Source organism: Bordetella genomosp. 7 (assembly GCF_002261265.1).
Lineage (GTDB): Bacteria > Pseudomonadota > Gammaproteobacteria > Burkholderiales > Burkholderiaceae_B > Bordetella_A.
Map to the genome: position 1 here is coordinate 563,627 of NZ_NEVK01000006.1, position 56,522 is coordinate 620,148.

Here is a 56,522-nt window from a genome sequence, read left to right on the forward strand (position 1 = left end):
TGCCCAGCTTGTCATGCAGCGGCTTGACCAGCGGGGCCAGGCAGTTGGTGGTGCACGAGGCGTTGGAAATAACGGTGTCGGTGGCCTTCAGTACGCCGTGGTTCACGCCGTACACGATGGTGGCGTCGACATCCTTGCCGCCGGGCGCCGAGATGATGACCTTCTTCGCGCCGCCCTTCAGGTGGGCGCTGGCCTTTTCCTTGGAGGTGAAGAAGCCGGTGCACTCGAGCACCACGTCGACGTTCAGTTCGCCCCAGGGCAGTTCGGCCGGGTTGCGGTTGGCCAGCACGCGGATCTTGTCGCCGTTGACCACCATGAAGTCGCCGTCGACCTCGACCGTGCCCGGGAACTTGCCGTGCGCCGTGTCAAAGCGCGTGAGATGCGCGTTGGTCTTGGGGTCGCCCAGATCGTTGATGGCCACGATTTCGATGTCGTGTTTCTTGCCAGCTTCGTAGTGGGCACGCAGGATGTTGCGGCCGATACGGCCGTACCCGTTGATGGCGACGCGAATAGTCATGACTAGAGCTCCTTTTTACAAAACTTGCTTGACGGTCTCGGCCACCTTGTCGGCGGTCAGCCCGAAGAACTTGAACAAGGCTCCTGCGGGGGCCGATTCGCCGTAGCGGTCGATGCCGACCACGGCGCCTTCGAGGCCCACGTACTTGTGCCACAGCCCGGTGGTGCCGGCCTCGACGGCCACGCGCGGCAAGCCGGGCGGCAGCACGGAACGCTTCCAGGCGGCGTCCTGGCGATCGAAGACGTCGGTGCTGGGCATGGAAACCACGCGCACCGCAATGCCCTCGCCCGCCAGTTGTTCTTGCGCGGCCAGCGCAATGGCAACCTCGGAACCCGTTGCGATGATAACGGCACGCGCGCCTTCGGGGTCTTTCAAAACGTAGCCGCCGCGGGCGATGGCCTGCACCGTGGCGGCATCGCGCGGCACGAAGGGCAGGTTCTGGCGCGACAGCAGCAGCGCGGTGGGGCCGCCATCGTTCACGTCCATGCCGATGCTGGCGGGCCGGGATACGGCCGCGCCCCACGCAACCGCGGTTTCCGTGGTGTCGCAGGGACGCCAGACCGACAGGTTGGGAATGAGCCGCAGGCTGGCCGCGTGCTCGATGGACTGGTGCGTGGGGCCGTCTTCGCCCAGGCCGATGGAGTCGTGCGTGAACACGTGCACGACGCGCTGTTTCATGAGCGCGGCCATGCGGATGGCATTGCGCGAGTAGTCGGAGAATGTCAGGAAGGTGCCGCCGAACGGCAGATATCCGCCATGCAGCGCGATGCCGTTCATGACGGCGGCCATGCCGAATTCGCGCACGCCGTAGTTGATGTGGCGTCCGAACTGGATACCGTTGTCGCCAGCGCGCACCGGCGCGACGCCCTTCCAGTCGGTGTAGTTGGAACCGGTAAGGTCGGCCGAGCCGCCCAGCAGTTCGGGCAGCATGCCGGCCAGGGCCGAGATGGCGAACTGAGAGGCCTTGCGGGTGGCCACGGTTTCGGCCTTTTGGCTGGTGGCTTCGACGAAGGCCTGCAGGCGTTCGGCGAAGTCGGCGGGCAGTTCACCCTTCATGCGGCGCATGAACTCGGCGGCTTCGTCCGGATATTGCGCGGCGTACGCATCGAACGTGGCCTGCCAGGCGGCCTGGGCCTGCGCCCCGGTGTCGCGGGCATCCCAGGCTTCGCGCACGGCCTGCGGGATTTCGAACGGCGCGGCCGTCCAGCCCAGCGCCACGCGGGTAGCGGCGATTTCTTCGGCGCCCAGCGGCGCGCCATGCACATTGTGCGTGCCGGCCATGGCGGGCGAACCCTTGCCGATGATGGTGCGGCACACGATGAGCGTGGGTTTTTCGGATTGCTGGCGCGCCTGGGCGATGGCCGCGTCGACAGCTGCCACGTCGTGGCCATCGACGCCACGGATGACGTTCCAGCCGTAGCCTTCAAAGCGGGTGGCGGTATCGTCGGCGAACCAGTGCTCGACGTGGCCATCGATGGAGATGCCGTTGTCGTCGTACAGCACCACCAGCTTGGACAGCTTGAGCGTGCCCGCCAGCGAGCAGGCCTCGTGCGAGATGCCTTCCATCAGGCAGCCGTCGCCGGTAAAGGCGTAGGTGTAGTGGTCGACGATGGGCAGGCCCGGCCGGTTGAATTCGGCGGCCAGCAGCGCTTCAGCCAGGGCCATGCCCACCGCGTTGGCCAGGCCCTGGCCCAGCGGCCCGGTGGTGGTTTCGACGCCTGGGGTGATGCCGACTTCGGGGTGGCCGGGCGTGCGCGAATGCAACTGGCGGAACTGCTTGATCTCTTCGATGGGCAGGTCGTAGCCGGTAAGGTGCAGCAACGCGTAGATCAGCATCGAACCATGGCCGTTGGACAGCACGAAGCGGTCGCGGTCGGGCCAGGCGGGGTCGGCGGGATTGTGACGCATATGCCCCAGCCAAAGGGCCTGGGCGATTTCCGCCATGCCCATCGGTGCGCCGGGATGCCCCGAATTAGCTTGTTGGACGGCGTCCATTGCCAGGACGCGGATGGCATCCGCCAGGGCGAGGGGTTGGGCGGTGGATAGGCTCATGCGGAAATAGGGTCGTAAGCGCTGGCGCGCCGCAAAGACGGGCCAGCTTGGGCGGGGTTGCGAAGCTCATGATTTTACCATCTGGAACATGGTCGGGCCCGCGCCGCCAGGGCTGCCAGCCCGGCGCGCACAGTGGTAGGCTTACGCGCTTGACCGGTTCCCGGCGCCCCGTCGCGCCCCGCATGCCTGCTATGTCCTTGCCGCGTTTTTTCTGTGAAGCGCCCCTTTCGGCCGGCGCCCGCCTGCTTCTGCCGGCCGCGCTGGCGCACCATGCCGTACGCGTGCTGCGGCTGCGCGACGGCGCGCAGATCGTGCTGTTCGACGGCCGAGGCGGTGAATACCCCGCCACGCTGCACACCGAAGGGAAAGACGCCTGGGCGCTGCTGGGTGCGCACAACCCGCGCGAGGCCGAACTGGCGGGCCGCGTCGTGCTGGTGCAGGGCCTGCCGGCAAGCGACAAGATGGACTGGGTCGTGGAAAAAGCGGTAGAGCTGGGCGCCTGCCGGGTCAGCCCCATTGCCGCGCAGCGCAGCGTGCTGCAACTGTCCGGCGCGCGGCTGGAAAAGCGCCTGGCGCATTGGGCGCGCGTGGCGCAGGCCGCCTCGGAGCAATGTGGCCGCAACCGCGTCATGGCGGTCGACGCCCCCACCGACCTGCGCACCTGGCTGGAGCAGCCATGCGACGGCGTGCGCCTGCTGTGCCACCCCGAGGCCGTGCCCAGCCTGCCCGAGGCGCTGGCCGGACACACGGGGCTTGAGCAGGTCAGCCTGCTGGTGGGTCCCGAAGGGGGGTGGTCGGACGAAGAACTGGAACTGGCCGCGCACCACAATGTGCTGGCCGTGCGCTACGGGCCGCGCGTGCTGCGCACGGAAACCGCAGGGCTGGCGCTCATCGCGGCCACGACTGCCCTGCTCGGATGGTAGGTGTCGAGGCAGGCAAGGGTGTCTGACACCTTCGGAGTCAGACACCGGCGCGCGGCGGCGGGGCGGGTATCTTGCCGGCGGCGCCGCGGGTCCCCGGCCAGTGTCTGACTCCCGCACGATGCTGACCCCTTCGGAAGTCAGACACCTCGGTGCCCGCACGGGGGCGCTTTGGTGACACCTGGCCGAAGGGGGATTCAGCTTTCGCCGTACGGGGCGGCCGCGACGCCGGGTTCGGGGTCGGGGTGCTTGCCTGCGTGTTCGATTACATACGTGAAGACGCGGCCATTGTCACGGGCGAATTCGGCGGCGTCCGCGCACACGGCCTCGATCTGGACAGAGTCTGCTTCCAGGGCAGGATCGCCCGAATGCAGGCGATAGAGCCACAGCACCACGCCCACCTTCTGATCGAGCACGGTGTCGCACAGGCAATCGTAAAGGGCGTCGAGATTGCCGCCGAAATACTCGGGAAAATCCACCGCCTTGGCGATGGCGCGCAGTACGGCCGAGCGGCTGCGCGCCCGGTCGCAATCGGCCACCAGCAATGCCAGGCCGAGTTCGCGCGAGGCCTCGACCACGGCCTCTTTCTGCAAACCGTCATGCTCGAGCGCGCCGCCCCGATTCAGCTGGCGTTGCAGCGTAGACTGGCCATTTCGCGTCATGCCTGGCCCTCCTTGAAAAAGCCCGCGACCTCTTCGATACGCCGCATCGTATCGGCATAACCCAGTTCAATCAATCGCCGGGTGTAGGCACTTTCAAACAACAGGTATGACATCAATGCGCCGCCACCCGGGCGGTCAGGGTCGGACGATACACCGAGAACCCGAAAAAGTGTACGGGCCTCGTAGGGCATTTCTTTCAGATAGTCGAGCGCGAGCAAATCGAGCGACTGACTCGGCGTAATGGTCAGAACGTTCACCCGCCGGACATCTGGCCCCGAACCGGGCTCGTACGATGTCCGTTCGACCAGTTCATTGATGCGCTCCAGGCGTTCCACGTCCATCGACAATCCGTCCAGGAAGATGCTGGACAGCACATGGCCGCCCACCTGCGCCAGCGAGGGATACGGCGGCGCTTCGGCGCGCTTTTCGGGATGGGTGTCGTCCCGGTAGCCGGTGCCGATGATCAGCACGCGTTGCGCCCCCAGGTGTATGGCCGGGCTGATGGGCGCCAGCTGACGCATCGAACCGTCGCCGCACCATTCGGTCTGCCCGTGCACGTCGATGGCTTGCGCGGGGAACACAAAGGGGATAGACGACGACGCCATCAGATGATCGACGCCGATGCGCGTCGGCACGGCGCGCCGCAGCGACCGGCGCCAGGGTTCGATGGGATGGTTGGATTGGTAGAAGGTCAGGTGTTCGCCGCTGGTAAAGCCGGACGCCGTAATGGCCACCGCCGACAGCGCGCCGCCCGCCAGGTTGGCCTGCAGGTGCCTGAAATCGAGCGCACGGGTCAGCAGGTCGGCCAGTGGCCGGTTGTCGAGCAGCGAGCGGGGGCGCTCGCGCGCCAGCCCCGAGAACATCCAGCCCAGCGTCAGCAGCCCCAGCCAACGCACCCCGGTCTTGATCAGGCCGGGCGCGTCGGCGCGGTACACCATGTCGGTACCCAGCGCTTCCCATAGGCGCCGGATGCGCCGCACGGCCAGGTGCGGACGGTCGGCGCGGCACGCCAGCGCGGCCGCATTGATGGCGCCCGCCGAGGTGCCGCAGATGATGGGAAACGGATTTGCGAGCCCGTGCCGCTGCCCAGGATCGAGAATATCGAAAATGGCGTGCAGCACGCCGACCTGGTAGGCGGCGCGCGCGCCGCCCCCGGTAAGCACCAGCCCGGTTACCGGGCCGCGCGCGTGCATGGAGGCCGGTTTGCTACCTGGGGACGTTGGCATCGACGACGACCAACGCCGTCATGTTGACGATGCGGCGCACAGTGGAGCTCGATGTCAGGATATGGACCGGCGCATTGGCGCCAAGCAGGAACGGACCCACGGCCACGTTGCCGCCGGCGGCCGTCTTGAGCAGGTTGTACGCGATGTTGCCGGAATCCACGCTCGGGCACACCAGCAAGTTGGCCTCGCCCTTCAGGGTCGATGACGGCAGGATGCGCAGGCGCAGCGCCTCGTCCAGCGCGCAGTCGCCGTGCATCTCGCCATCGACTTCCAGGTGCGGCGCCGCTTCGCGTATCAGGGCCAGCGCGTCGCGCATCTTCGCGCCCGACGACGAACTACCGGTGCCGAAGTTGGAACGCGACAGCAGCGCCACCTTGGGCACCAGATTCAGGCGCGACATTTCTTCGGCCGCGGCGATCGTGAACTCGGCGATCTGCTCGGCAGTGGGTTCATCGTTGACGTGGGTATCCACCAGCGCCACCATGCGCTCGTTGAGCAGCAGCACATTCATGGCTGCGTACACATTGGCGCCCGGCCGCCTGCCGATGACCTGATCGACAAAGCGCAGGTGCTCGGCATACGTGCTGACGGTGCCGCAGATCATGCCGTCGGCGTCGCCCAGGTGCACCATCATCGCCCCGATCAGGGTCAGGCGGCGGCGCATTTCCACGCGCGCCATTTCTTTGGTGATGCCGCGCCGGCACATCATTTCCCAGTACGTCGTCCAGTAGCGGTGGAAGCGCTCGTCGTATTCGGGGTTGGTGACTTCGACGTCTTCGCCCAGGCGCAGCCGCAGGCCGTATTTTTCGATGCGCGCGGCCAGCACGGCCGGGCGACCCACCAGGATGGGCTTGGCCAGGCCTTCGTCCACCACCACCTGCACGGCGCGCAGTACGCGCTCGTCTTCGCCTTCGGTAAACACCACGCGCGCCTTGCCGCCCTCGCGCACGAAGCTCTTGGCAGCCGAGAACACCGGCTTCATGAAAGCGCCCGAGTGGTACACGAACTGCTGCAGCTGCTCGGTGTATGCCTCGAGGTCGGCCAGCGGCCGGGTGGCCACGCCGCCTTCCATGGCCGCCTTGGCCACCGCGGGCGCGATGCGGGTGATCAGGCGCGGGTCAAACGGCTTGGGAATCAGGTATTCGGGGCCGAAGCTGATGTCGTAAGTGCCATAGGCGGCCGCCACCACTTCGTTCTGCTCTTCCTGGGCCAGCTTGGCGATGGCGTACACCGCGGCCATTTCCATTTCGCGCGTAATGGTGGTGGCGCCGACATCAAGCGCCCCGCGGAAAATGTACGGAAAGCACAGGACGTTGTTGACCTGGTTCGGGTAGTCGGAACGGCCCGTGGCCATGACGATGTCGTCGCGCACGGCATGGGCGTCTTCGGGCAGGATCTCGGGATTGGGGTTGGCCAGCGCCAGGATCACCGGACGCGGCGCCATGGTCTTGACCATTTCGGGCTTGAGCACGCCCCCGGCGGACAGCCCCAGGAACACGTCCGCGCCTTCAATGACCTCGGCCAGCGTGCGCTTGTCGGTTTTCTGGGCGAAGCGCGCCTTGTCCGGGTCCATGAGCACGGTGCGGCCTTCGTATACCACGCCCTCGATGTCGGTGACCCAGATGTTCTCGATGGGCACGCCCAGATCCACGATGAGATTCAGGCAGGCCAGCGCCGCGGCGCCGGCGCCCGAGGTCACCAGCTTGATCTTGTCCAGCGGCTTGCCAACGACTTTCAGGCCATTGATGAAGGCGGCCGAAACACAGATGGCGGTACCGTGCTGGTCGTCGTGGAACACCGGGATCTTCATGCGCTCGCGCAGCTTGCGTTCCACGATGAAGCACTCGGGAGCCTTGATGTCTTCGAGGTTGATGCCGCCGAAGGTCGGCTCCAGGCCGGCGATGATCTCGACCAGTTTGTCGGGGTCGGTTTCGTTGATTTCGATGTCGAAAACATCGAGCCCGGCGAATTTCTTGAACAGCACCGCCTTGCCTTCCATGACGGGCTTGGACGCCAGCGCGCCGATATTGCCCAGCCCCAGCACGGCCGTGCCGTTGGTGATGACGCCTACCAGGTTGCCGCGTGCGGTATAGCGGACTGCGTTGGCCGGATCGGCCACGATTTCTTCGCAAGCGGCAGCCACGCCGGGCGAATACGCCAATGCCAGGTCGCGCTGGTTCGACAATTGCTTGGTCGGAGTGACTGAGATCTTGCCAGGGCGACCGGACTCGTGATATTCAAGCGCGGCTTTGCGAAAGGTGGCGTCCATAAGGCGGGCTACTCGGTAAGTACACGAAAAAGGGATTCTAGACTCAGGCGGCGATTCTAGCGCTTAGCGCCGCAACTATCTTACCCCGGGCCTGTATATCGGCCGGCGGCGCTCTTTTTTAGGGCGCGTACAGATCCAGCGGATCGAAGAGGTCTTTGATGCGCACTTCCAGGCGGCGCGCCGGCCCGGCCAGTTCGGGCGGCGGGGCGACGGGGGTGACTGGGGTGACTGAGCCGGCGGGCGCGCCGGCGCGCGGCGCCAGTACGACACGCTCGATCCAGGCCAGCGCCCCACCCTGGCCCAGCAGCAGATGAGCCAGGTTCACCTCGGACGGCGGGTCGGGCAACAGGGCATCCAGCCGGAAACGGCAGGCCCAGGCGGTTTCTTGCCGGCAGGCCGCGGCATCGGGGGTAGCCGACAGCTGGAACAACGCGGGCACCAGGCGCTGTATGGCAGCCGACCGCAGCGGACGCTGGTCGCCGGGGCCGAAGGGCCCCAGGGTTTCGGCGGTACCGTCGCTCAACAGCATATCCACCCCCAGCACGCCGCTGGCCGCCGTGGCGCCCGACAGCCAGGGCTGCGGGCCGGCCAGCCACGCCGCCAGCGTGGCGTCGGGCGGCGCAGCGCTGAACTGGTCAAGTCCGGCGTTTGCCAGATCGCGCAGGCGGCAACCCGGGCCGGCCTGCCACAGGCCCGGCCCCGGCCCCGGCGCCAATTCCGCAAGACCGGCCGGATCAACCTGCAAGACCGGGCGCCCCTCGAGACCGGCCGGATCGCCGCAGCCTTCCAGCAACAGGGCCACGCCATACTCCGCGCACAACGCACGGGCGTGGCGCACATCTTCCGGGCGCGCCGGCGCCAGCCGCGCGCGACCCACCGGCCCCGGATGCAATTCTTGCAGCGGGCCTTGCGCCGCCCGCGCCAGGCGTTGGCGGAACGTGTCCCAGGGGGTGGCGGGCAGCCGCCGGCCGAACAAGAAAGCGCGCCGCGATGGCTGCATCTACAATTCCTTTTTCGTTGCGAGAACCATCATGCTGCGCCTAGCGTCCCGCGCCCGGGATTTCCTTACCTTTCAAGTCGTAGAACTGTTCAAAGAAGCCCAGGCATTACAAGCCGCGGGAAGAGACATCATCAGCCTGGGTATAGGCGAACCGGACTTTACCGCGCCCGAGCAAGTGGTGGAAGCGCTCGAACGCGCCGCCCGCGCTGGCCTCAGCGGCTACAGCGCGCCAGCCGGCCTGTCAGGGCTGCGCGAGGCCATAGCCGGATTCTACGCAAGTGAATTCGGCGCGACGGTGGACCCGTCGCGCGTGATCGTTACCGCGGGCGCCTCGGGCGCCCTATCGCTGGCGTGCGCGGCGCTGGTCGACGCAGGCGCCGAAGTGCTGATGCCCGACCCGTCCTACCCCGCCAACAGCAATTTCATCCTGGCCGCCGGCGGGCGGCCGCGGCTGATACCCGGCAGTGCCGAGACACGCTTCCAGTTGTCGGCGCAGCAAGTGCGCGACCACTGGACGGACGCCACGCGCGGGGTTCTGGTGGCCTCGCCCAGCAACCCCACCGGCACCTCGATCGCCCGCGACGAGCTGGCCGCATTACTGCACGCGGTGCGCGAGCGCCAGGGCTTTGCCATTGTGGACGAAATCTACCTGGGGCTCAGCTACGAACACGCGCCGCGTTCTGCGCTGACGCTGGACGACGATATCATCGTCATCAACAGTTTTTCGAAGTACTTCCACATGACCGGCTGGCGCCTGGGGTGGATGATCGTACCGCAGCGCCTGGCGGCCGCGGTCGAGAAGATCGCCGCCAGCCTGGCAATCTGCGCGCCCACCCTGGCGCAGCACGCCGCGCTGGCCTGCTTTGCGCCCGACACCTTGAAGATCTACGAACATCGCCGCGACGCGTTCAAGCAGCGGCGCGACTATCTGCTGCCGGAATTCGAGAAACTGGGGCTGCACGTGCCGGTCAAGCCCGACGGCGCGTTTTATATCTATGCCGACATCGCCGGGCTGGGCATGGACAGCCCGACGCTGTCGCACCGGCTGCTGCACGAAGCCGGGGTAGCCGCCGTGCCGGGCGTGGATTTCGGCCCGGCGCACGGGCACCACACCCTGCGCGTGTCGTACGCCACCGGGCTGGACCGCCTGCAAGAAGCGGTGCACCGGATGCAGGGGGTGTTGTTGTAGGCGGCAGGGGGTGTCTGACACCTTCGGAGTCAGACACTGGAATGACGGCCCGGCAGCACCCAGTCGGTGTCTGGCTCCCGCAGGGTGTCTGACACCTTCGGAGTCAGACACCGGAATGACGGCCCGGCAGCACCCAGTTGGTGACTGATTCCCGCAGGGTGTCTGACACCTTCGGAGTCAGACACCGGAATGACGGCGCGGCAGCACCCCGTCGGTGTCTGACTCCCGCAGGGTGTCAGACACCCACGAACGAGTCCCGGTGTCGGTCAGTCGCGCGCCAGCGCGATGCCTGCGGCCAGCGCCAGGCGTCGGCGTTCGGCCTGTACCTTGGCGCCGTAACCGCCATCGCTGGGGCCGGTGGCCCCTACATAACAGGCAAGCCCGCCTTCGATGGAGCCGCGCCGGTCGATGCAGTCGCGCAGGATGGTAGTGCCCACGCGTATATTGGCGATCGGGTCCAGCGGATTGTTCAGGCCGTCTCCCAGTTTGTCGAACTTGTCCTGGTGCACGCGGGTCATGACCTGCATCAGGCCCTGCGCGCCCATCGAGCTTTCGGCAAACGGGTTGTAGCGGGATTCGATGGCGATCACTGCCAACAGCAGCAGCGGGTCCAGCTCTTTTTCACGCGCGACTTTGTATACCGTGCTTACCAGTACGGACGTCGCATCGTACGCCACGCGGTACTTGCGCGAGATATAGTTGCGCAACGCCTCGACCTGAGGGCCGGAGACGGTGCTGCGCACCTTTGCCTTGGGCGGCGCGGGTGGCAGGTCGCTGCGCAGCGGGCCCAGAAAGCCTGTGGCGTTGCTGGTGGGCGCAGCGGGAATCGCCATGGCAACCACTGAAGGGGTGTCATAGGCGGGATCGTAGGCCGATTCGGCGAAGCCGGACGGGGCGGATGTAGGCGCGAGAGCGGTCAACAAGGCTTTGTGCACCTGCAAGGCCTGGTCGCGCAAACCAGGTACGGCGAATCCCATGCTTACCGTGACGATTACCGCTATACCAAGGTAGGTACAGCAGATCCGAAGCCATTCGGCAAACTGGTGGTGCACTCCTTGGGCGGCCTGACGAAACAGGCCCGCCACTGACGCATCGGGCATGGTGACCTCCTGCGTGGAAAGAAGCACTGGATGTTAACCTCTGTTCAGCCAGAAAAATGTAACGAAATAACCAGGATTTGTAGTGAAATATCGTGACATTAGAGACTTTTTGCAGCAATTAGAGCGTCGCGGACAGCTCAAGCGCATTGCCACGCCGGTGTCGACGCATCTGGAAATGACAGAGATCTCCGATCGCGTGTTGCGCGCGCAGGGCCCGGCCCTGCTGTTCGAGCACGCCGTGCACCAGGGCCAGCGCGCCAGCATGCCCGTGCTGGCGAATCTGTTCGGCACGCCGCAGCGTGTGGCGTGGGGCATGGGCGCCGATGACGTCAGCGCGCTGCGCGATACGGGCGAACTGCTGGCTTCGTTGCGCGAACCCGAGGCCCCGCGCGGCCTGCGCGATGCGCTGGGCAAAGTGGCCATGCTGAAGTCGGCCCTGTGGGACATGGCGCCCCGGCGCGTGCGCAGCCCGGCATGCCAGGAAATCGTCTGGGAAGGCGCAAACGTGGACCTGGGCCGCCTGCCGATCCAGACCTGCTGGCCCGGCGACGTGGCCCCGCTGCTGACGTGGGGGTTGGTCATCACCCGTGGCCCCAACGCGCGGCGCCAGAACCTGGGCATCTACCGCCAACAGCCAATCGCGCCCAACAAGCTGATCATGCGTTGGCTGTCGCACCGCGGCGGCGCGCTGGATTTCCGCGAGCACGCGCGCGCGTATCCAGGCACCCCCTTCCCGGTGGCCGTGGCGCTTGGCGCCGACCCCGCCACCATACTGGGCGCGGTCACCCCGGTGCCCGACAGCCTGTCCGAATACCAGTTCGCGGGCTTGCTGCGCGGCTCGCGCACCGAAGTCGGGCAGGCGCTGGGCAGTGAATTGTCGGTGCCGGCATGGGCTGAAATCGTGCTCGAAGGCCACCTGCTGCCGGCGTCGGACCCGCGCGCGGCCGCCCCGGTGGTTCCCGAAGGCGCCCCGCCCCCGCCGGATACCGGCTACGAGATGGCCCTGGAAGGCCCGTATGGCGACCACACCGGCTACTACAACGAGCAGGATTGGTTTCCGGTCTTTACCGTGGACCGCATCACCATGCGGCGCGACCCGCTCTACCATTCCACCTACACCGGCAAGCCGCCCGATGAGCCAGCCGTGCTGGGCGTGGCGCTGAACGAAGTATTCGTGCCCCTGCTGCGCCGCCAGCTGCCCGAGATTGTCGATTTTTACTTGCCCCCCGAAGGCTGCAGCTACCGCCTGGCCGTCGTATCGATACGCAAGCAGTACGCCGGCCATGCCAAGCGGGTGATGTTCGGGCTATGGAGCGTGCTGCGCCAGTTCATGTATACGAAGTTCATCGTCGTCGTCGACGAAGACATCGACCCGCGCAACTGGAACGAGGTGGTATGGGCCATTACCACGCGCATGGATCCGGTGCGCGATACGGTGCTGGTCGACCGCACGCCTATCGACTATCTGGACTTCGCGTCGCCGGTATCGGGACTGGGCGGCAAGATGGGCATGGACGCCACGAACAAGTGGCCGGGCGAAACCGACAGAGAATGGGGCCGCCCCATCGCCATGGACGCCGCGGTCAAAAAGCGCGTCGATGACATATGGGGCGAACTGGGCTTGTGATCAGCGCGGGGGCGGCGCCGGGTCGTCCTGGCGCGAGCCGCGCCAGGCCTTGAGCGCCTGCCAGCCCAGCAGCGCACCGCCCGCCAGGCGCAACAGCCGCGACCGCTTGCCTCGCCCCATGATCAGCGCCGACACCGTCGAGCTGATGAACGGGTAGCGACGCGCCAGCGCGACGCCCTGCCACACCAGCCCCGACAAGTTGCCCCCCGACAGGCCGGGCAACCAGCGCTTGACCAGATTGCGCGGCTGCAACGAACGGCTGGCAGATGCGATGTCGTGCGCCAGCGATTCGCGTTCGATGGCCGCGCGCGCGCGCAGCAGTTCGATGCGCACGGCGCGGTCGATGGAAGAAGACCGGTTGGCCATGGTGGTCAGCCCTCGTCGTGCCGGCGGGCGGCCTCGGCGTCCTGTTCGGCCTGAGCCGTGCGCACGCTGTTGAGCAGGTCGGCATCGCGGCCGAGCTCTTCGAACGTGGCCGCGAACGGCACGGGCCCGGACACGAGTTCGCGGCGTACCGCCAGGAACAGCCCGAGCCCGATCAGGGCGTACAGGCCTGCCAGCAGGCCCAGGGCCAGATAGCGGTTTTCGGTAGGCCAGAACGCCACCGCCACCGTCACGCTGAACACCAGCACCGCCAGCGTCAGGAACAGCAAGGCGGCGAAGGCCATGCCCAACACCTTGATCAGCCGGGATTTTTCTTCGGCGGCTTCAAGGGCGAATAATTCCAGGCGGGTGCGCAGCAGCCCGACCAGGCTGCCGGCCACGCCGAATACAGATGTGCGCAAGCTCATGGGCTAGAGCGGGCCAGCAGCCAGGCGGCCGGCCCGGCGTCTTAGCGGCGCGCGATGAGCAGACCCAGCAGCAGGCCGGTCACGCCTGCGATGCCGATGGCCTGCCAGGGATTGTCATGAACGTAGTCGTCGGTGGCGCGCGCAGCCTTGCGCCCACGCTCGAGCACGGCGTCCTGCGCGTCGTACAGGGCTTCGCGGGTGCGCTTGAGCGAGATGATCGCGCGGTCGCGCAGCTCGTTGGCCTTGTCGCCCGAGCTGGATGCGGCTTCGCGCAACAGGTTCTCTGCATCGGTCAGGCTGCTCTTGACGCTGTCGATGAGTTTTTCTTTGGCGACTTCCTCGGAACGTCGGGTGGTCATACAGGCTCCTGTTGATGTGTCGGTGACGAAATCATCATACCAGCGCCAGGTCACATTTCGCAGCCTGTGGTGATACCGACTGCTACTTGATCTGGGTAATCTCAACCGCCGACTTCATGCCCGATTGGTCGATGTCCTGGCGCATGACGAGGTTGACTGCCGGGCAATACCAATCAGTGACCACGGTTTTCATGCCCGGGATCGGCAGCGTAATGCCCTGGAAAGTGGCCAGGGTGGGATCGGTATCGCGGGTATAGCGGATGGGCCAGCAAGACTGGCGCCCCAGCGCGGTGTCCAGCGTCTGCTGCGCTCCGACGGCCTTCTGGCCGATGCGCACCACCGTGGTGGGCTGGCCGCCCACGGGCGCGTCCTTGCCGATATTCAGGCGATAGGTGCCGCCGGGCATGGTCTGGCCTTCGGCCATCTTGCCGTCGTAGGCGAACAGGCCCAGCATGCGCAAGTCGAATTGCCCGCCGCGCCCGGGCTCTTCGCCGGCCTTGTCGTAGCGGACGAATTCGGCCTGGCCATTCTTGATGGTCATCAGATAGTCGAGCCGCGATTTGCCGGCAGGCAGCCCGGCATAGCTGAAACTGGCCGTGCCCTGCACGCGGGCGCGGCAATTGGACGAGTCGGCCTTGGACACTTCTGCAAAGGTCAGGTCTGCGCCCAGGCTCAGGTTGCCGGACCCGGTCAACTGCACCGCGCCGCCATCGTGCATGAAGCGTGCATCGCAGACGCCGGCGTGGGCCGGACCCAGCCAGCCGGCCGCGGCCGCGAACAAGGCAAAGGAAAAAATGCGTAGTGTCACGCGCAACTCCAGGAAAGGCTCAGCCATGTGGCGGTTCGATACTACACCGCGCCCCGGCCGGGCGCGGCTAGGAATCCGGTAAATGGGTTTCCAAATATTAGAGAGGCGTGGCCCGGGCCCCGGCAAGCGGCGCCCGGCGGGGTTCAGGCGCCGTGCAGGGCAACCATGCGGCGCACCTCGGGCAGGCACGAGCCGCAGCCGGAGCCGCAGCCCAGGCGGTCTTTCAATTGGGCAACGTCCATGCCGGATTCGATGCCCGACCGGATGGCCGCTTCGCTGACGCCGACGCAGGCGCAAACGGTGCGCGTTCGGGGAGCGGCCGGCGCGCGGGCCATCAGCAAGTTGGCCAGGCTGGCCGGCGCCGCTCCCCCTTCGGCCCATGCCATCAGCCCGTCGTGGGCCCGTACATCGCCGGCCAGCATGAAGGCGCCCGGCGCATCGGCGCCGGGCGCCTCGACGGCCAGCCGCACGCGCCGCACAATGCCGCGCGACACATCGTCGAAGGCGGCATCGGGCTGGTCGAGGCCCAACGCTTGCGCCAGCGCGTCCACCACGTGAGACGGTGCGGGCGCGGCGGCGGCCAGCCGCAGGCGCACGCCCGGCCCTGCCGCGCAAGGCAGCAGCGCCGCATACTCGAAGCCCCGCAGCCATGGCGCCAGTTGCGCGCGCAACACCGCCGTGTCGCCTGCCACCCAGGCCATGGCTTGCCAGGGCAGGCGCGCCGGCGCCACCGCCACGGCCGCGTGCTTCAGCTCGGGCTGGCGCGAAACGGGATCGCGGGCGGAGTTGGTCAGGGCGTTGATGCCGTGGCCGCCCATGTACGCGCTGCCCCAGTGCATGGGCAGGAAGGCGTGGCCCGGCCTGACGGTGTCGTCCGGCCGCACGGGCAACACGATGGCGCCGCGCCGGGAACGCACCCGCACCAGCGCGTGCGGCTCGAGCTTCAGCCGCTGCAGGTCCAGCGGATGCAGCGACAGCCAGGGCTCTTCCACATGCCGCGTCAGCACGGGGGCCATCGCCGTGCGCGTCAGCGAATGCCAATGGTCGCGCAGACGGCCCGTCGTCAGGCGCAGCGGATACTGCGCCGATACTGCCTCGGCCGTGGGCGTATAACCAGTGTCGTAGAACTGCGCGCGCCCGTCAGCAGTGGGGAAACGCCCGTCGGCGTACAGGCGCGCCGTCCCGCTGTCGCCGCGGTACGGCCACTGCACCGGGCCCGTACGCTCGAGCAGGGCGTAGTCGATCCGGCTGTAGTCCAGGTCGCGCCCAGCGGTCATGCGGGCATGCTCTGCAAACACGGCCGCCGCATCCGGGTATTGAAACAGCGGCGCTTTTTCGGGCGCCACCAGCCTGGCCAGCCGGCGGGCCACCGAGGCGGCCAGTTCCCAGTCCGGCCGCGCGTCGCCGGGCGGCGCGATGGCGGCGCGCACACGACTGATGCGGCGCTCGGAATTGGTCAACGTGCCGGACTTCTCGGGCCAGGTTGCGGCCGGTAATACCAGGTCTGCGTACGCCAGCGTTTCGGTTCCGGCATAGGCCTCCTGCACGATGACGAATTCCGCCTTCTGCAATGCCGCCCGCACGCGCGCCTGGTCGGGCAGGGACTGGGCCGGGTTGGTCGCGGCGATCCACAGCACCTTGATGCGCCCTTCCAGCACTGCGTCGAACATCTCGAGCGCGGGCGTGCCCGGGCGGGACGGCAGGCTCGGCACCGACCACAGGCCGGCGACTTCGCCGCGATGGTCCGCGTCGGCCGGATCGCGATGGCCCGGCAGCAACGTCGCCATGCCGCCCGCCTCGCGCCCGCCCATCGCATTGGGCTGGCCGGTCAGCGAAAACGGCCCCGCGCCGGGTTTGCCGATCTGCCCCGTGGCCAGGTGCAGATTGATCAGCGCGCCATTCTTGGCGGTGCCGCTGCTGGATTGATTCAACCCCATCGTGTAGACCGACAGCGCCGCGCCGGCCTGGCCGAACCAGCGGGCCGCCTGCACGATGTCGGCCGCAGGCACGCCGCACACATCCTGCGCGGCGCGCGGCGTGTATTCGTGCACGCGCGCCTTCAGCGCGTCGAAGCCCCGGGTATGGTCGGCGATGTAAGAGGCGTCGACCAGGCCTTCCCAGACCATGACGTTGAGCATGGCATGAAACAACGCAACGTCGGTGCCGGGCAAGATGGGCAGGTGCAAGTCGGCCAACGCCGCCGTATCGGTGCGACGCGGGTCCACCACCACGATCTTCATGCCGGGGCGCGCCGCCTTGGCCGCCTCCAGGCGCCGGAACAACACCGGATGCGCATACGCCATATTGGACCCGGCGATCAGCACCGTGTCGGCCAGTTCCAGATCGTCGTAGCACGCCGGCGGCGCATCCGCGCCCAGCGTGAGCTTGTAGCCCGACACCGCGCTGGACATGCACAGCCGCGAATTCGTGTCGATATTATTGGTGCCCACAAGCGCACGGGCCAACTTGTTGAAAACGGCATAGTCTTCGGTGAGCAACTGGCCCGACAGATAGAAGCCCACCGCGTCGGGGCCATGCATGTCTAGCGTGGCCGCCAGCTTGCCGGCTGCCAGGTCGAGTGCGTTGTCCAGCGAAACCGGCATGCGCTCGCGCCCCCGCTCGGGCCGCCACTCGGCCTGCAGCACGCGCGCGGTGTCGCGCCGCACCGTGTCGGCCAGCGCCAGCCCCTTGCTGCACAGGCGGCCGCGGTTGGCCGGATGCTCCGGGTCGCCCTGCACCGCGATCACGCGGCCGTCCTTGGCGGTGACACGCACGCCGCAGCCGGTGCCGCAATAGCAGCATACCGAGGCCACCGTGCGTTCGCCGGCGGCCCCGGACTCGTGATGGTGCCCAGATGCGCTCATACCATGCCTGCCTTGTAGGGATAAAGAGTCTGCGATGCGGTCCGCGTCATACCTCCAGGTACACCGCGGCTCCATCCACTTTGATCGGCACGGTCTGCACGCACCCCTCGTCGGGCGCCTGCGCGCTGCCGGTGGCCAGATCCAGCACCCAGCCGTGCAAGGGGCACGACACCGACCGGCCATGCACCAGCCCGGCCGACAGCGGGCCGCCCTTGTGCGGACAGCGGTCTATGACTGCGAACACCTCGTTGTCGCTGGTGCGAAAGACGGCGATGTCGTCCTGTCCCTCGCGCCGCAGCACGCGGGCGCCTTGCACCGGGATTTCTTCGATATGGCAGATGCTGCGCCACTGGCAGGTTTCGGCTGGCTGCATGTCGGGTCTCACAGGGTCAGGGATTGAAATTCACGGGCGGCAGGGGCGGCGGCGCGACGCTCTTCCCATGGGTCGGCTTCGAACGACAGCGCAAATTTCAGGCGCGCATAGAGTTCGGCGCGATTGGCCGCGTCGTCGACCACCCGCGCCTTGGCATGGTCCAGCCCCACGCGCGCCAGGTAGTGCACGGTGCGCTCCAGGTAAAAGGCTTCTTCGCGATATAGCTGCAGAAATGCGCCGCAGTACTCCAGCACTTCATCCGCGGTCTTCACCTTGGCGAAGAACTGCGCCACTTCGGTCTTGATACCGCCGTTGCCGCCCACGTACAGTTCCCAGCCTGATTCCACGGCGATGATGCCGATATCCTTGATGCCCGATTCGGCGCAATTGCGCGGGCATCCCGACACGGCAAGCTTTACCTTGTGCGGGCTCCACATGCCCACCAGGTCTTTCTCCAGGGCGATACCCATCGCCGTGGAATCCTGGGTGCCGAAGCGGCAGAACTCGCTGCCCACGCATGTCTTGACCGTACGCAGGCTCTTGCCGTATGCATGCCCCGAAGGCATGTCGAGGTCGGCCCACACGTGCGGCAAGTCTTCTTTCCTGACGCCCAGCAGGTCGATGCGCTGGCCGCCCGTGACCTTCACCATCGGAATCGCATACTTGTCGGCAACGTCGGCAATGCGGCGCAGTTCAGATGGGTTGGTCACGCCGCCCCACATCCGGGGCACCACGGAATACGTGCCGTCCTTCTGGATATTGGCGTGCATGCGTTCGTTGGCCAGCCGCGACTGATTGTCATCGCGCGCCTCGCCAGGCCAGGTAGAGATCAAGTAATAGTTCAGGGCCGGTCGGCAGGTGCTGCAACCGTCGGGCGTGCGCCATTCCATGAAATGCATGGCGGCCGCGATCGTGACCAGATGGTGATCACGTATGGCCTTGCGCACTTCGCCATGCGTCAGGTCCGTGCAGCCGCATAGCGCTTTCTCGGATTTCGGCTTGACATCGGCCGCGCCGCCCACACAGTTGATGAGGATCTGCTCGACCAGTCCGCTGCACGATCCGCAGGAACTGGCCGCCTTGGTGTGCTTCTTGACTTCGTCGACCGTGAACAGGCCCTTGTCGCGAATGGCCTTGACGATCGTGCCCTTGCACACCCCATTGCAGCCGCAGACTTCCGCTGTGTCGGCCATGCCGATGGCGCGATTCTCCCCGGCGTGGCCGGTGTCGCCGCCAATGGCGCTTTCGCCGAACATGAGCTGGTCGCGCAGCGCGTCGATGCGCTTGCCCTCGCGGATCAGCCGGAAATACCACGCGCCGTCGCCGGTATCTCCGTACAGGCACGCGCCCACCAGCTTTTCGTCTTTAAGCACCAGTTTCTTGTACACGCCGCCCACGGGGTCGGCCAGCGTGATTTCTTCCGTACCCGGTCCGCCCATGAAATCGCCGGCCGAGAACACATCGATGCCCGTGACCTTGAGTTTGGTCGAAGTCACGCTGCCCTCGTAGCGGCCGATGCCGTACAGGGCCAGGTGGTTCGCCGCCACTTTAGCCTGTTCGAACAGCGGCGCCACCAGGCCATAGGCGGTGCCGCGATGGCAGACGCATTCGCCCACCGCGTAAATGAGCGGGTCGTAGGTTTGCAGCGTATCGCTGACGACGATGCCGCGGTTGACGTACAGCCCGCAGGCCTGCGCAAGTTCGGTATTGGGCCGGATGCCCACGGCCATGACCACCAGATCGGTCTCGACCTCGTCGCCGTCGGCAAAGCGCACCGCGCGCACCCGCCCCTGTTCGTCACCCAACAGCGCCTCGGTCTGGCGCGGCATCAGGAACTTCAGGCCGCGCGCTTCCAGACTGCGCTGCAGCAGCAAGGCGGCCTTGGGATCCAGCTGGCGATCCAGCAGGCCCGACCCCAGGTGCACGACGTTCACGTCCATGCCTCGCGCCGCCAGGCCGGCGGCCGCTTCCAGCCCCAGCAGGCCGCCGCCTATCACGACCGCGCGCTTGTGCACGCGCGCAGCCTCGATCATCAGGTTTACATCGCGGATGTCGCGAAACGTGACCACACCGTCGAGATCCTTGCCGGGGATGGGCAGGATGAACGGGTTCGAGCCGGTGGCCAGCAGCAGCCGGTCATAGGGCACCTGGCTGCCGTCCTCGCCCAGGACGGTGCGCCGCGCGCGGTTGATGCTGGTGACCTTGCAGTTCAGGCGCAGGTCGATGCCGTTGTCGCGGTACCACGCTTCGTCATTGAGAACGATGTCCTGCACGGTTTGCTCGCCGGTCAACACGGGCGACAGCAAAATGCGGTTGTAGTTGGGATACGGCTCGGAACCGAACACCGTGATGTCGTACAGATCCGGAGCCAGCTTCAGCAGCTCTTCCAGCGTGCGCACACCGGCCATGCCGTTGCCGACCATTACCAGCTTCAACTTCTTTTCCATAATGTCTCTCTCTTGCCTGCGTCATACATCAAGCTTCGGCGGCGGCCGGCGCGGCGGCGGCCGCTGCCGCCGGGTTGCCATGGCGGCGATGCAGGAAATCAACCACCGCCGCGCGGCATGCCAGGTAGCCCGGGTGCGAGGCCAGCGCCAGCCGGTCGCGCGGGCGCGGCAGCGGCACATCCAGCACTTGCCCGATGGTGGCCGCGGGGCCGTTGGTCATCATCACAATGCGGTCAGACAGCAACACGGCCTCGTCCACATCGTGCGTGACCATGATGACGGTGCTGTGCGTGGCCGCCACGATCTTGAGCAGTTCGTCCTGCAGGTGCGCGCGCGTCAGCGCGTCCAGCGCGCCAAACGGCTCGTCCATCAGCAGCACCTGGGGTTCGATGGCCAGCGCGCGCGCAATACCCACGCGCTGCTTCATGCCGCCCGAGATTTCGCCGGGCAGCTTGGCGCTGGCATGCGCCAGGCCCACCAGTTCCAGCGCGGCATGAGTGCGCTCGGCCAGGCGCGCCTTGCTTTCCCGTGCCCCGAACACGCGTTGCACGGCCAGGTGCACGTTCTGGTAGCAGCTCAGCCAGGGCAGCAACGAATGGTTCTGGAACACCACGGCGCGGTCCGGCCCGGGCCCGGTGATTTCCCGCTCCGCGCACAGCAGCACGCCCTCGGTGGGAAGCGTAAGCCCCGCCACCAGGTTCAGCAGGGTAGATTTGCCGCAGCCGGAATGGCCGATCAGCGAAACGAATTCGCCCTGCGCCACGGCCAGGTCGATATCGCGCAAGGCCACGAAGCGGCCGCGGGAGGTTGCGAAGGTCTGCCCCACGCCCTCGATACGCACGAATTTCTGCATGATGTTCATTCCTCGCTGTAGGCAAAGCGCCGCGCCAGCCGCACCAGCATGGTTTCCAGGGCGAGCCCCACGATGCCGATCAGGAAGATGGCCACGACAATGTGCTCGACCTTCAGGTTGTTCCATTCATCCCACAACCAGAAGCCCACGCCGGTGCCGCCGGTCAGCATCTCGGCCGCCACGATGACCAGCCACGCCGTGCCGATCGACAACCGCACGCCAGTAAGAATGTGCGGTAGCACCGACGGCAGCAGCACCTTGGTCACCACCTGCCATTCGGACAGGTTCAGCACGCGGGCGACGTTGAGGTAGTCTTGCGGCACACGCGCCACGCCCGCCGCGGTGTTGATCACCATGGGCCAGATCGAGCAGATGAAAATCGCCCAGATGGCGGCCGGGTCGGCTCCCCGGAACAAGAGCAGGCCCAGCGGCAGCCACGCCAGCGGCGACACCGGACGCAGCAGGCTGACGATGGGCGCGAACATGGCATTGGCCGCGGCATACCGGCCCATCACAAAGCCGGCAGGAATGCCCACCAACGCGGCCAGGCCGAAGCCGATGCCCACGCGCCGCAACGACGCCAGCACGTTCCAGCCTATGCCCCGGTCGTTGGGCCCGTTGTCATAGAACGGGTCCGCAAACAAGTCGCGCGCGGCGGCCCAGGTGGCCCCGGGGGTGGGGATCTCCGGCACCAGCAGCGCAATGGCCTGCCAGACCAATACAAACAGGGCAAAGCCCGCCACAGGGCCGGCAACCGCGCGCAACAGTGCATCGGCTGCGTCGCGGCAGGCCGCGGCGTCAGGCATTGAAGAGAACAGGGTCGTGGTGCGCATGGCAGCTTCCTCAGGCCTTGATGCTGAACGCGTCGGCATACGCGGCGGGGTCCGCGCCGTCCCAGCGCACCCCGTCCATCAGCACCGACTGCCGCATTTCGCTGGCAGGCAGCGGCGCGCCGGCGGCGGCCGCTGCCTGCCGGTAGATATCGATGCGATTGATGGCGCCAGCCACCGCGCGGTAGTCGGGATGCGTTTTCAGCAAGCCCCAGCGCTTATGCTGCGTCAGGAACCACATGCCGTCGCTCAGATAGGGAAAGCACGCCGCGCCGTCGGCATAGAAGCGCATGGGATGCGCGTCGTCCCAGGTCTTGCCCAGCCCGTCCGTATAGCGGCCCAGCATGCGGTCCACGATGGCGTCGGCCGCCGTGTTCACGTACGATTTGGCCGCAATCGTCTCGGCCGTCTTGCGGCGGTTGGCCGGCGAGGCATCTATCCACTTGCCGGCCTCGATAATTGCCGCGGTCACCGCGCGCGCGGTGTTGGGGTGCGATGCCACGAACTCGCCGGTCGCGCCCAGTACTTTCTCGGGATGGTCGGCCCAGATCTGTTGCGTGGTGGCCGCCGTGAAGCCGATGCGATCCATGATCGCGCGGGCGCCCCAGGGTTCGCCCACACAGAAGCCGTCCATGTTGCCCACCCGCATGTTGGCCACCATCTGCGGCGGCGGCACGGTGATCACGCGCGCATCGCGCATGGGGTCGATACCGTACGCGGCCAGCCAGTAATACAGCCACATGGCGTGCGTGCCGGTGGGGAACGTCTGCGCATAGGTATAGGCCCGCTTTTCGGCCTGCATATGCTTGTGCAGCGACTCGCCGTCGGTCACGCCGGCTTCGTGCAATTTGGACGACAGCGTAATCCCCTGCCCGTTCTGGTTGATGCCCATCAGCACAGCCATGTCTTTGCGCGGGCCGCCGATGCCCAGGTGCACGCCGTACACCAGCCCGTACAGCACGTGGGCGAAATCAAGTTCGCCATTAATGAGCTTGTCGCGCACGCCGGCCCACGAGGCTTCCTTGGACGGCACGATTTTCACGCCGTGCTTTTTGTCCAGGCCCAGCACCGACGCCATCACGACCGAGGCGCAATCCGTCAAGGGAATAAAGCCGATGCGCACTTCGGCCTTTTCGGGCGCGTCGCTGCCGGCGGCCCAGGCGCCTGCCCGCACCAGCGGGTCGACCAGGCCCAGCAAGCCGGCGCCCGCCACGGCTTTCGCGGCGCTGCCCAGCCAGTCACGTCGCCCGGTATTGGTGATGTCGGTCTTGCCAGGCTTGTTTCGCATAAAGGCCTCTTCAAAATAAAAAAACGTTCCGCGCCGCCGGGGTTTTCCCGTCGGATCTGCAGAACGCCGTTGTTCAGGATTGCGCGCCGACACCGTCGGCCAGGCGACCGCCGTTGGCCGCCATGCAGAGACTTAAGCAAAGTCCATGCCATCTGTGCCTGCCCGGCGGCAGGCCCGCCGGGCCGCGCAAGGCGAGCCACTTTGGTGCGCGATGCATTGCGCAATGCACCATTTGCGTGCCGGCTCGCTTTCCCGCGTGCCTTGCGCCCGGCCGGCGCGCGTGCCGTCGCCACGGGCGGCGTGCGGCCACGCATGGCATGGATATTGCATTTCCCTGATGATCAGGGAGTAGTCATGCTGAAGATCATGCTGTTGAACGATGGGGACGGCCGCGCCGCATCACTGCGCGACACGCTGGCGGCGGCCGGCGTGCAGGTGGTTGCCGAGCGTGCGGCCGGCATCGATCTGGCCGAAGCCATCACGCGGCTGGCGCCCGACGTGGTGCTGATCGATGCGGACGCGGCGGCGCGCGACACGCTCGAAGACATCTGCGTGGCCAGCGAATCCACCGAGCGGCCGGTGGTGATGTTCACGGACGACGACAACCGCGAAACCATCCGGGCCGCCCTGCGCGCCGGCGTCGCCGCCTATGTGGTGGGCGCCGTCCCGCCCGAGCGCATCGAACCGCTGTTGACTGTAGCGATTGAACGCGGGCGGGTCGAGCGGGCGCGCCGCATGGAGCTCGCCGAGGCGCGCCAGCGGCTGGCAGACCGGCAGGCGCTGGAAAAGGCCAAGGGCTTGCTGATGCAACTGCGCGGGGTCTCTGAAGAGCAGGCGCACCGGCTGTTGCGCGAGCGCGCCATGCAAAGCCGCAAACGGCTGGGCGAGGTGGCGCGCGAAGTCGTCGACATGGCGCAATGGCTGGGCGCTCAAAGCGGAGGCGGCGCTTAATCACTTATCGATATATCAATCCAATAAATCAAAAGTTGTAGGGATGTAAGGCAGTCCCTATGATCGACTGGACCGATTGCGGGCACACCCGCTGGCTGATGTTCATGAAGCTCTTTCCTCTATTTGCCGATCTGCAGGGCCGCCGCGTTCTCGTGGTGGGCGGCGGCGAGATCGCGGCGCGCAAAGTGCAGTTGCTGCTCGAAGCATCGGCCGACGTACACGTGGGAGCGCCGGAACTGGCGCCCCAATTGACCGAATGGGCGCAACAAGGACGCATACATGTGCTGTCCGGCACGTTCCGGCCCGAGTGGCTCGATGGCGCGTGGCTGGCGGTGGCCGCCACCGACGATCGCGCCGTCAATGCCGCCGTGGCCGAGGCTGCCGGGGCCCGCCGCATTTTCAGCAACGTGGTGGACGATGCAGAGCTGTCGTCATTCCAGGTGCCGTCCATCGTCGACCGCTCGCCGCTTATCGTGGCCATCTCGTCCTCGGGGGTGGCCCCCGTGCTGGCGCGGCGGCTGCGCGAGCGCGTGGAATCGATGTTCGACCATTCGCTGGGCGCGCTCGCCTCGCTGGCGGCGCGCTACCGGCCTCGCATACGCGCCGCCCGGCCCGGCCTGAAGCAACGGCGCGCCTTCTACGACTGGCTGCTCGACGGCCCGGTGGCCGCCCTGCTGCGCCAGCAGCAGCCCGACGAAGCGGCGCGCGTGCTGGACGAAGAACTGGCGCGTCCGCAACCCCGGAGCCAGGGCAGCGTCGTGCTGGTCGGCGCGGGCCCGGGCGACCCGGGGCTGCTGACGCTCAAGGCCCTGCGCGCCCTGAACGAGGCCGATGTCATTCTGTACGACCGCCTGGTCAGCCCGGCGGTGCTGTCGCTGGCCAGGCGCGACGCCGACCGCATCGCGGTAGGCAAGCGTCCCGGCGAAGACCACGACGCCACGCAGGCGCGCATCCACGCCCTGCTGGTAGAGCACGCGCGCGCCGGCCGGCGCGTTGTGCGCCTGAAGGGCGGTGACGCGTTCATTTTCGGCCGGGGAGGCGAAGAACTGGAGCACTTGCGCGCCCACCAGGTGCCTTTTGAAGTCGTGCCGGGCATTACCGCCGCGCTGGCCTGCGCAGCCTATGCCGGCATTCCGCTGACCCACCGCGAGCATGCGCAGTCCGTCACGCTGGTTACCGCGCATTGCCGCGAAGACGAAGACACGCTGGACTGGGCAGGCCTGACCCGCGCCCACCAGACGCTGGCGTTCTACATGGGGGTGGGGCAACTGGAAACCCTGTCGTCTCGCCTGATCAGGCACGGCCGCGCGGGCAGCACGCCATTTGCCCTGGTAGAAAACGGCAGCCGGCCCGAACAACGGGTGGTCAGCGGACAGTTGCAGGACCTGGCCCGCGTGGCCCGCCGCCACGACGTGCGATCGCCGGCGCTATTGATCGTGGGCGAGGTCGCCGCGCTGGCCGACTCGCTGCACTGGTACGGCCGGCACCTGCCGGATACGCGCGCGGCTCTGGCCGCCTGACACTCGCCGGCGCGCGCCGGCCCCGGCGCCGTTATTCGGGCTTCTGCTTGGTGCCGAATATGCGGTCGCCCGCATCGCCCAGGCCCGGCATGATATACCCGTGCTCGTTGAGGCCTTCGTCGATCGACGCGGTGTAGATATGCACGTCCGGGTGGCTGTCGAGCACCGCCTTGATGCCGACCGGCGCGGCCACCAGCACCAGCGCACGGATCTCGCGGCAGCCCGCGCGCTTGAGCATGTCGATGGCGGCCACCATCGAGCCGCCCGTGGCCAGCATGGGATCGACTATCAGCGCCAGGCGCTGGTCCAGCTCGCCCACCAGGCGTTCAAGGTAGGTATGCGCCTGCAGCGTCTCTTCGTTGCGCGCAACACCCACGACGCTTACCTTGGCCCCGGGGATCAGGCTGAGCACGCCATCCAGCATGCCGATGCCGGCGCGCAGGATGGGCACCACCGTCACCTTCTTGCCCGCGATTTTCTCGACCTTCACAGTGCCGCACCAGCCTTCGACGGTGGACTCGGCCAGCGGCAGGTCTTTGGACGCCTCGTAAGTCAGCAGTGCGCCGACTTCTTGGGAAAGTTCGCGAAAGCTCTTGGTGCTGAGGTCGGCGCGGCGCATGATCCCGAGCTTGTGGCGGATCAGCGGATGGCGGATTTCGTGCACGGGCATGTGCGGAGGTCTCCAGGAAACAATAAAGGCGGCGTGCGCGGGCGCGCCAGACAGCGCAATCGTAAACCGTCTGGAGCCCCGGCGGCCTACTGGCCGGCCAACCAGGCGATCAGCGCGTCGTCAAAGGGCCGCACGGCGGCCGCGTCGGGATGGTTGACGATGCTGACCACCACATAGCGCTTGCCGCTGGCCCCCATGACGTACCCGGCCACTGCCCGCACATCGCGCAGCGAGCCGGTTTTCAGGTGCGCCATGCCGGCCGTGGATTCGTCTTTTAGGCGGCGGCGCATGGTGCCATCGACGCCGGCGATGGCCAGCGACGACACGAATTCCGGCATCATGGGCGTCTGCCACGCCAGGGTCAGCATCGACGCCAGGCTCTCGGCCGAGACGCGCGCCTCGCGCGACAGCCCGGAGCCGTTGTCCATGATGAGCTCGGGCATGTGCAGGCCCTGCCCGGCCAGCACTGCCTTGGCCACGGCCTCGCTGCTGTCGGTGGTGGCGGGCCGGCGGCCGCGTTCGGCGCCCAGCGTCAGCAACAGGGTGCGCGCCATGACGTTGTTGCTGCGCTTGTTGATCTGGCGGATGGCTTCGCCCAGGGGGCGCGATTCGTGCGTGGCCAGCGCCACGGCATCGCCCGGCACCATGCCCGTGCGGATGCGGCCCGTAAACGTGCCGCCCAGTTCGCGCCACAGTACACGGAACAGCGATTCGGCAAACTCGGGTTGCGACAGCGCCAGGCGATACAGGCTGAATTCCCCGCAGGAGCCGGCCACCGTGCCGCCCAGCCGGATCGACACGCCCTGCTGGGTCAGGATGGGCTCGGTGGTGACTACGGGCGGGCCGGGGCAACGGATTTCGCTCCAGTCGACCTGCCCTTCGATGCGCAGGCCGGGCAGCGGCGGGTCGATGATCGGCACCCATTTCCGTGCCACGTGGTCGGGCGTGAACAGCAGCCGCAGGGCGCCGAAACCCACCATCAATGCGTCCGGGCTGGCGTTGTAGGCCCGGTCGGGCGCGCCGTCGAAGGCCCCGGGGTCGATGGCCACCTGCCCGAAAATGCTGCGGTCGACGACCAGGTCGTTGATCTTTTTTACCCCGCGCAGCCGCAGTTCGCGCAGCAACGCCCAGAGGTCCTGCACCAGCAGGTAGGGATCGCCGCCCGCTCGCAGGTACAGCGGGCCAGGCAATGCGCCTTGCGCGTCGGGCCGCGCGCCGGGCTCGGTCAGGAATTCGGTGCGCCAGACATAGTTCGGCCCCAGTTCGGACAGCGCCGCCCAGGTCGTGACCAGCTTCATGACCGATGCGGGATTGCGCGGCTCTTGCGCGTTGACCGCCACGATGCGGTGTCCGCCGAGTTCCTGCACCACCAGCGACAGCGCCGACGACGGCAGTCCGGATGCCTTCCAGGCGCGGCTCAGTTCATCGGGCAGGCCCTGCGCCTGGGCTGCCAGGGTTGCGCCCAGCAGCGCGCACGCCGCCAGCCATCGCCCGAACCGCCCCGCCCGCCGAACCACCCCTGCCGCCATACCGTGCCCACCATGCTGCCGTTGTGTCGAAAACGCAAGCATACAGAAACCTGGCGCCCCCGCGGAAAGGCGGCGGCCGCGCCAGCCGGCGCAGCTACAATACCCCGCTGTTTGCGCCGCCGCGCCCGCGGCCCCGCGCGCTTTACCTGATCTCCCCGCGTGCCCTCGTCCTTCACCCTTTCCGACTTCGACTACGCCCTGCCCCCCGAGCTCATCGCGCAGACTCCCGCGACGCAGCGGGCGGGCAGCCGCCTGCTGCACCTTGACGGCGCCGGCGCCCTGCACGACCTGCGCTTTCCCGACCTGGCCGGCCTGCTGCGGCCTGGCGACCTGCTGGTCTTTAACGACACCCGGGTCATCAAGGCCCGCCTGGCGGGCCACAAGGCGTCCGGCGGCAAGGTCGAAGTGCTGGTCGAGCGCATCACCGAGCCGGACCGCGCGCTTGCGCACGTGCGCGCCAGCAAGTCGCCCGGGCCGGGTACCACGCTGCACCTGGCCGGGGCGTTCGACGCCACCGTGCTGGGCCGCCAGGGCGAACTCTTCGACCTGCGCTTTCCAGCCCCGGTCCTGGACCTGCTGGACGCCCACGGCGCCACGCCGCTGCCGCCCTACATTGCACACAGCGCCGATGCCACGGACGAGGCGCGCTACCAGACCGTCTATGCCCGCGAGCCGGGCGCGGTGGCCGCGCCCACTGCAGGGCTGCATTTCGACGAGGCCATGCTCGAACAGCTGGCCCTGGCGGGGGTCGAGCGCGCATTCGTCACCCTGCACGTGGGCGCGGGCACGTTCCAGCCCGTGCGGGTCCAGAACATCGCCGACCACGTCATGCACGCCGAGTGGTACACCGTCGGCCAGGCCACTGCCGACGCTATCGCCCGCGCGCGCGCCCGCGGCGGGCGCGTCGTGGCAGTGGGCACCACAAGCGTGCGAGCGCTGGAGTCGGCCGCCGCGCAGAACCCGGGCGGGCCCGGCACGCCGCTTGCGCCGGCCCAGGGGGACACGCGCCTGTTCATCACGCCGGGCTACCGCTACCAGGTCGTCGACGCCCTGGTCACCAACTTCCATCTGCCGCAGTCCACGCTGCTGATGCTGGTGTCGGCCCTGGCCGGCATCGAACCCATCCGCCGCGCGTACGCGCACGCCGTCGCCCAACGCTACCGCTTCTTCAGCTACGGCGACGCCATGTTCATCGAATCGCCTGCCCACTGACCATGACCGGACTGAACTTCGAACTGCTGGCCACCGACGGCGGCGCCCGCCGGGGCCGCGTCACGCTGAACCATGGCGCGGTGGAAACACCCATATTCATGCCCGTGGGCACGTACGGCAGCGTCAAGGCCATGCTGCCGCATGAACTGAAAGACGCCGGCGCCCAGATCGTGCTGGGCAACACCTTCCATCTTTGGCTGCGCCCCGGCACCGATATCCTGGAGCGCCACGGCGGCCTGCATGGGTTCATGCAATGGGACAAGCCCATCCTGACCGATTCGGGCGGCTTCCAGGTGTTCAGCCTGCAGGGCATGCGCAAGATCACCGAAGAAGGCGTGAAGTTCGCCTCTCCGATCGATGGCGCCCGGCTCTTCCTGACGCCCGAAGAATCCATGCGCATCCAGCGCGCCCTGAATTCCGACATCGTCATGGTGTTCGACGAATGTACGCCCTACCAGATCAACGGGCGCCCCGCTACGGCCGAGGAAGCGGCCCGCTCGATGCGCATGTCGCTGCGCTGGGCGCGCCGCTCGCGCGACGAATTCGAGCGCCTGGGCAACCCCAACGCGCTGTTCGGCATCGTGCAGGGCGGCATGTACGAATCGCTGCGCGACGAATCGCTGGCCGGGCTCACCGACATCGGTTTTCATGGCTACGCCATCGGCGGCCTGTCGGTCGGCGAACCCAAAGAAGACATGATGCGGGTGCTGGCCCATGTCGCGCCGCGCCTGCCCACCCATGCGCCGCGCTACCTGATGGGCGTGGGTACCCCGGAAGACCTGGTCGAGGGCGTCGCCCGCGGCGTGGACATGTTCGACTGCGTCATGCCCACCCGCAACGCCCGCAACGGCTGGCTGTTCACCCGCCATGGCGACCTGAAGATCCGCAACGCCAAGTACCGCGACGACACCCGCCCGCTGGACCCGACCTGCGCCTGCCACACCTGCGCCCACTTCTCGCGCGCCTACCTGCACCACCTGCAGCGGGCCAACGAAATCACCGGCGCGCGCCTGAACACCCTGCACAACCTGCATTTCTACCTGACCATCATGGCCGAGATGCGCGAAGCCATCGCCGCAGGCACCTTCGACGCCTGGCGCGCCCGGTTCGCCGCCGACCGCAAGCGCGGCATCGAATAGCCCCGGCCGCGGCGCCGTCGAGTCCGTGCGGCCCGTACGGCCCGGGCAGGCGTGTTGGGCGGCGGGGCAGCCTGCGCAGCAGGCCGAGGGCGCCTGCATGCGCCCGAGCCCGACGCACGTACGCCGGCCCCCGCCTGCCCGGGCCGCACGGGACGCCCCCAGGCGCGCCGCCCGCCTATACCCCGCCCAACATCGCTACAATAGTCGGCTTGCCCTGTCCAAGGCTCGCGCGGGGACGGGCGCAGAACATATATTTCCCATAACCTGACCCGAACAATCCATTCAGGAGATTTCCATGTCCGTAATCGACACCGCCGGCCTCGTGCTGGCCCAGGCAGCCCCCGCCGAGGGCAGCGCGCTGATGGGAATGCTGCCCATCGTGCTGATGTTCGTGATCCTGTATTTCCTGATGATCCGTCCGCAGATGAAGCGCCAGAAAGAACACCGCAACCTGGTCAGCAACCTGGCCAAGGGCGACGAAGTCATGACGGCGGGGGGCATGCTGGGCCGGGTGTCCAAGGTCACCGACACCTATATCAACCTCGAAGTCGCGCAACTGGCCGACAAGCCCGTCGAAGTGGTAATGCAGAAGACCTCGGTATCCGCGGTACTGCCCAAGGGAACCATCAAAGACCTGTAAGCGTCATACCAGGCCCTCGCCCGAGGGCCTTTTTTCGTCCTTTCCACGCATCACACCTAGCCGCCAATGAACCGCTATCCCCTCTGGAAGTACATTACGGTGCTGGTCGCGGTCGTTATCGGCCTGCTTTACACCCTGCCCAATTTCTATGGCGAATCGCCCGCGGTGCAAGTGTCCAGCGCCAAGGCCACCGTCAAGGTCGACAACGCCACGCTGGGCCGTGTCGAACAGATACTGGCCGACGGCGGCGTAACGGCCACCAGCGTCTATTACGAGCAGAACGGCGCCCTGGGCACCATCCGCGCGCGCTTCCCGTCCACCGACGTACAGCTGCAGGCGCGTGACCTTCTCGAAAAATCGCTCAACCCGGTCGCCGACGACCCGCAATACACCGTGGCCCTGAACCTGCTGCCCGCCTCGCCGCCCTGGATGCGCGCGCTGGGCTGGTTCGAGCCCAAGCCCATGTACCTGGGGCTGGATCTGCGCGGCGGCGTGCACTTCCTGCTGCAGGTCGACATGCAGGGCGCGCTCACCGCGCGTTACGACTCGCTTGCAGGCGACGTGCGCACCATCCTGCGCGACGAAAAACTGCCCAGCCGCGGCGTCGAGCGCTCCGGCACGTCGGTGGTCGCCACCTTCGCCAGCGCCGACGAGCGCGACCGCGCCTATGCCACCCTGCGCAGCCGCCTGCCCGACCTGCAATTCACCGAAACCGAAGACGCCGGCCGTCCCGCACTGGTCGGCGCCCTGAGCCCTGCCGCGATCACCCGCGTACAAGATTCCGCGCTCAAGCAGAACATCAACACCCTGCACAATCGCATCAACGAACTGGGCGTGGCCGAACCGGTCATCCAGCAGCAGGGCTCAGACCGCATCGTCGTGCAACTTCCCGGCGTGCAAGACGTGGCCAAGGCCAAGGAACTGCTCGGCCGCACCGCCACGCTCGAAATCCGCATGGTCGATGACTCGCCGGCCGCGCAATCGGCGCTGGCAAGCGGCACCGTGCCGTTCGGCCTGGAACGCTACAACGACCGCGACGGGCGCCCCATCCTGGTGCGCCGCCAGGTCGTCCTTACCGGCGAAAACCTGCAGGACGCCCAGCCGGGGCGCGATTCGCAAACCCAGCAGGCCGCCGTGCACCTGACGCTCGACAGCAAGGGCGCGCGCATCTTCCGCGACGTCACCCGCGACAACGTCGGCAAGCGCATGGCCATCCTGCTGTTCGAAAACGGCAAGGGCGAAGTCGTCACCGCTCCGGTAATCCGCAGCGAAATCGCCGGGGGGCAGGTGCAGATATCCGGCAGCATGACCGCCGAAGAAGCCGCCGACACGGCGCTGCTGCTGCGCGCAGGCGCCCTGGCCGCGCCCATGTCCATCATCGAAGAGCGCACCATCGGCCCCAGCCTGGGCGCCGACAACATCGCCAAGGGCTTCCATTCCACCCTTTACGGGTTCCTGGCCATCGCCGTCTTCATCATCCTGTACTACCACCTGTTCGGGGTGTTCTCCACCATCGGCCTGACGATGAACGTGCTGCTGCTGCTGGCCCTGCTGTCCATGCTGCAGGCCACGCTGACGCTGCCCGGCATCGCGGCCATCGCGCTCACCCTGGGCATGGCCATCGACTCGAACGTGCTCATCAACGAGCGCATCCGCGAAGAACTGCGCAACGGCGCCACGCCGCAGCAGGCCATCCACCACGGCTTCGAGCGCGCCTGGGGCACCATCCTGGACTCGAACCTCACCACGCTCATCGTGGGGCTGGCCCTGCTGGCCTTCGGCTCGGGCCCGGTGCGCGGCTTTGCCGTGGTGCATTGCCTGGGTATCGCCACGTCGATGTTCACATCGGTGGTCGGCGTGCGCGCCCTGGCCAACCTGTGGTACGGCCGCAAAAAGAAACTTGCCAAGATTTCCATCGGCACCGTCTGGAAACCCAAGACAAACTGATCCCGCGCCGGGCGGCATACTCGCCCGGCCGATAAGAAGCAAGGCAGAACATGGAATTTTTCCGCATTCACCGCACCATACCGTTCATGCGCCATGCCCTGGTGCTGAACCTGATCAGCCTGATCACGTTCGTGGCGGCGGTGTTCTTCATCGTCACGCGCGGCTTTCACCTGTCGATCGAGTTCACCGGCGGCACGGTCATGGAAGTGGGCTACGCGCAAACCGTGCAGCTCGACGGCGTGCGCAGCGCCGTGTCCGGGCTGGGATACACCGACTTCCAGGTGCAGAACTTCGGCACCTCGCGCGATGTCATGATACGGCTGCCCGTTACCGAAGGGCAGACGTCTGCCACGCAAAGCGAAGCCGTCATGGGCGCACTCAAGGCAGTCGACCCTTCGGCCGAATTGCGCCGCGTCGAGTTCGTGGGCCCGCAGGTGGGCCAGGAACTGCTGCACAACGGCCTGATGGCGCTGCTGTTCGTCGTGATCGGCATCATGGTGTACCTGGGCTTTCGCTTCGAATGGAAATTCGCGGTGGCCGGGGTCATTGCCAACCTGCACGACGTGGTCATCATCCTGGGCTTCTTCGCCTTCTTCCAGTGGGAATTCTCGCTGGCGGTGCTGGCCGGCGTACTGGCGGTGCTGGGCTATTCCGTGAACGAATCCGTGGTCATCATGGACCGCATCCGCGAGAACTTCCGCAAGCAACGCAAGGCCAGCGTGCAGGAAGTCATCAACAGCGCCATCACGCAAACCATCTCGCGCACCATCATCACCCACGGCTCGACCCAGATGATGGTGCTGGCCATGCTGTTTTTCGGCGGCCCGTCGCTGCACTACTTTTCGCTGGCCCTGACGATCGGCATCTGGTTCGGCATTTATTCGTCGGTATTCGTGGCGGCCGCCCTGGCCATGTGGATGGGCGTCAAGCGCGAAGACCTCGTCAAACCCGTCAAGAAAGAAGGCGAGCCCGAGGCGCCCTGAGCCTGCGCGCCGCCTCCCTGGCCACGACAATCACCATGACCCTCGACGCCCAGACCATCCAGGCCTTTACGCCCACCGGCAAGTTGCGGGCCTCGATCAACCTGGGCAATCCCATCCTGGCCGGCCGCGACCCGTCCGGCCAGCCTGCGGGTGTCTCGATCGACCTGGCCCGCGCCTTCGCGCAGCGCCTGGGGGTGGAACTGGAACTGGTCGTGTGGGACAGCGCCGGCAAGTCCGTGGAAGCGGTTGCCGCCGAACAGGCCGATATCGGGTTCTTCGCCATCGACCCCGTGCGCGGCGCAGACATCGCGTTTACCGATGCGTACGTGCTTATCGAAGGCGCCTATCTGGTGCGCAACAGCTCGCCGCTGCAACAAGGCACCGAAGTCGACCGGGCAGACGTGCGCGTCATGGTGGGCAAGGGCAGCGCGTACGACCTGTACCTGACGCGCGAGCTCAAGCAGGCCCGGATCCTGCGGGCTCCGACCTCGCCTGCGGTGGTCGACGAATTCCTGGCGCAGGACGCCGACGTCGCCGCCGGCGTGAAGCAGCAGCTCGAAGCCGACATGAACCGCCTGCCGGGCCTGCGCCTGCTGCCGGGCAGCTTCATGGTCATCCGCCAGGCCATGGGCACGCCCAAAAGCCGCGGCCCCCAGGCGGCCGCAACACTGCGCGCGTTCGTCGAAGACATGAAAGCCAGCGGCTTCGTCGCCCAGGCGCTGCAGCGCCACCAAATCCAAGGCGCCGCCGTCGCACCGCCCGCGACCGCATAAAAGGTGCCCGACTCCCCTGCGGAAGGTGTCTGACACCCCTCCCGGGGAGTCAGACACCGGCAAACTACCTGCCAACCAAGTCGTCAGGTGTCTGACTCCCGCAGGGTGTCTGACACCCCTCTCGCGGAGTCAGACACCGGCAAATTACCGGCCTACCAAGTCGTCAGGTGTCTGACTCCCGCAGGGTGTCCGACACCTCTCTCGCGGAGTCAGACACCGGCAAACTACCAGCCAACCAAGTCGCCAGGTGTCTGACTCCCGCAGGGTGTCTGACACCCCTCTCGCGGAGTCAGACACCGGCAAACTACCTGCCAACCAAGTCGTCAGGTGTCTGACTCCCGCAGGGTGTCTGACACCGAGCATCCCGGCCTTCAGCCTAGTCCTTGCTACGCCAGCGCCACGGCGTCCTGAGCATCCAGCGGTACTGGCTGCCCAGAATGTACGGCGCCAGGTAGTGCGCCACCATGATCCCGATGAACGCTGCCGCGGTCACGTCGGTAAGAAAGTGGTCCCGGTTGATGACCCGGCTGGCCGCCACGACCGCTGCCAGCGCCAGCACCGGCAGTCGCCAGCGCGGCGCAATGTGCCCGATGACGGCCGCCACGGCAAAGGCGGTAAGCGTATGGCTGGACGGAAACGAATCGTACGGCTTGCCCGCGAAAGGCGCCCCCAGGCCATGCAGCCCCTGTTCCAATAACAGGTCGGGGCGGGCGCGCGACACGATTCTCTTGAGCGCCAGCGTGATCAGGCCGCCGATGGTCATGGTGCCCAGCAACAGCATGCTGTAGCGGGCAAGCTGCTCGAAACCGGCCTTCAACGGGCAGGCCCAGCCGCGCCGGATGCCCACCAGCGACACGGCGTACAACAGCAGGCCCGCCCACACATACACGGCCGTGCCGCCCAGGCTGCCGATCTGTTTGAACACCTCATTGACCGGCTCGGACACGTGGCGCTGGACGGCATATGTCAGGGGCAGGTCGACCCACCGGCTCAGCAGGAGCAACACCACCGCGAAACAGGCGGTAAGCGCCACCCCGCGACATGGCCGCGGCGCAACAGTGCGCGTCTGCGGCGAAGCGGAAGGAATGGATTGCGAAGGCAGGCCGGTTCGTGACATGAAGCAGTAGAAAAACAGGGTAGACCGCTCGCGCCGGTGACTGGCCGGCACATGGAACCCGGGGCGGGCCCCTCGCGCGGGCTGACATCGTAATCGCCAATTGCGTCCGCACCAAGTCATCTTTGCATCGACGCGTTAAAATCGGCGCTTCCCCATTCGAAACTACGCCCCCGGGATCTACACCCGTCACGGCGCACGCCATGCAAGAAACCTCTATCAAGCGCGCCGGCGCCTCTGCCGCCACGCCCGCCTCCCCTTCCCCTTCGCCCGCGCGGTCTGGCGCCCGCAAGCTGTATATCCGCACGTTCGGCTGCCAGATGAACGAGTACGACTCCGACAAAATGGTGGATGTGCTGCGCGGCGACCAGGGTCTGGAGCTCACCAGCACGCCCGAAGACGCCGACATCATCCTCTTCAATACCTGTTCGGTACGTGAAAAGGCGCAGGAAAAAGTCTTCTCCGACCTGGGCCGGGTGCAACACCTCAAGAAAATCAACCCCGACCTGGTCATCGGGGTGGGCGGTTGCGTGGCCAGCCAGGAAGGCGAGGCCATCGTCAAGCGCGCGCCCTACGTTGACGTGGTGTTCGGCCCCCAGACGCTGCACCGCCTGCCCGAGCTCATCCAGCGCCGCCGGTCGTCCGGAACCTCGCAAGTCGACATCAGCTTTCCCGAGATCGAAAAGTTCGATGCCATGCCGCCGCCCCGTGTAGACGGCGCCACCGCCTTCGTGTCCATCATGGAAGGCTGCAGCAAGTATTGCAGCTTCTGCGTGGTGCCCTATACGCGCGGCGAAGAAGTCTCGCGCCCCTTTGACGACGTGCTCGTCGAAGTCGCCGACCTGGCCGACCAGGGCGTCAAGGAAGTCACCCTGCTGGGCCAGAACGTCAACGCGTACCGCGGCCCCATGGGCGACACCGGCGAAATCGCCGACTTCGCCACCCTGCTCGAGTACGTGCACGAAATTCCCGGCATCGAGCGCATCCGCTACACCACTTCGCACCCCAAAGAAATGACACAGCGCATGGTGGATGCCTATGCCAACCTGCCCAAGCTGGTGTCGTTTCTGCACCTGCCCGTGCAGGCGGGCAGCGACCGCGTGCTGGCGGCCATGAAGCGCGGTTACACCGCGCTTGAATTCAAATCGGTGGTGCGCCGCCTGCGTGCGGCACGCCCGGGGTTGACCCTGTCTTCGGATTTCATCGTCGGCTTTCCCGGTGAAACCGAAGAAGACTTTCAAAAAACCCTCAAGCTGATCGAAGACGTGGGCTTCGACACGTCGTTCTCGTTTGTCTATTCGCGCCGGCCCGGCACGCCCGCGGCCGATCTGTCCGATGATACGCCGCAGGACGTCAAGCTGCGCCGCCTGCAGCAGCTGCAGGCGCTGATCAATCAGCAGGCAGCCGCGATCGCGCAATCGATGGTCGGCACGCGCCAGCGGCTGCTGGTCGAAGGGCCCTCGCGCCGCGACCCCAATGAACTGATGGGCCGCACCGAAAACAACCGCATCGTCAACTTTCCTGCCCCGCCGCGGCTTATCGGGCAGATGGTTGACGTCGTCATTACCCAGGCCTACCCGAATTCGCTGCGCGCCCGCGTGGCGGACGTCGAAGGCACGTCATAAGGTTACGCATGGCACCCACTCGCCGCACCCGCCGCACCCTGCCCGCCGTCGTCCACCTCGAGGGCGATAACACCCACCTGGCCAACCTGTGCGGGCCGCTGGACGAAAACCTGCGCCAGCTCGCCGATGGCATGGGCGTCAGCCTGGCGCGGCGCGGCAGCCGGATCACGCTGGAGGGCGAACGCGCCGAGCTGGCCGGCCGCGCCCTGCGCCGCTTCCATGACCAGGCCGTGCATCGCGCCCTGTCGGTCGAAGACATCCAGCTGGGGCTGGTCGAAATGGGCGTGGGCCGCGATGCGCCGCCGGTCGATGCTCGCGGTATCGATCCCGCCGCCCTGCCCGACGCCGCGGGCGTCGATGGCGCCGATGGCGACGCCATCGTGCTGCGCACCCGGCGCAGCGACCTGCGTCCGCGTACGCCGCGCCAACGCGACTACCTCGACAACATTCTCAAGCACGACATCACCTTCGGCATCGGCCCGGCCGGCACCGGCAAGACCTGGCTCGCCGTGGCATGCGCCATCGACGCCATGGAACGCGACTCGGTGCAGCGCCTGGTGCTGACACGTCCGGCGGTCGAAGCCGGCGAGCGCCTGGGCTTCCTGCCCGGCGACCTGGCCCAGAAGGTCGACCCCTACCTGCGCCCGCTGTACGACGCCCTGTACGACCTGATGGGCTTCGACAAGGTGCAGCGCCTGTTCGAAAAGCAAACCATCGAGATCGCGCCGCTGGCCTATATGCGCGGGCGCACGCTCAACAATGCGTTCGTCATCCTGGACGAGGCCCAGAACACCACGCCGGAACAGATGAAAATGTTCCTGACCCGCATCGGCTTCGGCAGCAAGGCGGTCATCACGGGCGACCCGTCGCAGGTTGACCTGCCGCGCGGCCAGCAAAGCGGGCTGGCGCACGCCGTGCGCGTGCTCGAAGACGTGCAGGGCATTGCCACCACGCGCTTTACCAGCCGCGATGTCGTGCGCCACCCGCTGGTGGCGCGCATTGTCGATGCATACGATCGTGCGGCCGAGGATGAGTCCTGAACTTTCCCTGTCGGTGCAGTACGGCATCAATGAGCCGCGGCTGCCGCGCTGGCGGCTGCGCCGCTGGGCACGCCGGGCGCTGGACGGCGCCGCGGGCGACGGCCTGGCGTGCTTCGAGCGGGCCGAGCTCAGCGTGCGGCTGGTAGGCCAGGCCGAAGGCCGCCGCCTGAACCTGGCCTATCGCGGCCGCGACTACGCCACCAACGTGCTCACCTTCGAGTACGGCACCGACCCTGCCGGCACGGCTCGTGGCGATGTCGTCATCTGCGTGCCCGTCCTGGCGCGCGAGGCCCGCGAACAGGGCAAGCCGCTGCTGCACCACGCCGCCCACCTGACGGTTCATGGCGTGCTGCACGCGCTCGGCTACGACCACATCAAGGCGCGCGATGCCCGCCGCATGGAAACCCTGGAAACCGCCATTCTGGCCGGCATGCGCATCGCCGATCCCTATGCCTGACCGGGCCTGGGGCCGCGCCGTAACAATTAGCAGCCGATATTCGGTTATGCTGATCCTTCCGTAACTTGTCCGTCCGGACGATGTCTGACCCTTACCCTAGTACTGACGCGCCCCACGCGCGCGACCAAAAACCCGCCACCAAATCCCTGCTAGACCGCATCCTGGGCCTCGTGCGGCGCGAGCCCGAAGACCGCGAAGGCATCAAGGCCGTCCTCGAAGCCGCCCACGACCGCGACTTGATCGACGTCGAATCGTACGGAATGATCAAAGGCGCGCTCGCCATGTCCGAGCGCACTGTCGCCGACATCATGGTGCCGCGGTCGCGCATGGATCTGCTCGACGTCGCTCAGCCCCTGCCCCAGCAATTGGCCTTCGTCATCGAAACCGCTCACTCGCGGTTTCCGGTGTATGAAGACGACCGCGACAACATCATCGGCATCCTGCTGGCCAAAGACCTGCTGCGCGGCATGCTCGAACCCGGCATCGAGCTGCGTTCGCTGATCCGCCCCGCGGTGTTCATTCCCGAAGCCAAGCGCCTGAACGTGCTGCTGCGCGACTTCCGCGCCAGCCACAATCACCTGGCCATCGTCATTGACGAGCACGGCGGCATTTCGGGCCTAGTCACCATGGAAGACGTGCTGGAGCAGATCGTCGGCGATATCGAAGATGAATTCGACGACGACGACGAGCAAAGCATCTTTCCCGAAGGCGAAAACCAGTGGCGCCTGATGGCCACCACCGAAATCAGCCATTTCAACGAAACGTTCGCCACCGATCTGCCCGATGACGAATACGACAGCGTAGGCGGCTGGCTCGGCGGGCAGCTCGGACGCATTCCGCGCCGCGGCGACAGCGCCGTGCACCGCGACATGCTGATCGAGGTCATCCGCGCCGATGCGCGCCGCGCCCTGTGGCTGCGCGCCAAGCGCACCCAGGCCCCGGCCACGCCCGACGCCGACATGGCCAATACCGGCACATGAGCGCCGGCCGGCACTCGCGCTGGGCCGCACCGGCCCTGGTCGCCGCGGGCGCGGCACACGCACTGACATTCGCGCCGGGGCCTCTGCCCGCGTTTGCGCTGGCATTCGTGCAGATCGTGGCGCTGGCCTGCGTGGCGCATGCCACGCTACAGGCGCCGGGCCTGCGTCAGGCCCTGCTGCGCGGCTGGCTGTTCAGTTTCGCCACCTATTCCCTGGGGCTTTACTGGATCTTCGTCAGCCTGCACCGTTACGGCGGTCTGGCAGCGCCGCTGGCGGTGGCCGGCGTCCTGGCGCTGTCGGCCTTCCTGGCGCTGTTTCCGGCGGTCGCGTGCGTGCTGGCGCGCTGGCTGTGCCCGCCGGCCCAACCGGGCGACCCCGATCCCGCGCCCGCGCGGCGGCTGCTGATCACTGCCATGGGCTGGGCGTCGGCGTGGGGCCTGTTCGAATGGCTGCGCGCCACGGTACTGACCGGATTTCCGTGGCTGAACATCGGCTATGCGCACGTCGACAGCCCCCTGGCCGGATGGGCGCCCCTGCTGGGCGTGCACGGCCTGGCCCTGTTGGCCGCTTTCCTGGCCGCCGCCCTGGCGGGGTTGTGGCAAGTCGTGCGCAGTTCGGGGCACCTGCGCCGCCATGACACCCGGCGCGGCCTGGCCTGCGCGCTGGCCCTGGCGCTGGCCATCGCGGGCTGGCCCCTGGCCGGCATCTCGTGGTCGCAACCCAGCGGCACGCCGCTGCAGGTGCGGCTGGTGCAAGGCAACGTCGAGCAGTCGCAGAAGTTCGACCCCGCGCTGATGGAAACGGGACTGCGGCGCCACCTTGAACTGGCGTCCTTGCCCGCGCCGGCTGCCGACCTGATCATCCTGCCGGAAACCGTGCTGCCCGTCTTCCAGGACCAGCTCGATCCGCGCGTCTGGCAAGCCTGGCGCACCGTCGCCGCGCGCAACCAGGCCGTCATCGCCATGGGCGTGCCGCTGCGCGCCGCCGGCGCCGACGGCAAAGTGCATTACACCAACAGCGTCATCGGCTTTGACCGCGATACGCCGCTCGAGCAACTGCGTACCGGCACGACCGCGCTGCGCTACGACAAACGACACCTGGTGCCCTGGGGCGAATACGTGCCGCCGGGGTTCCGCTGGTTTGTCGACATGCTGGACATCCCCCTGGGCGACTTCGATCGCGGCGAACGCCGCCAGGCGCCCTTTGCGGTGGGCGGCCAGTACGTGGCCTTCAATATCTGCTACGAAGACCTGTTCGGCATTGAATTGCTGCCCGCCCTGCGGCCCGGCCCGCAGGGCGAGCCGGGCGCCACCATCCTGGCCAACGTCAGCAACCTGGGCTGGTTCGGCAATACCTGGGCGCTGCGCCAGCACTTGCAGATCGGCCGCATGCGCGCGCAGGAAACCGCACGGCCCATGCTGGCCGCCACCAACACCGGCATCACTGCGGCGATCGATGCGCGCGGCCGCGTGGCCGCACAGCTGCCGCCGCACCAGGCGGGCATCATGCCGGTATCCGTACAAGGCATGACGGGGCTGACGCCCTACGCACGCTTTGGCGATACGCCGGTGCTGGCATTGATCGCAGCGGGGCTGATCGCCGCAGCCGCATTGGGGCGGCGCAAAATTCGCGCGTGAAGCATCGGGTTGTGGTCTGCACACACGGCCTTTTTTGCAACGCGTTCACATTTTTCTTGGCCCGACTTGCACACGAAAAAAAACTCGTGCATAATCTCGTTTCTTCGCCAACGGCACTAAACAAAACCGGCAAGAAACGGTGCGAAAACACCGGGGTTTGCAGGTAGTGTTCAGGGATACGGGGGTATAGCTCAGCTGGGAGAGCGCTTGCATGGCATGCAAGAGGTCAGCGGTTCGATCCCGCTTACCTCCACCAGTCGAGGCGAAGTAGCAGTAACGCAGTAAGTCCAAGTCCCCTTCGTCTAGAGGCCTAGGACATCACCCTTTCACGGTGAGTACAGGGGTTCGAATCCCCTAGGGGACGCCAGAATTTCTGGCTAGTAGTAAACCGCTGCGGAGCGGTAGTTCAGTTGGTTAGAATACCGGCCTGTCACGCCGGGGGTCGCGGGTTCGAGTCCCGTCCGCTCCGCCAAAGAATTCAGCAAAAAGGGTTAGCGATCTCGCTAGCCCTTTTTGTTTTTCGTCTTCCGTTCCGGTTCTCGGAATCAGGCCATCTGCCCAGAGCACGTCCTGCGCGCCCCATACAGGCGCGCCCAGCACGCAAGCCCCTTGCCGGCTGTTCACGGCTGTTCACCATGCGGCACTTTCGGCATCAATGCATTGACTCGTGCACCAGCAACCGATAGAGTCCTGCCAAATTTTTAATAAGATTGGTTCTCATATCGATTATGTTTTTGAATTTGCTGGGCCCGGTCAGCCTGCCGGCGCTTGCGCTGGCCTGCGTACTCGCCAATCTTTCAACTGAAAGGGCTGCGCCGCGCATCCCCGCCGCCATAGGATGGCCGTTGACGGCGCTGCTGGTCGTGTGCGCCATCGCCGCACTGTGCCGCGATCTGTCGCTTGCCGTGGCAATATCGGTGGCAGCGCTGTACCTGATGGCCGGAATTGCGGTGGTGTCGGCATTGCTGGGCTATCGCAATCGTTCGCGTCGTCCATCTGCGCGGAATCGCCATGAGTCTTGAGGCGTCTCGCGCCCGCGCGCCGCGCAAGCCGGCGGCGGCATCCGGCATGATGCTGCTGCATCACGGACTGGTGGGCGCCGTGCTGGGGTTTCCCTTGGCGGTTCTGGTCAGCGGATGCCTGAACGCCCTGCTGGGCGATGGGCAAGACCCTGCGCAGTATCAGGTCGCCATGTGGAGCGTCGTGCCGGTGTGGGTTGCCGTCATCTCGCTTGCGTTTCTGGCGCGCACCCGCGTGCGTTGCTGGCTGGGCTTGCTGATCGCCAGCGCGGTCGCGGCAGTGATTTTCTACGGCATCATCGGATAAGGCGGACATGGCAGTCAGTGCAGAAATCGTCCGCAAGTTCAAGATCGTGCATACCTGGACAGGCATTCTGTCCAGCATTGTGTTGTTTATCGCGTTCTACGCAGGCGCGCTGGCGATATTCAAGCCCGAGATCGCCATGTGGACGCAGGCCGGGCAGTCGTTGCCGGCGGGCCGCGCCGATATCGACGCGCTGGCAGCGGCATTCGACCGGCAGGCGCCCGGCGCAGGGCAAGTGGTCTTGGCCCTGCCCCATGCCGTCGATCCGGCCGCGCGAATCTATTACACGGCGCAGGGCGAACACCGCCTGGCTTATCTGGATGGCGAGGGCAAGCTTCGGCACATCGACGCGGTGGCGGCAGGCGCCGACCTGCGCAGCGGCCCCACCGTCGGGGATTTCGTCGACGACCTGCACCGCACGGGCGGTCTGCCCACTGACCCTCACACCGCTGAACCCGTGATAGGCATCATTAGCCTGCTCTATGCCGTGGCATTGATATCGGGCGTGGTGGCGCTGCTGCCATCGCTGGTCAAAGACCTTTTTCTGCTGCGCATTTCTCACAACGTGAAGCGCATGTGGCTGGATGCGCACAACATGCTGGGAATCACCAGCCTGCCGTTTCACCTGGTGATGGCGCTGACTGCCGCGGTGTTCGGCTTGCATGGATGGATCTACTCGGCCCAGTCGCACCTGATCTATCCGCCAGGCCAGGACCCCTATGCCGCCGATCTCGCCGCGCCGCCGGATGGCCCCTCGGAGGCCCGGCAAGCCCTGCCTCCCTCCGAGCTGCTTGCCCGCCTGCGGCAAGAGGCGCCGGGCTTCCGCCCCCAGGCCCTGATGTATCGCATCGGCGACGCGGGCGTGAAAGAGGCCGGGGTGCGCGTTGCCGGCACCGACGACCGGTACTTTCTGCGCGATGGCCGCGCGGGCTACGCGCTCATCGACCAATACACCGGCGAACTGGGGGCCACGACCTATCTGCCGGGCCGGCAGACCGCTACGGCCGCAACCTTGAGCAGCTTCTTTGCGCTGCACTTCGGCAACTTTGGCGGCCTGCCCGTGCGCATCCTGTATGTGGTGCTCGGCATGCTGGGAGCGCTGGTGTTCTATTCCGGCAATCTGCTGTGGATCGAGGCCCGGCTGAAAAAGCGCCGCCCGGGCCAGCCCCCCGCCGTACAGCCCCGCCATGTCCGCTGGCTGGCTTCGCTTACGGTGGGCGCCTGCCTGGGATGCGTGGCCGGGCTTTCGGCCAGCCTGTCGGCCGGGCGCTGGCTGGCGCTTGCGGCCGATGGCCAGGCCATGGCGGCACGCTATGCCTATTACGCCGTCTTCTGCCTGTATCTTGTGCTGGCCTTCCGCCAGGGCGCGGCGCGGGCTTCTGCCGGCCTGCTATGGGGCGCAGCGGCCCTGAGCGCGCTGGTGCCGGCCTCCAACGCCCTGTGGTTCATCTTCGCCCAGCCGCCAACGGCATACGTGCCGGCGCTGGCATTCGTGGACGCCTTCTTCACCATCGCAGCCGGCCTGCTGGGCTGGCTGGCGGTGCGCGCCCGCGCGCGATACCGGCAAGGGGCGCGCATTTTTCCCGCCCCTGCCGCCGAACCGTCACTACCTTCGACCTGCGAAATATGAAAACAAAAGCTGTGCTCGTGCGCCGCGCGCCGTCTTCACTATGGCTGTGCGCGGCAATGTCCTTGCCCATCATCGCAAGCGCCCAGTCCTCGCCGGCCGTGCTGTCGCCTATCACCGTGCAGGGCCAGGCCGACCCGGAAGCCCTGCCCGCCCCCGCCCCCGGCGGCCAGGTGGCCGCGGGATCCAGGCTGGGCATCCTGGGCAACCGGAGCACGATGGATACGCCTTTCAGCACCACGTCGTATACGTCCCAGCTGATCCAGGAACAGCAGGCGCGGACCGTGGGCGATGTGCTCCTGAGCGACCCATCGGTGCGCACCACGACCAACAACGGACACATGTACGAGCATTTCACCATTCGCGGCATGAACGTGGACGGCGCCGACATGGGCTTTAACGGCCTGTTCGGCGTAATGCCGTTCGCACACGTGCCGGTGGAGTTCATCGAGCGCGTGGAAGTGCTGCGCGGCCCGAGCACAACGCTGAACGGCCTGCCGCCGACGTCCAGCCTGGGCGGGACGATCAACCTGGTGCCCAAGCGGGCGGGCCGCGAGCCCATCACCGAGCTCACGACGTCGTATATCACCAAGGGATACGGCCAGGCGCATGTCGACATCGGGCGCCGCTTCGGCGACGAGCAGCGCCTGGGCATACGGTTCAACGCCGTATACGGCAATGGCGAGACCGGCGTGTCGGGACAGCGCAAAGGCCGCGAGCTGGGCGCGTTGGGTCTGGACTACGCCGGCGAGAGCTGGCGCCTGTCCGTCGACGCCTACAGCAGCCGCGACGATATCCACAACGGCAGCCCCGCCATGTACCAGATGAGCCGGCTGGGCAAGCTGGTGACGCCCCCGAATAACTCGTCCAACCTGTTCCTTGGCACCAGCGGCGTGCAACGCGATCATGGCTTCGCCCTGCGCGGCGAAGTCGACATCACCGATGCGATCTCGGCATATGCCGCATTCGGCGGGTCGAACTCGCGCGGCCGCGGCCTGATGTTCGGCACCCGCACGGTGGTAACCGGGGAAGACGGATCGGCGCTCGGATACGTGTACAACGTCGACAGCATCGAACAGGCGCGCGTGGGCGAAATCGGCCTGCGCGGCAACTTCAACACCGGCGGCATTTCACATGCTGTGACGTTGGCGGGCAACCTCGGGAGCTACGAGCAGGATATCTATAACCGCCCCAATGCGGGATACCCGCAGAACATCTACGACCCCATCCAGCCGGACTTTCCCGACAGCCCGGATCACAAGGACGGTGCTGGCTACGACAACCTGGTGAGTTCGCTGGCGCTGGCCGACACACTGGGCTTTGGCAATGACAAAGTGCTGTTGACCCTGGGCGCGCGCTACCAGCGGGTACGACAATCGCGCGACACGGATTACGACGAGTCGCGCGTGGCGCCCATGGCGGCCATCGTGGTCAAGCCATGGGGCGAAGACACGATGTTCTACGCCAATTACGCCGAGGGCCTGCAGCCCGGCGAGACGGTGGGCTTCGGATATTTGAACGAAGGAGAAACGTTCAAGCCCACCCGATCGACACAGGCGGAATTCGGCATCAAGCTGCGCCGTGGCGATATCACGCATACCTTCAGCGCCTTCCAGGTCGAAAAGAACTTTGTCGGCGCGATCTATGAAGACGCCGGCGACCGGCTCGCCATGGGCAAACAACGCAACCAGGGCCTGGAGTGGATGTTCAACGGCCGGCTGACTCGCACGCTGACCGTGCTGGGCGGCGTGTCTTACCTGCGTTCCGAACAACGGTCCGATCTGGACGGCGGCAAGAAGGGCAACGAGGTGTACGGGTCGCCCAACTGGCTGGCCAACCTGGGGCTGGAATGGGCGACTCCCGTGCAGGGCCTCAGCCTGAACGGCCGGGTCATCTACACCGGCCCGCAATGGCTGGACTCGACCAACAATGTGCGCATGCCGTCATGGACGCGTGTGGACGTGGGGGCCAAGTACGCCACCCGGATCGCCAGCACGCCCGTGACGTTCTACGCCAACGTGGACAACCTGTTCGACCGCGACTACTGGCAAGGCACCTTCGCCGACGGCTTCGCCCTGCTGTCGCCGCCGCGCACGCTGCGCCTGGGCGCAAAGATCTCGTTCTGACGCGGGGCCCGGGCCGGATATCGCCGCGCATGGGCAATACACCTGATGGGCCCGCCGGGCGCGACTTGCTACGATGCAGGCTCCCGCCTTGCGCCCGCCGGCCCGTCCTCCATGGAACTACGCCAACTTCGCTACTTTGTCGAAACGGCCCACCGCCGCAGCATCACCCGGGCGGCGGCGGCCCTGCACATCGTGCAACCCGCCCTTACCGCCCAGATCAAGGCCCTGGAAGACGAGCTGGGCACGCAACTGCTGGAACGGTCGCCGCGCGGCGTACGCCTTACGCCCAGCGGCGAGGCTGTTCTGCGCGATGCGACTGCCATTCTCAAAGCGGTGGAAGACCTCAAGCGCCGCCACGCGCGGGCTGCGCAGCCGGGGCGTACCGTAAGAATCGGCATACCCAATGGCATGACGCGCACCTTCGCCGGGCAGCTCATTGAACGCGCGCGGCAAGAATGTACGTTCGGCGTCGAGCTGGTAGAGGGCATGTCGGGACATTTGCTCGAATGGCTGAAATCCGGCCGGCTCGACATCAGCGTGCTGTTTGCCATCCAGCCCTTGCGCCAGCTGGACACCATGACATTGGCCGTGGATACGATCGATCTGGTCGGCCCGCCCGGCGCGCTGGATCCGCAACGCCCCATAGCGTTTCGCGACCTGGCGCGGTATTCCCTGATACTGCCCAGCGCCAGGCATGGCCTGACCCGCCTGATTCACGCGCATGCCCGCGACGCGGGCGTCGAATTGCAGCAGCATGCCACGCTGGATTCGATCGCCGAAATCAAGCACCTGGTATCGCAGGGCGTAGGCTACACGCTGCTGGCGCCGATGGTGTATCAGCCGGAGATGGAACAGGGCTTGGTGTCGGCGGCCCCGCTCTGCAATCCGGCTTTCCACCGCGAACTGGTCACGGCCATCCGCCGCTCGCACGAGCCGCACGCGGATGTCGCGCAAGTACGGGTATTGATGCACGAGATCTGCGCGGGCCGCCCGGATGCGGCGGCGGAACCGGCACGCCCCTGACGCGCCGGCACGGCAAGTCAAACCCGTGCGGGGCGCTAAGCGAGCGTCACCCCCGCGCGACGGACCGTGCCCTGCCAGAGTTCGGCCTCGGCCACCAGGCGCCGCTGGAACGGCTCGCGGCCCTGCGCGACCACCATCAGGCCCATGGCTTCCAGGCGACTGGCGACCTCGGCATCGCGCGCGGCGTCCAGGATGGCCGCCTCCAGCGTGGCAATGCGCGAAGGTTCGACGCCGCTGTGGGCCACCACCCCTATCCATCCCATGCCGGCAAGCTTGCTCAAGCCCAGCTCGGTCATGCTGGGCACATCGGGCAGCAACGGCGACCGATGCTCGCCCAGCGTCGCCAACGCGCGCACCCTGCCGGCGCGCACCGACGCCACTTGCGCATAGAGATTGTCCATGGCCGCATCGACGCGGCCGCTGACCAGGTCGGGCATGAGCGCGGCGCTGCCCTTGTATGGCACCGGCACCACGCGCAAGTTCATTTCCTGGCCGATCAACAGGCTGACCAGGTGAGGCACCGTGCCGATGCCGGGCGAGGCAATGGTGATGGTGTCGGGACGCGTCTGCGCCGCTTCGAACAATTGCTGCGGCGTGCGATAGGGCGATTCTGCAGGTACGACCAGCACGTTGGGGTTCAGCGCAATCAGGGCCACGGCCTGCATATCGCGCAAAGGCTGGTAGCTGAGTTCCGGATACAACGCAGGGTTGACCACCAGCGGCGGCACGGCAAGCAGTAACGTATGGCCATCCGGCGCTGCCTTGATCGCGGCCTCGGTGCCGATGTTGGTAGCGCCCCCGGGCCGGTTGACGATCACCACGGGTTGGCCCAGGCGTCCGCTCATCGGCCCGGCTATCGCGCGCGCCACGGAATCGGTGGCGCCTCCGGGCGGATACGGCACAATCCATTGCAGCGGCCGGTCGGGAAACTGCGCGGCGCGCGCCGGCATGCCCAGGCCCATACAGGCGGCGCCGGCCAACGCGCCCTGCAGCAAAGTGCGTCGCTTCATGGTGTTCTCCTTATTCCGTGCGCGCGTTGCGCGGATGCTGTGCGGGTACGGGCTCCACGGGCGGGTACCGCAACTTGCCCTTGACCACGGAAGGGCTGGACTGCGCGCCCGCCCGCACATACTGGCGCGTTGCATCGGTGAACGGCTGGAAGTCCCACGCCGGAAAATCACCCTGCAGCCGGCTCTGCTGTATCAGCCGGCGGCGCGCCTGGCTCTGGAGGATCTGCTGATGAAGGCGCGCCGCGTCCCATTTGCGCTGCGCCAGCTCGTGCAGGCGCTGTTCGATCTCGCGCACGTCGGGCGTGCCGGCCAGGTTGTGCAGCTCGTGCGGATCCTGCTGCAAGTGATACAGCTGCGGGGGGTCCGCCTCGGCCACGATCAGCTTCCACCACCCCTCGCGCACCATCAGGCAGGGCGCGTGTGCGCCTTCGCCGTTCATCTCGCCATACACCAGGCCGGCCGGATCCGACTGCGACGATCCCAGGCCGTCTGCGAGAGACCGGCCGTCCAGGGAATGGACCGCGTCATCGGGGACTTGCACGCCTGCCAGGGCCAGGATGGTGGGGAATATATCGACCAGCGAGACCAGGTCGTGGCGCACGGCCGGCTGGTCTCGCCCGGGCGCCGAAATCAGCAACGGGATGCGCACGGCGGGGTCGAAATGCACCCACTTGTACCAGAGGCCGCGTTCGCCCAGCATGTCGCCATGGTCGGATGTGAACGCCACGACAGTGGAGTCGTCCAGGTCCATGGCGTGCAAGGCATCCAGCAGCCTGCCAACCTGCGCATCGACGTAGCTGACCATCGCGTAATAGGCATGGCGCGCCGCGTGCACATGTGCGTCGCTCACCGGGTATTCGTCCTGGCGGAACATGTACCACAGGCGCTGGCTGTGGGGGTCCTGCCGGTCAAAAGGGATGGGCGCGACGGCGGGCATGTCGATGTCCGCGGGCAGGTACAGGTCCAGGAATTCGCGCGTGGAAACGTACGGGTTGTGGGGATGCGTCATGGACACGGCCAGGAAGAACGGCCGGTCGCGATGCAGGCGACCCAGGTCATAGATCTTCTGCACGCCGCGATTGACGACGTCGTCGTCGTAGTCGATCTGCATGCTGCGCCGGCATTCACCTGCCTCGATCACACTGCGCATGTTCATGCCCGTGGGGGCGATGGGAATTTCTTCGCGCCAGTCGGGCGTCCAGCCGAAATCCGACGGGTATATGTCTGTGGTCAGCCGTTCCTGGAAACCGTGATGCTGGTCGGGCCCCACGAAATGCATCTTGCCCGACAGAATGGTCGAGTATCCGGCCAATGCCAGATGATGCAGGAATGTCGGCACCTCGGCAGAAAACTCCGACGCGTTGTCGTACACCCCTACCGAGCTTGGCAGGCGGCCCGTCAGCATCGCCACACGCGACGGCGCGCACAACGGAAAATTGCAGTAGGTATTGGCAAAGCGCGTCGACCGCGCAGCCAGGCGGTCCAGGTTCGGCGTGCGGCATACCCCGTTGCCATACATGCGCAACGCAAATGCCGTCAGCTGGTCGGCCATGAGAAACAGGAAATTCGGACGGGTAATCGAGGACATCGGGCTCTCAAGTCGGTGAAGAAGGTTGCATGGCGCCCAGCAAGGTCGACCATTGCGCGGCTTCGCGAGCGATGCGCGCGCGCACCTGGTCGGCGTCCGCGTAGTACGGGTCGATACCCACGGATTGAAGCCGTTCGACGACGCCGGGCTCGCGCAATGCCGTCGATAGGTTGGCCGACAGCTGGTCCGCTACCGCCGGGGCGATTTTTTCGGGCGCCATCACGGCCAGCCACGATGCGCCGGAGAATCCGGCCAGCCCCTGTTCCGACAGGGGCTGCAGATCAGGCAACAATGCCTGCGGACGCGTGGACGTCAGGCCCAGCGCTCGCAATGAGCCCGCACGGACGTGCGGCAACACGCCAGGGATCAGGGCGACGATGCAGTCGATATTGCCTGCGAGCAGATCCTGCACAGCCGGGCTCAAGCCCTTGTACGGGACGTGTGTGAGCTTTACTCCGAAATCGCGCTTGAGCTGCTCGGCGTACAGGTGGCCCGCCGTGGCGTTGCCGCCCGAGCCGGCGGTCAGTTCGTGCCGGCGGCCATAGTCCAGGAAGTCGGCCGCCGTCTTGATCGGCGACCGGGCATTGACCACCAGCACGCTGGACAGCTCGCCCACCATGCCTATGGGCGATAGCGCGGGCGCGCGCTGGCCGGGTCGCTGGCGATAAAAAAACGGGTTGACCGTCAGAATGGAGTCCAACGCCAGCAGCAGCGTGTACCCGTCCGGCTGGCTGCGCGCCACCTCTTCCGCGCCGATATTCCCCCCAGCCCCGGCCTTGTTCATCACGATGACGGTCTGCCCCAAATGACGCGCAAGCGGCTCGCTGAGGGCGCGGCCCGCAATGTCGACCGGGCCGCCGGGCACGAAGGGAACCACCATGCTCAATTGCCGTTGCGGATACGCGCTTGCCCGCGCCGCGCCGGCCAGCGGCAGCATAGCCAGCAGCGAGGCGCCCCGCAGCCACGTCCGCCGCCCGCCATCGCGCAGGCCATGGCGCGCCCTGGATGCTGCATCGTCAATGCCGTTTGTCATCCTCGTCTCCCTCATTGTTCTCGTTGTGCAAGGTGCCGCAATGCATCGTAAGCGCGTACGCCTGGGCGTCGGTAATAGGAAAGGATGAGCCCAGCGATCAGAAAAAATGATGGCTCCGGTGGCGAGGCGCCATGCCCTAGCCCGTTGGTTTCAATTGGATACAAAAAAGACGACGTTCTCCGCCCCGCAAGATAACAACCGGTTGGCAACGCGGCATGCGCAAAATCCCCTAAAAAGCGCTATTTCCGCATAACAACCGCCAAGACGACGTCATTGTTCGATATTGCGTTCAGCCGCCGCAGCTTCTTACGATCCGCCGCTTCTGACCCGCTTTGCTATCCGCCGCGAGGGGCCACCGGAGAAATGCCATGCACATATCGACTTTTGACGCGTCCGCAATCGGACGGCCCGCTGCCCGCCTGCCCATGCGTTGGGCGCCCGAGCAGGTTCTGGCGCTGTACGAACTGCCCTTCGCCGATCTGTTGTTTCGCGCCCAGCAGGTGCACCGCGAACATTTCGACGCCAACGCCATCCAGCTGTCCAGCCTGCTGTCGATCAAAACCGGGGGGTGTCCGGAAGACTGCGCCTACTGCCCGCAGTCGGCCCATTTCGACACGGGCGTGGCCGCAGGCAAACTGATGCCGCGCGACGAAGTCGTGCGGGCCGCGCGCGCTGCGCAGGCCGCCGGTGCGCAACGGTTCTGCATGGGTGCGGCGTGGCGCAGCCCCAAGCCTCACCATCTGGAAGAGGTTGCGGAAATGGTGCGCGCCGTGAAGGCGCTGGGGCTGGAAACATGCGTGACCCTGGGGATGCTGCAAAAAGGCCAGGCCGAACAGCTCAGGCAGGCCGGGCTGGACTACTACAACCACAACCTGGACACCTCGCCAGAGTTCTACGGCAGCATCATCTCCACCCGCACATATCAAGACCGGCTGGACACTCTGGAGCACGTGCGCGGCGCCGGCCTGAAAGTCTGCTGTGGCGGCATCGTGGGCATGGGAGAGTCGCGCGTCGAACGCGCCGGGCTGATTGCGCAACTGGCCAGCCTGGATCCCTATCCGGAGTCGGTGCCCATCAATAACCTGGTGCAAGTGGCAGGCACGCCATTGGAAAGCACGCCGACGCTGGACCCGCTCGAGTTCGTGCGGACGATTGCCGTCGCGCGCATCACCATGCCGCGTGCGCGCGTGCGGCTTTCCGCCGGCCGCGAATCGATGAGCGAAGCGCTGCAGGCGTTGTGTTTCCTGGCCGGGGCGAACTCGCTGTTCTATGGCGAACAGCTCCTGACCACAGGCAATCCTCAGGTCCAGGCCGATCAGCGCCTGCTCGAGCGGCTCGGCATGGCGCCCGATGGCGGCACGCCGGCCGCGGCTACCGGGGAACGCACATGAGTCCGCTCGCGCCCGGATTGCTGTTCTTGCTGGCCAGCGTGTCGTTCAGTGTCACCGTGGCGGTGCTCTTGAAGCTGGCGCGCCGGTACGCCATCGACGTCCGGCAAGCCATCGCCGCCAACTACGCGGTAACCGCCGCGCTGAGCTGGCTGGTCTTGCGTCCGACCGGGGCGCAACTGGAATCGGCCGGCGCTTCCTGGTGGCTGCTGCTGGTCCTGGGCGTGCTATTGCCCTGCGGATTCATGGCGATGGCCCAATCGGTACGCTACGCGGGCATCGTGCGCAGCGACGCGGCGCAACGGCTGTCGCTGTTCTTGCCGTTGCTCGCGGCCTTTCTGCTGTTTGGCGAATCGGTCACCGCGCGCAAGGCGGCGGCCATCGCCCTGGCTTTCACGGCCTTGTTCTGCGTGCTGCGCCGGCGTGCGGCCGGCTCGCAAGCCGACGCGCCGGCGCAGGCTGGCGCGTGGGTGTGGCCGCTGGGCGTGTGGCTGGCCTACGGCACGGTCGATATCCTGTTCAAGCAGATGGCGCGCGCCGGCGCGGCGTTTTCCGGCGCCCTGCTGATTGCTTTCCTGCTGGCCGGATGCTGCATGACGGGCTACCTGCTGCTGCGCCGTACCGCCTGGCAGCCGCGCCACCTGCTCGCCGGCGTCGCGCTGGGCGCGGCGAACTTCGGCAATATCGTCACCTACATCCGCGCGCACCAGGAACTGCCCCATCATCCCGCGCTGGTGTTCTCGGCCATGAACATGGGGGTGATTGCGCTGGGCACCGTAGTGGGCGCGCTGGCGTTTCGCGAACCCTTGAGCCGGCTGAATATGCTGGGGCTGGCGCTGGCGGCGGCGGCCATCATGCTGATGATGCCGTGAGGGCAGGCGCACAGGCGGAATTGTTAGGCAAGGCCCACACTGCCCGTCGGCGCGCGCTGCGACTGCGGGAACTGTGGGTGGGTGTCTGACACCCTTCGGGAGTCAGACACCGGGGCTGTGCTGGTGCGAGTGTTTTGCCACCTTTCGGCAGTCAGAAACCGGGCTTGGGCTGTGGTGGGTGTCTGACTCCCGAAGGGTGTCAGACACCTACCCGATATGCGTCGAATCGCGGCCGACGCAGCGGCGCGGGGATGGCCCACGTCAGGCGCCGGCAGGCCGCGGGGCGGGCGGCGTCAGGTCGGGCTCATCGCCCGGCGCTGCGCCGGCAGGATCCGGGCCCGGCCCGGCGTCCGCCGCATCCGAGTGATCGCCATCGCGGCCGTCCACGGCAAAGGGCGCCGGCGCCGGCGCCTGCACAACCCCGGGTTCGGGCGTCGCCATTTCCATGGTGACGTCCACATCCGGATCGACGCGCGGATCGAGCGCCGCGACGGCCGGCGAGCTTTGCAGGTTGTCGGGCAGCGGCACAAAGTGCACGGGCGCCTCGTCCACCTGGTGCACGCCGGTAACGCGCGCAGGGCGCACTTGCCACACCAGTATCAACGCACACACAGACACGAATACGTAATACATGCTGGGCCCCGCCCAGGACATCAGCACGCCGGCCACCATGGGGCCCAGGCATGCGCCCACGCCGTAGGTCATCAGCAGAATCGCGCTCAGGCCGACACGCCGCTCGGACTCGACGTGGTCGTTGGCGAAGGCGGCGCCCAGCGGATACAGGGTGAATTGCAGTACGCCAAATACGCACGACAGGACCACCAGCAGCCAGAACGGCAGCGACAGCCAGCCCCACATCGCCACGGGCAGCAACACCAGCAACAGCGCGTTGAAGCGGATCAGCCCGGCACGGTTGATGCGGTCGGACAGCCAACCCATGGGCCACTGCGACAGCAGCCCTGCCGTGACGCCGGCAGCGACGAATATGGCGGCCTGCGAGGTCGTCATGCCGAACTTGGCGGCATATACCGGGGCCAGGCCATAGAATGCGCCGGACAGATTGCCCGCCACGAACAGCACCGTCAGCGACAGCGGCACGCGCTGCACGAAAAATCGCAGGTCCAGCGGCGCGGGCAGCGGCGTGGGGGGGTGCGAACGCGCCGTCACTGCAATGGGCACCAGGCACAGCACCATGCACGCGGCCACCAGGGTCAAGGGGCCCTGGTCCAGGGTGGCGTATGCCGTCAATGCCAGCTGCCCCAGCACGGTGCCCAGCCCGGACACCACCATGTACACGGAAAACACCCGGCCGCGCTGGTGGTTTTCGGTTTGTTCGTTCAACCAGCTTTCGATGACCATCAGCTCGGTCACCATGACAATGCCCGCCACCAAGCGAAACACCAGCCACACCGGCATGTAGTCGACCAGCATCTGCGCCAGGATCATGCTGGTGGAAATGGCGGCGCACGCCACGAAGGCGCGGATATGGCCGACGCGGATGATCAGCTTGTGGCCCATGCGGGCGCCGCATACCAGCCCCAGGTAATAGCCGGCGATCAGTGCGCCGATCCATACCTCGCTGACCGATTCGGCGGTCAGCCGCAGCCCCATGTATGTATTGAACAGGCCGGTGCCGATAAGCATCAGCAGTGTCGCCAGGTACAGCGACGAAAAGGAAGATATGGTGGTCAACATGGGGAATGCAGAGGGGTGCCGCCCAGCGGCGGCGCCGCGAGGCGCTTAGTGCGCCGCGCGGCGAAGACACAACAATACGCTAGATCTGCGACAACATCGTGGCGGCGTCGCTGACTTCGAACTTGCCCGGGGCCTCGATGTTCAGCTGCTTGACCACGCCGTCTTGCAACAGGGCGGAGTAGCGCTGCGATCGCACGCCCATGCCGCGGGCGTCGAGGTCGAGCTCCAGGCCCAGCGCCCGCGTCCAGTGCGCCGATCCGTCGGCGAACATGCGCACCCTGCCGGCGGTGTTCTGCTCGCGGCCCCAGGCGCCCATCACGAAGGCATCATTGACGGCGACGCACCAGATTTCGTCGACGCCCTTGTCTTTGAGCGCCTGCGCGCTTTCGACGTAGCCCGGCAGGTGCTTGGCCGAACATGTGGGCGTAAACGCGCCCGGCACGGCAAACACGGCAATGGTCTTGCCTTTTACCAGGTCGGCTACCTGGAAATTGTTGGGACCAACCGAGCAGCCGCCCGCTTCGGTGTCGAAAAATTCGGTCAGGGTGCCGTCGGGCACGCGGTCGCCGACTTTGATGGTCATGTTTGTTCTCCGGATCAGGCCAACGCAAAAACAGGCGGAAGTCGCCCGTTAACCCGACATCATAGTGCCAGTCCGGCGCTTGAAGGGGAATGGCCCCGGCCCCGCGTTGCGCCCTGGAAAAACCGCGCACACACGGATACGACTGGATACCGCGGCGGGTGCACGGCCGTAGCCCGGCCTTGCCATCATCGGGCGATGCGCACTGTACTGATTTTCGGACTGGCGCTGGCTGCCTGCCTGGCCGGCGGCCCCGGCGCCCGGGCTCAGGCCCAGAACGAATTCGACCAGCTGGTCGCCACGTCCGGCGCCACCAATGGCGCGGCGCAGGCCTGCGGCGCCACGCCGCAGGCCCTGGCAAGCCACAAAGAAGTCATGCTGGCCAATCTGCGGCGCTATGCGGCCGAGTTCGGCTACAGCGCGGGCCAGCTGGCCCCGGTATTCGAGCAGGGCCGAGACAAAGGCCGGCACATGATGCTGGACATGCGGCAGCGCGGCGTCGACGGCTGCACGGGCGTGATGTCAGGCTTTCGCCAGGAACAGGCCATGGGGTATGAAGCCATGAAACAGGCCATCGGCGAGATAACCGACGGCCTGCCGGAACCCGGGCGTTGACCGCCCGGGCGGCGGTCGCGCGGGCGCCGTCCGCGCTTACCGCAGCGCGAAATCGACCCGGGATGGCGCGGCTTCGCCCTCGCCCCCGGCGCCGTCCAGGCTGGACGCCACCACAAAAATGCGGTCGGCCGGGCCGGTTTCCTGCAGTTTCTCGTACACCGCCTGCGCCCGGGCGTCGGCCAGGCGCCGCAGGTCGTCTTCGCCGACGGGCGCGGCCTGGCGCAGCAGGGCTTCCATCTGGTCGGGCGGC

General features: G+C 66.7%; 50 protein-coding genes and 3 tRNA genes (2 of these 53 running past the window's edge). 27 read left to right on the top strand and 26 right to left on the bottom strand.

Features of this window, described 5'->3' with window-relative positions:
* Both gap and tkt read right to left on the bottom strand, forming a co-directional pair.
* Positions 1-517, bottom strand: the 5' portion of a protein-coding gene (gene gap / locus CAL19_RS13645; RefSeq protein ID WP_026639977.1) for a type I glyceraldehyde-3-phosphate dehydrogenase. The gene continues 494 nt to the left of window position 1, outside the view; only the first 517 of its 1,011 coding nucleotides appear in the window; its start codon is at positions 515-517; its stop codon lies beyond the left edge, outside the window.
* A gap of 15 nt (positions 518-532) precedes the next feature.
* Positions 533-2,569: a transketolase gene (tkt, locus tag CAL19_RS13650; protein ID WP_026639976.1), complete on the bottom strand. Its 2,037-nt coding sequence runs from the start codon at positions 2,567-2,569 to the stop codon at positions 533-535.
* 191 nt (positions 2,570-2,760) lie between these two features.
* Here tkt and CAL19_RS13655 point away from each other — a divergent pair, with 191 nt between their 5' ends.
* A complete protein-coding gene (locus CAL19_RS13655) occupies positions 2,761-3,492 on the top strand; it encodes a 16S rRNA (uracil(1498)-N(3))-methyltransferase (RefSeq protein ID WP_026639975.1) in 732 nt (243 codons plus the stop codon).
* A gap of 194 nt (positions 3,493-3,686) precedes the next feature.
* Here the strand turns inward: CAL19_RS13655 and CAL19_RS13660 are convergent, their stop codons facing one another.
* From CAL19_RS13660 to CAL19_RS13675, 4 genes are all read right to left on the bottom strand, one after another.
* The gene (locus CAL19_RS13660) at positions 3,687-4,151 is read right to left on the bottom strand and encodes a barstar family protein (RefSeq protein ID WP_026639974.1); all 465 of its coding nucleotides are present in this window, start codon (positions 4,149-4,151) and stop codon (positions 3,687-3,689) included.
* Entirely contained in the window at positions 4,148-5,344 is a 1,197-nt protein-coding gene (locus CAL19_RS13665) for a patatin-like phospholipase family protein (RefSeq protein WP_026639973.1), read from the bottom strand. Before CAL19_RS13665 ends, CAL19_RS13660 begins: the two co-directional genes overlap by 4 nt.
* A 13-nt stretch (positions 5,345-5,357) precedes the next feature.
* Positions 5,358-7,646 (bottom strand): NADP-dependent malic enzyme, encoded by a 2,289-nt coding sequence (locus tag CAL19_RS13670; protein WP_026639972.1) that lies wholly within the window; start codon positions 7,644-7,646, stop codon positions 5,358-5,360.
* A gap of 118 nt (positions 7,647-7,764) precedes the next feature.
* The gene (locus tag CAL19_RS13675) at positions 7,765-8,646 is read right to left on the bottom strand and encodes a hypothetical protein (protein ID WP_094797057.1); all 882 of its coding nucleotides are present in this window, start codon (positions 8,644-8,646) and stop codon (positions 7,765-7,767) included.
* 31 nt (positions 8,647-8,677) lie between these two features.
* Between CAL19_RS13675 and CAL19_RS13680 the strand changes: the two genes are divergently transcribed.
* Positions 8,678-9,835 (top strand): pyridoxal phosphate-dependent aminotransferase, encoded by a 1,158-nt coding sequence (locus CAL19_RS13680; protein ID WP_094797058.1) that lies wholly within the window; start codon positions 8,678-8,680, stop codon positions 9,833-9,835.
* A 266-nt stretch (positions 9,836-10,101) separates the two neighbouring features.
* Here the strand turns inward: CAL19_RS13680 and CAL19_RS13685 are convergent, their stop codons facing one another.
* Positions 10,102-10,935, bottom strand: a complete 834-nt coding sequence (locus CAL19_RS13685; RefSeq protein ID WP_026639969.1) for a lytic transglycosylase domain-containing protein — start codon at positions 10,933-10,935, stop codon at positions 10,102-10,104.
* 82 nt (positions 10,936-11,017) lie between these two features.
* Here CAL19_RS13685 and ubiD point away from each other — a divergent pair, with 82 nt between their 5' ends.
* Positions 11,018-12,562, top strand: coding sequence for a 4-hydroxy-3-polyprenylbenzoate decarboxylase (gene ubiD, locus CAL19_RS13690; RefSeq protein WP_094797059.1), 1,545 nt, complete (start codon positions 11,018-11,020; stop codon positions 12,560-12,562).
* Here ubiD and CAL19_RS13695 read toward each other — a convergent pair whose 3' ends face one another.
* From CAL19_RS13695 to CAL19_RS13740, 10 genes are all read right to left on the bottom strand, one after another.
* Positions 12,563-12,928, bottom strand: coding sequence for a hypothetical protein (locus CAL19_RS13695; RefSeq protein ID WP_026639967.1), 366 nt, complete (start codon positions 12,926-12,928; stop codon positions 12,563-12,565). It lies immediately after the preceding gene.
* A 5-nt stretch (positions 12,929-12,933) separates the two neighbouring features.
* Positions 12,934-13,353 carry a phage holin family protein gene (locus tag CAL19_RS13700; protein WP_094797060.1) on the bottom strand — a complete coding sequence of 140 codons (420 nt, stop codon included), beginning with the start codon at positions 13,351-13,353 and terminating at the stop codon, positions 12,934-12,936.
* Positions 13,354-13,394: 41 nt separating this feature from the next.
* Entirely contained in the window at positions 13,395-13,712 is a 318-nt protein-coding gene (locus CAL19_RS13705; RefSeq protein WP_026639965.1) for a DUF883 family protein, read from the bottom strand.
* Positions 13,713-13,794: 82 nt separating this feature from the next.
* A complete protein-coding gene (locus tag CAL19_RS13710) occupies positions 13,795-14,547 on the bottom strand; it encodes a hypothetical protein (protein WP_231494581.1) in 753 nt (250 codons plus the stop codon).
* A 116-nt stretch (positions 14,548-14,663) separates the two neighbouring features.
* Positions 14,664-17,384, bottom strand: a complete 2,721-nt coding sequence (locus CAL19_RS13715; RefSeq protein WP_094797061.1) for a nitrate reductase — start codon at positions 17,382-17,384, stop codon at positions 14,664-14,666.
* A 46-nt stretch (positions 17,385-17,430) separates the two neighbouring features.
* On the bottom strand, positions 17,431-17,757 hold the full coding sequence (gene nirD / locus CAL19_RS13720) for a nitrite reductase small subunit NirD (protein ID WP_094797062.1): 327 nt from the start codon (positions 17,755-17,757) through the stop codon (positions 17,431-17,433).
* 8 nt (positions 17,758-17,765) lie between these two features.
* The gene (nirB, locus tag CAL19_RS13725) at positions 17,766-20,204 is read right to left on the bottom strand and encodes a nitrite reductase large subunit NirB (protein ID WP_094797063.1); all 2,439 of its coding nucleotides are present in this window, start codon (positions 20,202-20,204) and stop codon (positions 17,766-17,768) included.
* A 28-nt stretch (positions 20,205-20,232) separates the two neighbouring features.
* Positions 20,233-21,057 (bottom strand): ABC transporter ATP-binding protein, encoded by an 825-nt coding sequence (locus tag CAL19_RS13730; RefSeq protein ID WP_094797185.1) that lies wholly within the window; start codon positions 21,055-21,057, stop codon positions 20,233-20,235.
* 5 nt (positions 21,058-21,062) lie between these two features.
* On the bottom strand, positions 21,063-21,863 hold the full coding sequence (gene ntrB, locus CAL19_RS13735; protein ID WP_231494584.1) for a nitrate ABC transporter permease: 801 nt from the start codon (positions 21,861-21,863) through the stop codon (positions 21,063-21,065).
* 37 nt (positions 21,864-21,900) lie between these two features.
* Positions 21,901-23,175, bottom strand: coding sequence for a CmpA/NrtA family ABC transporter substrate-binding protein (locus CAL19_RS13740; protein WP_026639958.1), 1,275 nt, complete (start codon positions 23,173-23,175; stop codon positions 21,901-21,903).
* Positions 23,176-23,529: 354 nt separating this feature from the next.
* Between CAL19_RS13740 and CAL19_RS13745 the strand changes: the two genes are divergently transcribed.
* Together CAL19_RS13745 and cysG are read left to right on the top strand one after the other, a co-directional pair.
* The gene (locus CAL19_RS13745) at positions 23,530-24,126 is read left to right on the top strand and encodes an ANTAR domain-containing response regulator (RefSeq protein WP_026639957.1); all 597 of its coding nucleotides are present in this window, start codon (positions 23,530-23,532) and stop codon (positions 24,124-24,126) included.
* 104 nt (positions 24,127-24,230) lie between these two features.
* Entirely contained in the window at positions 24,231-25,646 is a 1,416-nt protein-coding gene (cysG, locus tag CAL19_RS13750; protein WP_094797186.1) for a siroheme synthase CysG, read from the top strand.
* A 31-nt stretch (positions 25,647-25,677) separates the two neighbouring features.
* Here the strand turns inward: cysG and upp are convergent, their stop codons facing one another.
* Both upp and dacB read right to left on the bottom strand, forming a co-directional pair.
* Complete coding sequence (upp, locus tag CAL19_RS13755) at positions 25,678-26,316, bottom strand: uracil phosphoribosyltransferase (RefSeq protein WP_026639955.1); 639 nt, start codon at positions 26,314-26,316, stop codon at positions 25,678-25,680.
* Between the two features lie 86 nt (positions 26,317-26,402).
* Positions 26,403-27,845, bottom strand: coding sequence for a D-alanyl-D-alanine carboxypeptidase/D-alanyl-D-alanine endopeptidase (gene dacB / locus CAL19_RS13760; protein ID WP_026639954.1), 1,443 nt, complete (start codon positions 27,843-27,845; stop codon positions 26,403-26,405).
* A 159-nt stretch (positions 27,846-28,004) separates the two neighbouring features.
* Here dacB and queA point away from each other — a divergent pair, with 159 nt between their 5' ends.
* From queA to CAL19_RS13790, 6 genes are all read left to right on the top strand, one after another.
* Complete coding sequence (gene queA / locus CAL19_RS13765) at positions 28,005-29,057, top strand: tRNA preQ1(34) S-adenosylmethionine ribosyltransferase-isomerase QueA (protein WP_094797065.1); 1,053 nt, start codon at positions 28,005-28,007, stop codon at positions 29,055-29,057.
* 2 nt (positions 29,058-29,059) lie between these two features.
* Entirely contained in the window at positions 29,060-30,196 is a 1,137-nt protein-coding gene (gene tgt, locus CAL19_RS13770; protein ID WP_094797066.1) for a tRNA guanosine(34) transglycosylase Tgt, read from the top strand.
* A 295-nt stretch (positions 30,197-30,491) separates the two neighbouring features.
* A complete protein-coding gene (gene yajC / locus CAL19_RS13775; RefSeq protein ID WP_094797067.1) occupies positions 30,492-30,836 on the top strand; it encodes a preprotein translocase subunit YajC in 345 nt (114 codons plus the stop codon).
* 66 nt (positions 30,837-30,902) lie between these two features.
* Entirely contained in the window at positions 30,903-32,783 is a 1,881-nt protein-coding gene (gene secD / locus CAL19_RS13780; protein WP_026639950.1) for a protein translocase subunit SecD, read from the top strand.
* A gap of 50 nt (positions 32,784-32,833) precedes the next feature.
* On the top strand, positions 32,834-33,766 hold the full coding sequence (gene secF, locus CAL19_RS13785; RefSeq protein ID WP_094797068.1) for a protein translocase subunit SecF: 933 nt from the start codon (positions 32,834-32,836) through the stop codon (positions 33,764-33,766).
* A gap of 35 nt (positions 33,767-33,801) precedes the next feature.
* Positions 33,802-34,539, top strand: a complete 738-nt coding sequence (locus CAL19_RS13790) for an ABC transporter substrate-binding protein (protein WP_094797069.1) — start codon at positions 33,802-33,804, stop codon at positions 34,537-34,539.
* Between the two features lie 376 nt (positions 34,540-34,915).
* Here CAL19_RS13790 and CAL19_RS13795 read toward each other — a convergent pair whose 3' ends face one another.
* Positions 34,916-35,656: a phosphatase PAP2 family protein gene (locus CAL19_RS13795; RefSeq protein ID WP_094797070.1), complete on the bottom strand. Its 741-nt coding sequence runs from the start codon at positions 35,654-35,656 to the stop codon at positions 34,916-34,918.
* Positions 35,657-35,856: 200 nt separating this feature from the next.
* Between CAL19_RS13795 and miaB the strand changes: the two genes are divergently transcribed.
* From miaB to CAL19_RS13860, 13 genes are all read left to right on the top strand, one after another.
* Entirely contained in the window at positions 35,857-37,278 is a 1,422-nt protein-coding gene (gene miaB, locus CAL19_RS13800) for a tRNA (N6-isopentenyl adenosine(37)-C2)-methylthiotransferase MiaB (protein ID WP_094797071.1), read from the top strand.
* An 8-nt stretch (positions 37,279-37,286) separates the two neighbouring features.
* Positions 37,287-38,318 carry a PhoH family protein gene (locus CAL19_RS13805; protein WP_094797072.1) on the top strand — a complete coding sequence of 344 codons (1,032 nt, stop codon included), beginning with the start codon at positions 37,287-37,289 and terminating at the stop codon, positions 38,316-38,318.
* Positions 38,308-38,775, top strand: a complete 468-nt coding sequence (ybeY, locus tag CAL19_RS13810; RefSeq protein ID WP_094797073.1) for an rRNA maturation RNase YbeY — start codon at positions 38,308-38,310, stop codon at positions 38,773-38,775. Before CAL19_RS13805 ends, ybeY begins: the two co-directional genes overlap by 11 nt.
* A gap of 80 nt (positions 38,776-38,855) precedes the next feature.
* Positions 38,856-39,755: an HlyC/CorC family transporter gene (locus CAL19_RS13815; protein WP_094797074.1), complete on the top strand. Its 900-nt coding sequence runs from the start codon at positions 38,856-38,858 to the stop codon at positions 39,753-39,755.
* Positions 39,752-41,392 carry an apolipoprotein N-acyltransferase gene (lnt, locus tag CAL19_RS13820; protein WP_094797075.1) on the top strand — a complete coding sequence of 547 codons (1,641 nt, stop codon included), beginning with the start codon at positions 39,752-39,754 and terminating at the stop codon, positions 41,390-41,392. The genes CAL19_RS13815 and lnt overlap by 4 nt, the downstream gene beginning before the upstream one ends.
* Before the next feature lie 180 nt (positions 41,393-41,572).
* Positions 41,573-41,648 (top strand) — tRNA-Ala (locus CAL19_RS13825).
* A 35-nt stretch (positions 41,649-41,683) separates the two neighbouring features.
* Positions 41,684-41,759 (top strand) — tRNA-Glu (locus CAL19_RS13830).
* Between the two features lie 28 nt (positions 41,760-41,787).
* A tRNA-Asp gene (locus CAL19_RS13835) sits at positions 41,788-41,864 on the top strand.
* 256 nt (positions 41,865-42,120) lie between these two features.
* Positions 42,121-42,414 (top strand): hypothetical protein, encoded by a 294-nt coding sequence (locus CAL19_RS13840; protein ID WP_026639724.1) that lies wholly within the window; start codon positions 42,121-42,123, stop codon positions 42,412-42,414.
* Positions 42,404-42,718, top strand: a complete 315-nt coding sequence (locus CAL19_RS13845) for a hypothetical protein (protein WP_051423762.1) — start codon at positions 42,404-42,406, stop codon at positions 42,716-42,718. Before CAL19_RS13840 ends, CAL19_RS13845 begins: the two co-directional genes overlap by 11 nt.
* A 7-nt stretch (positions 42,719-42,725) precedes the next feature.
* Positions 42,726-44,345, top strand: coding sequence for a PepSY-associated TM helix domain-containing protein (locus CAL19_RS13850; protein ID WP_094797076.1), 1,620 nt, complete (start codon positions 42,726-42,728; stop codon positions 44,343-44,345).
* Positions 44,342-46,468, top strand: coding sequence for a TonB-dependent receptor (locus tag CAL19_RS13855; protein WP_170941535.1), 2,127 nt, complete (start codon positions 44,342-44,344; stop codon positions 46,466-46,468). The genes CAL19_RS13850 and CAL19_RS13855 overlap by 4 nt, the downstream gene beginning before the upstream one ends.
* Before the next feature lie 111 nt (positions 46,469-46,579).
* A complete protein-coding gene (locus tag CAL19_RS13860; RefSeq protein ID WP_026639726.1) occupies positions 46,580-47,491 on the top strand; it encodes a LysR family transcriptional regulator in 912 nt (303 codons plus the stop codon).
* Positions 47,492-47,526: 35 nt separating this feature from the next.
* Here the strand turns inward: CAL19_RS13860 and CAL19_RS13865 are convergent, their stop codons facing one another.
* From CAL19_RS13865 to CAL19_RS13875, 3 genes are read right to left on the bottom strand one after another with little or no spacing between them, the layout of a single operon-like run.
* Complete coding sequence (locus CAL19_RS13865) at positions 47,527-48,501, bottom strand: Bug family tripartite tricarboxylate transporter substrate binding protein (RefSeq protein ID WP_026639727.1); 975 nt, start codon at positions 48,499-48,501, stop codon at positions 47,527-47,529.
* A gap of 10 nt (positions 48,502-48,511) precedes the next feature.
* Complete coding sequence (betC, locus tag CAL19_RS13870) at positions 48,512-50,089, bottom strand: choline-sulfatase (protein ID WP_094797078.1); 1,578 nt, start codon at positions 50,087-50,089, stop codon at positions 48,512-48,514.
* Positions 50,090-50,096: 7 nt separating this feature from the next.
* Positions 50,097-51,122, bottom strand: coding sequence for a Bug family tripartite tricarboxylate transporter substrate binding protein (locus CAL19_RS13875; protein WP_094797079.1), 1,026 nt, complete (start codon positions 51,120-51,122; stop codon positions 50,097-50,099).
* A 425-nt stretch (positions 51,123-51,547) separates the two neighbouring features.
* Between CAL19_RS13875 and bioB the strand changes: the two genes are divergently transcribed.
* Complete coding sequence (bioB, locus tag CAL19_RS13880; RefSeq protein ID WP_094797187.1) at positions 51,548-52,513, top strand: biotin synthase BioB; 966 nt, start codon at positions 51,548-51,550, stop codon at positions 52,511-52,513.
* Positions 52,510-53,382 carry a hypothetical protein gene (locus tag CAL19_RS13885; protein WP_094797080.1) on the top strand — a complete coding sequence of 291 codons (873 nt, stop codon included), beginning with the start codon at positions 52,510-52,512 and terminating at the stop codon, positions 53,380-53,382. The genes bioB and CAL19_RS13885 overlap by 4 nt, the downstream gene beginning before the upstream one ends.
* A gap of 261 nt (positions 53,383-53,643) precedes the next feature.
* Here the strand turns inward: CAL19_RS13885 and CAL19_RS13890 are convergent, their stop codons facing one another.
* Both CAL19_RS13890 and CAL19_RS13895 read right to left on the bottom strand, forming a co-directional pair.
* Positions 53,644-55,077, bottom strand: coding sequence for an MFS transporter (locus tag CAL19_RS13890; RefSeq protein ID WP_081745706.1), 1,434 nt, complete (start codon positions 55,075-55,077; stop codon positions 53,644-53,646).
* A 79-nt stretch (positions 55,078-55,156) separates the two neighbouring features.
* On the bottom strand, positions 55,157-55,660 hold the full coding sequence (locus CAL19_RS13895; protein WP_026639732.1) for a peroxiredoxin: 504 nt from the start codon (positions 55,658-55,660) through the stop codon (positions 55,157-55,159).
* Between the two features lie 195 nt (positions 55,661-55,855).
* On the opposite strand from CAL19_RS13895, the gene CAL19_RS13900 reads away from it, so the two are divergent.
* Positions 55,856-56,272 (top strand): hypothetical protein, encoded by a 417-nt coding sequence (locus CAL19_RS13900; RefSeq protein ID WP_094797081.1) that lies wholly within the window; start codon positions 55,856-55,858, stop codon positions 56,270-56,272.
* Between the two features lie 36 nt (positions 56,273-56,308).
* On the opposite strand, the gene CAL19_RS13905 is transcribed toward CAL19_RS13900, so the two are convergent.
* Positions 56,309-56,522, bottom strand: partial view of a DUF748 domain-containing protein gene (locus CAL19_RS13905; protein ID WP_094797082.1) — the end only. It continues 3,254 nt past the right edge of the window; only the last 214 of its 3,468 coding nucleotides appear in the window; its start codon lies beyond the right edge, outside the window; the stop codon is at positions 56,309-56,311.

What these genes read in the sequence shown, in the direction of transcription:
- CAL19_RS13695 (WP_026639967.1), bottom strand. Translation starts at nt 12,928, where the DNA reads ATGGCCAACCGGTCTTCTTCCATCGACCGCGCCGTGCGCATCGAACTG.
- CAL19_RS13740 (WP_026639958.1), bottom strand. Translation starts at nt 23,175, where the DNA reads ATGCGAAACAAGCCTGGCAAGACCGACATCACCAATACCGGGCGACGT.
- CAL19_RS13675 (WP_094797057.1), bottom strand. Translation starts at nt 8,646, where the DNA reads ATGCAGCCATCGCGGCGCGCTTTCTTGTTCGGCCGGCGGCTGCCCGCC.
- CAL19_RS13670 (WP_026639972.1), bottom strand. Translation starts at nt 7,646, where the DNA reads ATGGACGCCACCTTTCGCAAAGCCGCGCTTGAATATCACGAGTCCGGT.
- CAL19_RS13850 (WP_094797076.1), top strand. Translation starts at nt 42,726, where the DNA reads ATGGCAGTCAGTGCAGAAATCGTCCGCAAGTTCAAGATCGTGCATACC.
- nirB (WP_094797063.1), bottom strand. Translation starts at nt 20,204, where the DNA reads ATGGAAAAGAAGTTGAAGCTGGTAATGGTCGGCAACGGCATGGCCGGT.
- tgt (WP_094797066.1), top strand. Translation starts at nt 29,060, where the DNA reads ATGACCGGACTGAACTTCGAACTGCTGGCCACCGACGGCGGCGCCCGC.
- secD (WP_026639950.1), top strand. Translation starts at nt 30,903, where the DNA reads ATGAACCGCTATCCCCTCTGGAAGTACATTACGGTGCTGGTCGCGGTC.
- CAL19_RS13885 (WP_094797080.1), top strand. Translation starts at nt 52,510, where the DNA reads ATGAGTCCGCTCGCGCCCGGATTGCTGTTCTTGCTGGCCAGCGTGTCG.
- CAL19_RS13840 (WP_026639724.1), top strand. Translation starts at nt 42,121, where the DNA reads ATGTTTTTGAATTTGCTGGGCCCGGTCAGCCTGCCGGCGCTTGCGCTG.
- CAL19_RS13685 (WP_026639969.1), bottom strand. Translation starts at nt 10,935, where the DNA reads ATGCCCGATGCGTCAGTGGCGGGCCTGTTTCGTCAGGCCGCCCAAGGA.
- CAL19_RS13715 (WP_094797061.1), bottom strand. Translation starts at nt 17,384, where the DNA reads ATGAGCGCATCTGGGCACCATCACGAGTCCGGGGCCGCCGGCGAACGC.
- ybeY (WP_094797073.1), top strand. Translation starts at nt 38,308, where the DNA reads ATGAGTCCTGAACTTTCCCTGTCGGTGCAGTACGGCATCAATGAGCCG.
- tkt (WP_026639976.1), bottom strand. Translation starts at nt 2,569, where the DNA reads ATGAGCCTATCCACCGCCCAACCCCTCGCCCTGGCGGATGCCATCCGC.
- CAL19_RS13665 (WP_026639973.1), bottom strand. Translation starts at nt 5,344, where the DNA reads ATGCACGCGCGCGGCCCGGTAACCGGGCTGGTGCTTACCGGGGGCGGC.
- CAL19_RS13815 (WP_094797074.1), top strand. Translation starts at nt 38,856, where the DNA reads ATGTCTGACCCTTACCCTAGTACTGACGCGCCCCACGCGCGCGACCAA.
- CAL19_RS13790 (WP_094797069.1), top strand. Translation starts at nt 33,802, where the DNA reads ATGACCCTCGACGCCCAGACCATCCAGGCCTTTACGCCCACCGGCAAG.
- lnt (WP_094797075.1), top strand. Translation starts at nt 39,752, where the DNA reads ATGAGCGCCGGCCGGCACTCGCGCTGGGCCGCACCGGCCCTGGTCGCC.
- miaB (WP_094797071.1), top strand. Translation starts at nt 35,857, where the DNA reads ATGCAAGAAACCTCTATCAAGCGCGCCGGCGCCTCTGCCGCCACGCCC.
- CAL19_RS13805 (WP_094797072.1), top strand. Translation starts at nt 37,287, where the DNA reads ATGGCACCCACTCGCCGCACCCGCCGCACCCTGCCCGCCGTCGTCCAC.
- dacB (WP_026639954.1), bottom strand. Translation starts at nt 27,845, where the DNA reads ATGGCGGCAGGGGTGGTTCGGCGGGCGGGGCGGTTCGGGCGATGGCTG.
- CAL19_RS13795 (WP_094797070.1), bottom strand. Translation starts at nt 35,656, where the DNA reads ATGTCACGAACCGGCCTGCCTTCGCAATCCATTCCTTCCGCTTCGCCG.
- CAL19_RS13845 (WP_051423762.1), top strand. Translation starts at nt 42,404, where the DNA reads ATGAGTCTTGAGGCGTCTCGCGCCCGCGCGCCGCGCAAGCCGGCGGCG.
- bioB (WP_094797187.1), top strand. Translation starts at nt 51,548, where the DNA reads ATGCGTTGGGCGCCCGAGCAGGTTCTGGCGCTGTACGAACTGCCCTTC.
- ntrB (WP_231494584.1), bottom strand. Translation starts at nt 21,863, where the DNA reads ATGCCTGACGCCGCGGCCTGCCGCGACGCAGCCGATGCACTGTTGCGC.
- CAL19_RS13865 (WP_026639727.1), bottom strand. Translation starts at nt 48,501, where the DNA reads ATGAAGCGACGCACTTTGCTGCAGGGCGCGTTGGCCGGCGCCGCCTGT.
- cysG (WP_094797186.1), top strand. Translation starts at nt 24,231, where the DNA reads ATGAAGCTCTTTCCTCTATTTGCCGATCTGCAGGGCCGCCGCGTTCTC.
- CAL19_RS13700 (WP_094797060.1), bottom strand. Translation starts at nt 13,353, where the DNA reads ATGAGCTTGCGCACATCTGTATTCGGCGTGGCCGGCAGCCTGGTCGGG.
- CAL19_RS13895 (WP_026639732.1), bottom strand. Translation starts at nt 55,660, where the DNA reads ATGACCATCAAAGTCGGCGACCGCGTGCCCGACGGCACCCTGACCGAA.
- CAL19_RS13730 (WP_094797185.1), bottom strand. Translation starts at nt 21,057, where the DNA reads ATGCAGAAATTCGTGCGTATCGAGGGCGTGGGGCAGACCTTCGCAACC.
- nirD (WP_094797062.1), bottom strand. Translation starts at nt 17,757, where the DNA reads ATGCAGCCAGCCGAAACCTGCCAGTGGCGCAGCATCTGCCATATCGAA.
- CAL19_RS13855 (WP_170941535.1), top strand. Translation starts at nt 44,342, where the DNA reads ATGAAAACAAAAGCTGTGCTCGTGCGCCGCGCGCCGTCTTCACTATGG.
- CAL19_RS13680 (WP_094797058.1), top strand. Translation starts at nt 8,678, where the DNA reads ATGCTGCGCCTAGCGTCCCGCGCCCGGGATTTCCTTACCTTTCAAGTC.
- CAL19_RS13890 (WP_081745706.1), bottom strand. Translation starts at nt 55,077, where the DNA reads ATGTTGACCACCATATCTTCCTTTTCGTCGCTGTACCTGGCGACACTG.
- CAL19_RS13710 (WP_231494581.1), bottom strand. Translation starts at nt 14,547, where the DNA reads ATGGCTGAGCCTTTCCTGGAGTTGCGCGTGACACTACGCATTTTTTCC.
- CAL19_RS13705 (WP_026639965.1), bottom strand. Translation starts at nt 13,712, where the DNA reads ATGACCACCCGACGTTCCGAGGAAGTCGCCAAAGAAAAACTCATCGAC.
- yajC (WP_094797067.1), top strand. Translation starts at nt 30,492, where the DNA reads ATGTCCGTAATCGACACCGCCGGCCTCGTGCTGGCCCAGGCAGCCCCC.
- CAL19_RS13875 (WP_094797079.1), bottom strand. Translation starts at nt 51,122, where the DNA reads ATGACAAACGGCATTGACGATGCAGCATCCAGGGCGCGCCATGGCCTG.
- CAL19_RS13900 (WP_094797081.1), top strand. Translation starts at nt 55,856, where the DNA reads ATGCGCACTGTACTGATTTTCGGACTGGCGCTGGCTGCCTGCCTGGCC.
- CAL19_RS13860 (WP_026639726.1), top strand. Translation starts at nt 46,580, where the DNA reads ATGGAACTACGCCAACTTCGCTACTTTGTCGAAACGGCCCACCGCCGC.
- betC (WP_094797078.1), bottom strand. Translation starts at nt 50,089, where the DNA reads ATGTCCTCGATTACCCGTCCGAATTTCCTGTTTCTCATGGCCGACCAG.
- upp (WP_026639955.1), bottom strand. Translation starts at nt 26,316, where the DNA reads ATGCCCGTGCACGAAATCCGCCATCCGCTGATCCGCCACAAGCTCGGG.
- CAL19_RS13745 (WP_026639957.1), top strand. Translation starts at nt 23,530, where the DNA reads ATGCTGAAGATCATGCTGTTGAACGATGGGGACGGCCGCGCCGCATCA.
- CAL19_RS13660 (WP_026639974.1), bottom strand. Translation starts at nt 4,151, where the DNA reads ATGACGCGAAATGGCCAGTCTACGCTGCAACGCCAGCTGAATCGGGGC.
- CAL19_RS13655 (WP_026639975.1), top strand. Translation starts at nt 2,761, where the DNA reads ATGTCCTTGCCGCGTTTTTTCTGTGAAGCGCCCCTTTCGGCCGGCGCC.
- secF (WP_094797068.1), top strand. Translation starts at nt 32,834, where the DNA reads ATGGAATTTTTCCGCATTCACCGCACCATACCGTTCATGCGCCATGCC.